Origin of the sequence: Peribacillus sp. NPDC094092 (assembly GCF_050279365.1) — a bacterium.
In the GTDB taxonomy this organism is placed as follows: Bacteria; Bacillota; Bacilli; order Bacillales; family DSM-1321; genus Peribacillus.
This window is the reverse complement of the sequence record NZ_JBNNUC010000012.1, coordinates 1-47668: the sequence shown is the minus strand read 5'-3', so window position 1 is coordinate 47668 and position 47668 is coordinate 1. Positions and strand designations below refer to the sequence as shown.

Genomic DNA, 47668 nt, shown 5'->3' with positions numbered 1-47668 from the left:
TCCGAACACGGCAGTTAAGCTCTTCAGCGCCGATGGTAGTTGGGGGTTTCCCCCTGTGAGAGTAGGACGCCGCCAAGCCATTTAAAAAGATCAGCCATCCGGCTGGTCTTTTTTGTTGTTCGTAATATAAAAAGGGTTTTTATTTCACGGACATCATAGGGCTGGCCTTATTTGAATTGGTTACAGTATCATCTGGAATAGGGAAGAATTTAAGTGGTGAAAACCTTATGAGAGAAGAAAAATTTCAGGTTTTGCATGTATCTTTTTAGGGTATTTATGTAAGATATTTAAACTTTAATGTTCAATGGGGTATGTAACTACATATAATTTGGAGAAAATGGATAATACATAAAGTGAGTGCGTTTAAGTTGCAAAATGCATTTTTCCTTGTATAATAATAGTCAAATATAGTCAAAGTCAGAATGGAGGAGGCTGAGTGAGAAACATATCTGATGTTATCGAAACTTATTTGAAGCAAGTACTTGAGATAAGTCAAAAAGATATCTTAGAGATTAAAAGAAGTGAAATAGCAGATAAATTTCAGTGTGTTCCTTCTCAAATCAATTACGTAATCAATACCAGGTTTACCATCGAGAGAGGTTATGTTGTAGAGAGTAAGCGTGGAGGTGGCGGTTACATTCGCATCATGAAAGTCGAATCTCAGGATTCCGTGCAACTTATCAACCAATTATTATCGCTTATTGGTTCAAGGGTTACCCAATCGATGGCTGAAGGAGTAATATCAAGGCTGATGAATGAAGACGTCATTAATGAAAGAGAAGCAAAGATTATGATGAGCGTCATAGATAGATCGGTGATATATATCGACCTACCTGACCGCGATGAGCTTAGAGCAAGAATTTTAACTGCGATGCTTACGACTTTAAAATATAAATGAAACTGGCAGAGGTGATGAACGTTGATTTGCCAAGAATGTCATCAAAGGCCTGCTACCCTGCACTTCACCAAAATCATCAACGGAAAAAAGACTGAAGTCATGATTTGTGAGAAATGTGCTCAGGAAAAAGGTGAAATATTCATGGATGCAGGTGGACCTGGTTTTTCAATAAATAATTTATTAGCAGGATTGTTGAATATGGAGTCGAATATTCAACAGACGAAGGCAAATGCATTTCCCAAAACGGAAGAGAGGCGTTGCCCGCATTGCCATCGATCTTATAAAGAATTTGTCCATATTGGTAAGTTTGGCTGTGCCGAATGTTATAAAACGTTCAATGAACAGTTAAATCCCATTTTAAAGAGGGTTCATAGCGGCAATACAGCACATATAGGGAAAATTCCAAAAAGGATTGGTGGCACCATACATCTTCGAAAGCAAATTATGGATTTAAAAGAAGTTTTAAAGGTCCACATTGATCAAGAGGAGTTTGAGAAAGCGGCAGAGGTAAGAGATAAGGTCCGTTCCCTTGAAAAAAGATATGAAGCGCAAGAGGGAGGCGGGGAATTATGAGCTTGGAAAAGTTTGTAGAAAACGCCTTGAGTTCCTGGATGAGTGCCGAAGGGCCGGAAATCGATATTGTATTGAGTTCGCGGATTCGACTGGCCAGGAATTTTAAAGACTTTACCTTCCCAACCTCCTTTTCTAACGAAGAGGCTAAAGAAATCATTGAATTGGTCAAAAAAAGAATCGAAGAGGAAGTAACCCCGGAAATTGGAAAACTGGAACTTTTAGAGATTGACCAATTGCAGCCACTGGAAAAGCGCGTTCTCGTTGAAAAACATTTAATCAGTCCCCATTTAGTTGAAGATTCAGCGAAAAGCGCATGTCTCCTTTCGGAAAATGAAGAAATAAGTATCATGATAAACGAAGAGGATCATCTCCGTATTCAATGTTTAATGTCGGGTTTGCAGCTAAAGGAAACCTTAAAGATTGCAAATGTTCTTGACGATTGGATTGAAGAATCCATAGACTATGCATATGATGAGGAAAGAGGATACCTAACTAGTTGTCCGACTAATGTGGGAACAGGATTAAGAGCATCTGTCATGATGCATCTGCCGGGCCTTGTCCTTACACAGCAGATGAATAATATCATACCGGCTATCAATCAATTGGGGTTGGTGGTTCGAGGGATTTATGGAGAGGGCAGTCAAGCCTTGGGGAATATTTTTCAAATCTCCAATCAAATTACTCTTGGAAAGTCGGAAAGGGATATTGTTGAAGATCTAACAAGTGTAGTGCAACAAATCATAGCCCAGGAACGGTCAGCGAGGGATGCATTAGCGAGGACTTCCCACATACAATTAGAAGATAGAATTTTCCGTTCTTATGGGATATTGTCCAATGCGCGCATCATCGAGACCAAGGAAGCAGCTACCTGTATCTCCGATGTTAGATTAGGGATAGATCTTGGGTATATAAAGAATATTTCTAAAAGCATTCTAAATGAGTTGATGATTTTGACGCAGCCGGGATTTTTACAAAAGTACGCGGGTGGCCCTTTAAGGCCCCATGAAAGGGATATCCGTAGAGCAGCACTCATCCGGGAACGCTTGAATTTCACGGAATCTTCCTCCTCATAGAGGTCACTGACCCCTTTAGGGGGAATCAAATTTCATGTAATAGATATGGAGCAAGAAGAAGTTTTTTCCATAACTTGGAGATTTGCCAGCAACTTTATTCAAAACGAAAATTCTTAAGGAGGAATTCCCTATGATGTTTGGTCGTTTTACTGAAAGAGCCCAGAAAGTATTAGCATTAGCCCAAGAAGAGGCAATCCGTTTAGGTCATAATAATATTGGCACGGAACATATTTTACTGGGCCTTGTCCGAGAAGGTGATGGTATTGCAGCCAAAGCGTTATATGCTCTTGGATTGGGTCCGGATAAGATTCAGAAAGAAGTGGAAAATCTAATAGGCCGTGGACAGGATACGGCTCAAACGATACATTATACCCCAAGAGCCAAGAAAGTCATTGAGCTTTCCATGGATGAGGCAAGAAAATTAGGTCACTCATATGTTGGGACAGAGCATGTTCTTTTAGGTCTTATCCGAGAAGGGGAAGGTGTAGCTGCCCGCGTATTGAATAATCTGGGAGTAAGTTTAAATAAGGCTCGACAACAAGTATTACAACTTCTGGGAAGCAATGAATCGGGTGGTCATCAAGGTTCAGCCGCTTCAAATGCAAGCACGCCGACACTGGATGGCCTTGCCCGTGATTTAACGGCAATTGCCAGGGAAGGAAGTTTGGATCCCGTTATCGGAAGAAGCAAGGAAATACAGCGTGTCATCGAGGTATTAAGCCGCCGTACAAAAAATAACCCAGTATTGATCGGTGAACCTGGAGTTGGTAAAACAGCCATTGCTGAAGGGCTTGCCCAACAGATCATCAATAATGAGGTACCTGAAATTTTACGTGATAAACGAGTAATGACACTTGATATGGGTACTGTTGTGGCTGGTACTAAATACCGGGGTGAATTTGAGGACCGGTTGAAGAAAGTTATGGATGAAATACGTCAGGCGGGTAATATCATCCTATTCATCGATGAATTGCATACATTGATTGGTGCAGGTGGTGCAGAAGGTGCCATTGATGCCTCCAATATCCTTAAACCATCATTGGCCCGAGGTGAATTGCAATGTATCGGAGCCACGACTTTGGATGAGTATCGTAAGTATATTGAAAAGGATGCTGCGCTTGAACGCCGTTTCCAGCCAATCCAAGTCGATGAGCCGACCATTGAGGAATCCATCCAAATTCTCAAGGGACTGCGTGACCGTTATGAGGCACATCACCGTGTATCGATTACTGACGAAGCGATTGATGCCGCAGTCAAATTATCCGACCGTTATATTTCCGATCGCTTTTTACCGGATAAAGCGATTGACTTGATTGATGAAGCTGGTTCAAAGGTTAGGCTGCGTTCATACACTACGCCACCTAACTTAAAAGAACTTGAAGTGAAGCTGGATGATGTTCGTAAGGAAAAGGATGCTTCCGTTCAGAGTCAGGAATTTGAAAAAGCAGCTTCGCTTCGCGATACAGAACAACGCTTAAGAGAACAACTGGAAGAAACGAAAAAAACTTGGAAAGAAAAACAAGGGCAGGAGAACAGTGAAGTGACTGTGGATGACATTGCACACGTCGTATCCAGTTGGACGGGGGTTCCAGTCACTAAATTGGCGCAAACAGAGTCAGACAAACTGCTTAATATGGAGTCCATCCTCCATGATCGTGTAATTGGGCAGGAAGAGGCTGTCATTGCTGTTTCCAAAGCAGTACGACGTGCAAGGGCAGGTTTGAAAGATCCTAAACGTCCGATTGGTTCATTCATCTTCTTGGGACCTACAGGGGTTGGTAAAACCGAGCTGGCCCGTGCTTTAGCTGAATCCATTTTTGGTGATGAAGATGCCATGATCCGCATCGATATGTCCGAATATATGGAGAAACATTCGACTTCACGCCTTGTTGGATCCCCTCCAGGATATGTTGGATACGAAGAAGGCGGTCAGTTAACGGAAAAAGTGCGGAGGAAACCTTACTCCGTCGTTCTGCTTGATGAAATAGAAAAGGCGCATCCGGATGTCTTCAATATTCTTCTTCAAGTATTGGAGGACGGAAGACTGACAGATTCCAAGGGGCGTACCGTCGATTTCAGGAACACCATCCTGATTATGACATCGAATGTAGGGGCATCGGCCTTGAAAACTGATAAGTATGTCGGGTTTAACATCCAGGATACTGGCCAGGACTATAAAAATATGAAAGGGAAAGTGATGGAAGAACTCAAACGTGCATTCCGTCCGGAATTCCTGAATCGTATTGATGAAACTATCGTGTTCCACTCATTAGAGAAGGATCATTTGAAACAAATCGTTACATTAATGTCAAATCAGCTTACTACCCGTTTGAAAGAACAGGAGATATACTTGGAGCTGACAGATGCGGCTAGAGAAAAAATTGCTACGGAAGGTTTTGACCCGGAATATGGGGCACGTCCAATCCGCAGGGCACTTCAGAAGCATGTAGAAGATTATCTATCCGAAGAGTTGCTTAAGGGCAACGTGAAAAAAGGGCAAACGGTCGTAATGGATGTCGTGAATAATGAGTTTGCAATCCGACAAGGCGAGCCTGTTAATGTAAGTGAATAACCTGATTCTAAACTTCGAGGTACACGCAGATTCTTTTGCAGTGTACCTCTGTTTTTTATCTATAGGTAGATTTGAGTATAAATGGGATAAGCACAATGAATATTTTTTTAAAAAAACTTAGTCTTAAGAAGGTTTAAATAAAACCGAGGTATAATATCCTTAATATAGATATTTTTTCCAAAGGAAAAGGAGTAATTTATGGCTGTAAAGAAAAAAACAAAATTTATGTGTCAGTCTTGTGGATATGAGTCCCCTAAATGGATGGGGAAATGTCCAGGGTGCGGTGAATGGAACAAAATGGTCGAGGAAACCGAAATCGTTAAACCTGCCAGAAAAGGTGCGTTTACCAATTCAGAAGTTAGAGGTTCCGGGGAACGTGAGAAGGCAGCACCGATAACGACTATTCAATCAGAAAAAGAACCCCGGATTAAGACGGATTTAATGGAATTGAATCGTGCTCTTGGGGGCGGGATCGTACAGGGATCACTTGTATTGATCGGAGGGGACCCTGGTATCGGTAAGTCCACACTGCTTTTACAGGTCTCATCCCAATTGGCGCATAAACAGAAAAAAGTGCTTTATATTTCAGGTGAAGAATCAGTCAAGCAGACCAAATTGAGAGCGGATCGGCTTGGGACCATGTCGGAAAATCTATTCGTTTATGCTGAAACCGATATGGATTATATCCAACAGGCAATTACGGATGTAAAACCGGATTTGGTCATCATTGACTCCATTCAAACGGTATACCATTCGGAAGTTACATCTGCCCCGGGAAGCGTTTCACAAGTGAGGGAGTGCACAGCCTCACTCATGCGCATTGCTAAAACAAACGGGATCGCGATTTTTATAGTCGGACACGTAACAAAGGAAGGGGCCATTGCGGGACCACGGCTGCTTGAGCACATGGTTGATACAGTTTTATATTTTGAAGGTGAAAGACACCATACATATCGAATTATACGTGCGGTTAAAAATCGCTTTGGTTCGACGAATGAGATGGGTATTTTTGAAATGAAAGAACATGGATTGGAAGAGGTCGCGAATCCATCGGAAATTTTCCTTGAAGAACGGTCGCAAGGAGCCTCGGGTTCCACAGTCGTCGCCTCCATGGAGGGCACAAGGCCGGTGCTAGTCGAAATTCAAGCATTGATTTCCCCTACGAGTTTTGGCAATCCGAGGCGAATGGCCACGGGAATCGACCACAATCGAGTTTCGCTTTTAATGGCTGTTCTGGAAAAGAGAGTGGGCTTGCTGCTCCAAAACCAAGATGCGTATTTAAAGGTTGCTGGTGGTGTCAAGCTGGATGAACCTGCAATTGACCTCGCCGTCGCAATAAGCATTGCTTCAAGCTTCCGTGATAAACCAACAAACCCTGCCGATTGCATCATTGGTGAAGTGGGGCTGACTGGTGAGGTAAGAAGGGTGTCAAGAATTGAACAAAGGGTGCAGGAAGCAGCAAAATTAGGGTTTGAGCGGGTTATCATACCGGCTAATAATATAGGAGGATGGACCGCGCCGAAGGGTATTAAGATCGTTGGTGTTTCATCGGTTTCGGAGGCTCTTAAACAATCGTTAGGGGGTTAAGTATGACAGATAAAAAAGGGTATGAGAAAACAAAATTGGAAATTCTGCAAATTGTTGCTCCGGGTACCCCGCTTCGGGAGGGGATTGAAAATGTCCTGCGGGCAAATACAGGTGGTTTGATAGTGGTCGGATATAATGAGAAGGTTCGGGTGATCGTGGATGGCGGCTTCGAAATCAACTGCAGCTGTACCCCCAGCACATTATATGAGTTGGCAAAGATGGACGGGGCCATCATTTTAAATGAAACAGCCGATAAGATCATATTCGCAAATGCCCAACTAGTGCCGGATAACAGTACACCTTCCACTGAAACGGGAATGAGGCATAGAACAGCGGAACGTGTGGCCAGGGAGACCAAGTCGCTGGTCGTCGCAATCTCACAACGTCGGAATGTCATCACTTTATATCAAGGCAATTTCCGATACGCCCTTAAAGATATAGGAGTCATACTTGCCAAGGCCAATTTGGCCATCCAGACCCTGGAAAAATACAAGGTGGTCCTGCAGCAGAGCATATCGGTTTTAGGAGCGCTCGAGTTCGAGGAAATCGTGACTTATGCCGACCTTTTGCAGGTATTTCACCGGTATGTAATGGTGCTCAGAATCAAGGCGGAGCTATTAACGTACCTTAATGAGCTTGGTACGGAAGGAAGATTGATCCGTTTGCAAATGAATGAAATCCTGGCAGATATTGAAACGGAAGGAAAATGGCTTATCAAGGATTATACCTCCAGTAATGATGAAGATCCCGAGGAAATCATTTTTAGGCTTCAAGAGTTGGCCATGCAGGAAAAACTGGATGAAAGCATTCTTCTAAAGGTGCTGGGCTATCATGGATACATACACCTTGATGAGTCAGTACATCCCCGTGGTTACCGTATTCTTCATAAAATCCCACGCTTGCCGGGTTTGATCATCGAAAATTTAGTGAAACAGTTCGGAAGCTTTAGTGAAGTCAATAAAGCTACGGTTGAAAACCTCGACGATGTGGAGGGCATAGGCGAAGTACGGGCCAATAAAATCAAAGAAGGACTCAGGATTTTAAAAAATCAGCTTGTCACAAATAGAAGGATGTAGGTGAAGCCGGCCTTTTAAAATTCCCCTGAACTAGCTTGAAATTGATTGGTGTTTATTTTTGACACTCAAAACTCAGGGTGCTAGGCTAATATTACGAAAAAGAGAAGAAATCATATTTGTAAATCCACTAATTCCTTAAGTGAATTTAACGTATATAATGAAAACGAATTTTCGAAGGTTTCATTTTATTTTATTGGTCAATAATGAGTAGAAGGAGGTGAAAGGGATGTTAAAACGCATTATACAAGCATGCTTCTTAATAGTCGGCGGAACACTTGGTATGTTACTTATTCCAGAATTATTAATTGTTTTACATGCAGATGATATTGCTTTAATAAACAATCCTTATGTAAGTGTACTGTTGGGTGCCATTATCTTTTATCTTATAACTTTTTGGGCAGTAGATCATGTGATCTATTTTATGAAGTGGCTGGAGGAACAGCTTGTAAAGATACCAATTACGGATATAATCTTTGGCAGCGTCGGTCTTTTAGTGGGACTGCTTGCGGCGTTCTTGGTTGGCTCTGCCTTCAGTGCCATCAAGGTTCCTATTTTAAATACAGTGGTTCCCATCATCCTTACGCTTTTATTTGGTTATCTTGGTTTTCAGGTGGGCTTTAAAAAGCGTGATGAGCTATTGAGTTTATTCACGAAAAGCAATAAGAAAAAGAACACTGATGGTGAAGCGGGCGAAGAGGATGAAGAGGGCTATAGCAAGCGGCTGAAGATTCTCGATACAAGCGTGATCATTGATGGCAGAATTGCGGATATTTGCCAGACAGGGTTTCTGGAGGGTACCATAGTGATTCCTCAATTCGTATTAAACGAACTGCAGCATATTGCCGATTCATCTGATGCATTGAAAAGGAATCGTGGAAGACGTGGTTTGGATATCTTGAATCGGATTCAAAAAGACCTTCCGATTAAAGTGGAGATGTACGAGGGGGATTTTGAGGACATTCAGGAAGTGGACAGCAAACTGGTTAAACTTGCCAAAATATCGGGCGGAATGGTCGTTACCAATGATTTTAATTTAAACAAAGTATGCGAGTTTCAAAATGTGGCGGTCCTTAATATCAATGACCTGGCCAATGCCGTAAAACCTGTTGTCCTTCCTGGGGAAGAGATGAATGTTCAGGTCATCAAGGACGGGAAAGAGCAGAATCAGGGCATCGCTTATTTAGACGATGGCACCATGATCGTTGTCGAGGGTGGCCGTGACCATATCGGGAAACGGATCGATGTACTTGTCACAAGTGTATTGCAAACTTCTGCAGGCCGTATGATATTCGCTAAACCGAAACTATTAGAAAAAGCATTATAAAGAAGAGTAGGAGAAACCGTTATGTTTTATGAAGTAGTGATACCTGCAGCTGGACAAGGCAAAAGAATGAAGGCGGGCAAGAATAAACTTTTTATTGAACTATCGGGCATCCCGATTATTGTTTATACACTGCGTGTCTTCGAAGAAGATCCTGACTGCAGGGGAATCATCCTTTCGATAAACCCGGCAGAAAAGGATTATTTCAGTCAATTGATTGCAGCCTATGGGCTTAAAAAGGTCAAGAAACTGGTCATGGGCGGCAAGGAGCGCCAACAAAGCGTTTATAATGGACTGCAACATGCAGGAGAAGAAATCATCCTGGTTCACGACGGTGCCCGCCCTTTTATCAATCATGGGCAAATCAGTGAATTGACTACTGCAGCCTCCCTTCATGGAGGGGCCGTCATTGCAGTGCCCGTCAAGGATACGATTAAAAAAGCATCAAACAATAAGGTAGTGGAAACAGTGGAACGAGCAAGCTTGTGGGCGGTACAAACTCCACAAGCTTTTCGTGTATCCATATTAAAAAGTGCATATGAACAGGCAGAGGCTGAAGCGTTTTTAGGGACGGATGATGCAAGTTTGCTAGAACGGATCGGTGAACAGGTAGTTATTATTGAGGGCAATTATGATAATATTAAAATTACGACTCAGGAAGACCTTTATTTTGCAGAAGCGATTTTACATAAACAACAACGTGGAAAACGATGATTGGGGAGAATGATATGTTTAGAATAGGACAAGGATATGACGTTCATCAGCTTGTGGAGGGGAGACCTTTGATTATTGGCGGGATTACGATTCCGTATGAGAAAGGTTTGCTGGGTCATTCGGATGCGGATGTCCTTCTGCACACTGTTGCTGATGCCTGCTTGGGGGCAATTGGTGCAGGGGATATCGGTAAGCATTTTCCGGATACCGATCCTGAATTTAAAGATGCCGATTCGGCAAAACTGCTGCAGCATATTTGGGCGATCGTAAAAAATGAAGGATATTCGCTAGGCAATGCGGATTGTACAATCATTGCACAAAGCCCGAAAATGGCACCATACATTGAGGAAATGCGAGGCAGGATTGCTGAACTTTTAGATGCCTCGATAGACAGGATTAATGTAAAGGCGACCACTACCGAGAAACTTGGATTTACAGGCAGGAGCGAAGGAATCGCGGCACAGGCTGTGGTTTTATTGGTTAAATCAAACTAATTTCGTTTTTAGAGTGGATGCCTTTATCCCAATGTATTTAAATGATAATATATACAATAGAATAGAACGACTGGGAGGTCTATATATATCATGAGCAGCGATATTCGAGTTCGCTATGCACCGAGTCCGACTGGACATTTACATATTGGTAATGCACGGACTGCTTTATTTAATTATTTATACGCACGAAATAAAGGCGGGAAATTCATCATCCGTATTGAAGATACCGACCAAAAGAGAAATATTGAAGGCGGAGAGGAAAGTCAGCTTAAATATTTGAAATGGCTTGGTATGGATTGGGATGAAGGTGTTGATGTTGGCGGTGAATTCGGTCCATATCGCCAATCAGAAAGGAACGACCTTTATCAGGAATTGTATCAAGAACTTTTAGACAAGGGTTTGGCATATAAATGCTATTGTACGGAAGAAGAGCTTGAAGCAGAGCGTGAAGGACAGGTCGAACGGAATGAAACACCAAAATATTCAGGGAAATGCAAGCATTTAACTGAAGAAGAGCAAGCGGAACTAGTGGCTCAAGGAAGAAAACCGAGCATTCGCTTTGCCGTTCCAGCTGGGAAGGTCCTTACTTTCAAAGATATGGTTAAGGATGAGGTTTCATTTGAAGCGGATGGCTTTGGTGATTTTGTCATCGTTAAAAAAGATGGCATTCCAACCTATAACTTTGCAGTGGCCGTCGATGATCACTTGATGAAGATATCCCATGTCCTTCGCGGTGATGATCATATCTCCAATACTCCGAAACAACTGATGATTTATGAAGCTTTCGGCTGGGAACCGCCGGCATTCGGACATATGACGCTGATTGTAAACGAAAGCAGGAAGAAACTGAGTAAACGTGATGAGTCCATCATTCAATTCATTGAGCAATATGAAGAGCTTGGTTATGTACCTGAAGCTTTATTCAATTTCATTACATTACTAGGATGGTCTCCGGTCGGGGAAGAAGAAATTTTCACGAAGGAAGAATTCATTAATCTTTTCGATGCCGATCGGCTGTCTAAATCACCTGCACTTTTCGATAAACAAAAGCTTACATGGATGAATAACCAATATGTGAAGCAATTGGACGGAAATCGTGCAGTGGAATTGTCATTGCCTCACTTAATTAAAGCCGGGAAGGTTTCAGAGACACTGACCGCCGAAGAAGAAGAGTGGGTACATGGGCTAGTTTCCCTTTTTCAAGAGCAGATGAGCTATGGAGCGGAAATAGTCGAGTTATCTGAACTGTTCTTCAAGGATGAGGTCGTGTTCGAGGAAGAAGCCAAGGAAGTGCTGGCTGAAGAACAGGTGCCGGAAGTCATGAAAGCCTTCCTTCAGGAGATCGACGGCCTTGAAGAATTTAACGCGGATGAAATCAAGAAGTCGATTAAAGCCGTACAAAAAAGCACAGGCCATAAAGGGAAAAAATTATTCATGCCGATAAGGGCGGCCGTCACCGGTCAAACTCATGGTCCTGACTTGCCTAAGGCGATTTCATTACTCGGCAAGGAAAAAATTAAACAGCGTATTCAGAGTATTTTATATTAACAATTTGTCAAAAATGTAATATAGTATTTAATAATCTTACAAAAGAACGCGTAGATGGGGAGAAGTAAGTAAACGAAGCTTTTTAGAGAGAACCATAACCTGCTGAAAGTGGTTCAAGCCTCTCGTTTTCTGAAATGCACCCTTGAGTCCTTTGCTGAACTAACCAATAGTAGGCACAGGCGGAATGTCCTCCGTTACAGGGATTAAAGTTGGGGATGAAAAAACAGGAAAAAGCTTTACCTGCTTCGAACATTCCAAACAGAGTGGAACCGCGCTTAAAGCGTCTCTGTCTATTTGGACAGAGACGCTTTTTTATATGCTTTAAAAGCTTCAAAGGGGATGTTGGAAAACATAGGGGGGAATCATTTTGTTAAAGATGTTTAAAGAGGATATCGAAGTGGTTTTTGATCAAGATCCTGCTGCGCGCAGCTATTTGGAAGTCATATTGACGTACGCGGGTTTACATGCGATTTGGAGTCATAGGATGGCTCACGCACTATTTAAGAGGAAATTCTTTTTCCTGGCAAGAAGTATATCTCAGATCAGTCGGTTTTTTACCGGAATTGAAATTCATCCAGGTGCTACGATTGGCCGTCGTTTCTTCATTGACCATGGAATGGGGATCGTCATTGGCGAAACTTGTGAAATTGGCGACAATGTATCTGTCTTTCAAGGTGTAACCCTTGGGGGGACAGGAAAGGAAAAGGGAAAACGGCATCCTACGATTAAGGATAACGTATTGATTGCTACAGGAGCAAAAGTGCTGGGTTCCATCACTGTTGGGGAAAACTCGAAAATCGGTGCAGGATCGGTCGTTTTAAAGGAAGTGCCACCTAATTCCACAGTGGTGGGCATTCCAGGTAAAGTGGTCATTCAAGATGGCATCAAAATCAACAAAGATCTAAATCATTGTGATCTTCCTGATCCAATCGCTGATCGCTTTAAGGAATTGGACAGTGAAATCAGGGCCTTAAGAGCGAAGATGGCTGAAGAGAAGCAGAAGGAAAGGAGCCTATAATATGGCGATTAAAATATATAACACAGCTACAAGAAAAAAGGAAACCTTCGTCCCGATGGAAGAGGGAAAGGTGAAGATGTACGTATGCGGACCCACTGTCTATAATTACATTCATATTGGTAATGCAAGACCGGCAATCGTATTCGATACCGTTCGTAGGTATTTGGATTACCGCGGATATGATGTGCAATTCGTTTCGAACTTTACGGATGTGGATGATAAGCTGATTCGTGCGGCAAAAGAATTGGGGGAAGATGTCCCAACCATATCAGAGCGTTTCATCAAGGCTTATTTTGAAGACGTGTCGGCATTGGGCTGCAAAAAAGCCGATGCTCACCCAACCGTAATGGAGAACATGGATGCAATCATTGAATTCATCTCGGCATTAATTGAGAAAGGATTCGCTTATGAATCTGAAGGGGATGTGTATTACCGAACTCGTAAGTTTGAGGGGTATGGAAAACTTTCACACCAGTCCATCGATGAGCTGAGGGTGGGTGCACGTATTGAAATAGGGGAGAAAAAACAAGATGCCCTTGATTTTGCCCTTTGGAAAACGGCAAAGGATGATGAAATATCTTGGGAAAGCCCTTGGGGTAAGGGGCGTCCTGGCTGGCATATAGAATGCTCCGCAATGGTCAAAAAGTATTTGGGCGATACAATCGATATTCATGCAGGAGGTCAAGATCTGGCTTTCCCGCATCATGAAAATGAAATTGCACAATCCGAAGCTTTGACGGGTAAGGCCTTTGCGAATTATTGGATGCATAACGGGTATATAAATATTGAGAATGAAAAAATGTCTAAGTCCTTAGGCAATTTCGTCCTTGTGCATGACATCATAAAGAAGCATGATCCACAAGTGTTACGCTTCTTTATGTTATCTGTACATTACCGTCATCCCATCAATTATAGTGAAGAAGTGCTTGAAAATGTAAAAGCGTCCCTCGATCGCTTAAGGACATCTTATCAAAACTTAAAGCATCGCCTTCAAGTTAGTGACGGATTGACTGAGAATAATGATGACTGGTTGAAGAAACTGAATGAATTACATGAACAATTCATTAAGGAAATGGACGATGATTTCAATACAGCTAATGCAATATCCATGCTCTTTGAACTTTCCAAACAGGCAAATTATTACTTGATGGAGAAGAACACGGACAAGGAAGTGATTGACGCTTTCCTTGATAAATTCAACATCTTATTTTCTGTCCTAGGTTTATCCCTTGAAGAAGAGGGGCTTTTGGATGAAGAAATTGAAGGCTTGATACAGCAGAGAATTCAAGCGCGGAAAGACCGCAATTTTGGGTTATCTGATGAAATTCGTGATCGTTTGAAAAACATGAATATCATATTAGAGGATACCCCTCAAGGTACAAGATGGAAAAGAGGGTAATTAATGCTTCATTACGATAGTAAGGTAGATGCCAAAATGCTGAATAGTCTTGCTTTAGCATATATCGGGGATGCTGTATACGAAACGTATATACGGCATCACCTCATTCAAAAAGGAGCGGTCAAGCCCAATCTGCTCCACAAAAAGGCTACATCTTTTGTAGCTGCTAAAGCGCAAAATAAAATCATCCACTTTTTCCTGGAGTCAGATTGGTTATCGGAAGAGGAATCCGCTGTCGTTCGGCGCGGACGAAATGCAAAATCCGGTACGGTACCGAAGAATACAGATGTGCAAACGTATCGCTACAGTACGGCCTTCGAGGCACTTGTGGGATTTTTGTATTTATCGGGCCGAAAAGAAAGAATGGAAGAACTCATCAAAAAATCCATTGAATACATTGAAGAAGAAAAGGGGAGTAACCCATGAGTGAAGAATATATCATTGGCAGAAACCCCGTAATGGAAGCACTTCGTTCCGAACGGGATATTAATAAAATTTGGATAGCCGAGGGCTCGCAAAAAGGCTCGATGCAACCGCTCATCGGTCTGGCGAAGGAAAAGAAGGTATTCCTGCAAATCGTACCGAAGAAAAAAATTGACCAAATGGTAGAAGGCATCCATCAAGGTGTTATCGCACAAGTGGCTGCATATGAATATGTGGAGCTGGATGACCTATTCGCAAAAGCGGCTGAACGGGATGAAGCACCATTTTTCATGATCCTTGATGAAGTTGAAGATCCGCATAATTTAGGTTCGATCATGAGGACGGCAGATGCAGTCGGGGCCCACGGGATCATCATCCCAAAAAGAAGAGCGGTGGGTTTGACGGCGACAGTGGCAAAAGCTTCGACGGGTGCAATCGAATATATTCCGGTAGCTCGCGTTACGAATTTAGCAAGAGCGGTGGAAGAGCTGAAAGAGCGAGGGGTATGGATAGTCGGTACCGATGCGAAAGGCAGCGATGATTACCGTAACATGGACGGAAAGATGCCTATCGGACTTGTTATCGGCAGCGAGGGAAAAGGCATGGCCCGGTTAATGAAGGAAAAATGTGATTTTCTCATCCGCCTCCCTATGGCAGGAAAAGTAACCTCGTTGAATGCATCGGTAGCTGCCGGTTTATTGATGTATGAGGTCTATAGAAAAAGAAACCCTCTAGGACAATGATGAAATGAATATTCTGTTGGTGGACGGTTATAACATTATTGGAGCTTGGCCGGAACTGAGAGAATTAAAAGAACGGGATCTTGCTGCTGCAAGAGATAGGCTGATAGAAATGATGGCGGAATATCAAGCATTTACCGGATACCGTGTAATTGTCGTATTTGACGCTCAATATGTTCAGGGAATTGCCCGCATATTCAAAAATCACAAAGTTGACGTAATTTTTACAAAAGAAAATGAAACTGCGGATGAAAGAATAGAAAAGATGGCGATTGAACTGAATAATGTCAAAACGCAAATTCAAGTGGCAACCTCTGACTTCACGGAACAGTGGGTGATCTTTGGCCAAGGGGCCCTAAGGAAATCCGCTCGTGAACTGCTTATTGAAATGGAAGAAATTCAAGGCGAAATCAAGAAAGATGTAAGAAAAACAACGACGATAAGACCCGTGGCTAAAATTCCTTTAAGTGAAGAAGTGGCAGAAATTTTCGAAAAATGGCGTCGGGGTAAAATTTGAACCATTGACGGGTAAAATTTACCTGCTGTATAATATTTCTATCTGAGTCAGGTCAGGGGGATATAATGTGGGTCTCAAATTCGGAATGAAACTGAACGAAAAGTATCTGCAGTTTGAGGATGATGAATTGATAGGGTTGGTGCACACTGGAGACAGTGAAGCACTTGATTATTTGATCCAAAAGTATCGTAATTTTGTAAGAGCGAAGGCAAGGACTTATTTCTTGATTGGTGCCGATAAGGAAGACATCGTGCAAGAAGGTATGATTGGTTTATATAAAGCCGTCCGTGATTTTAAAGGGGATAAGTTATCTTCTTTTAAAGCATTTGCAGAACTATGCATTACGAGGCAGATCATTACAGCTATCAAAACAGCAACACGTCAAAAACATATTCCGCTCAATTCCTATGTTTCCCTGGACAAGCCCATCTATGATGAAGAATCGGACCGAACTCTAATGGATATCATATCGGGTACAAAAGTTTTGGACCCGGAAGAACTGATCATCAACCAAGAAGAGTTTGACGATATCGAATTAAAGATGGCCGAGCTCCTGAGTGATCTTGAGAGAAAAGTGTTAGCTCTTTACCTGGATGGACAAACCTACCAAGAAATTTCGGAAGAGTTGAACCGGCATGTTAAGTCAATCGACAACGCCCTTCAGCGGGTGAAAAGAAAGCTCGAGCGCTATCTGGAAGTAAGGGAAATCAGTTTATAATCCCTCCGCTTTTTCCGCTTAATTTCATCTGTCCCTTCTCCACATGGAAGTTTATTATTCACTAAAAATTTTAATGGATGTTGAGTAACCGACGTTTTGATTTCCGGTGTCCATAATGGATGGAACCCGCTTTGATATTGACAATAAAAAACAGCCGTGATAAGGTTTTATGGATATAGTAGATAGGATAGGTGTATCTTAATGCGAAAAAAAATAGTTCTTGCATGCTCTGATTGCGGTTCAAGAAATTATAGTTATGAGAGCAAACAATCTACAAGCGGCGAACGACTGGAAATCAAGAAATTTTGCAGTACGTGCAACTCACACTCGATTCATAAAGAAACGAAATAACCGTTTTATAAATAGATTTGACAGAAGCTTCTAATGCTTGGAGGTACATTCATGAAACGATTTACCGAATTTTTCAGCGGAGTCGCTCGCGAAATGCGAAAAGTAAGCTGGCCGAAACGCAAGGAGCTTACCAAATATACAATCGTTGTAGTAACGACTGTATTGTTCATGGCTTTATTCTTTACAGTGGTCGATTTGGGCATTTCCGAATTAATTCGCCTAGTTATTGAATAAGAGATTCAAAAATAAGGTATAATAGTGATAGAATAATATGTGTCAGCAGAAAAGCCCGGAAACGGGTTTTTTAATTTGTCTTTTTTAATAAGTGAAGAAGCTTAAAATCGAGCACTGCTGTAATATGAATCATCACAATATTTTCTAGTTAAGTCGGGATGACGCGTATGGTATTTTGGCTAAAACGTTCAAAGATAAAGATTAATAAAGAAAATGATTGATTGCAGGGAGGGAAGGACGTTAAAGTCCTAACACATGGAAAAGAATTGGTATGTAGTTCACACCTATTCAGGTTATGAGAACAAGGTTAAGGCTAACTTGGAAAAACGTGTTGAAACTATGGGGATGGAAGACAAAATCTTTCGCGTTGTAGTTCCAGAAGAAGAAGAAACAGAAGTGAAAGATGGCAAGAAGAAAGTGACAAAAAAGAAAGTGTTCCCGGGTTATGTATTGGTAGAAATCATCATGACGGATGATTCATGGTATGTTGTCCGGAATACGCCTGGCGTAACAGGTTTCGTAGGTTCATCTGGGGCCGGGTCAAAACCGACTGCATTGCTTCCAGAGGAAATTGAAGTCGTCCTTAAACGAATGGGCGTGGATGAAAGCAAAATCGAAGTTGATTTTGAAATCGGTGATACGGTCCAAGTTAAAGAGGGACCATTCGCAACCTTTGCAGGTCCAATTGAAGAACTTGATAAAGACAAAGGCAAAGTAAGGGTCCTAGTCAATATGTTCGGTCGCGATACACCGGTTGAACTTGATTTTAATCAAGTGGAAAAATTATAAACGGAAAAAAACTTGAAATTGCCTTTTGAAAGTGGTAAAATTTCAAAGGTCAGTATGTTTCAATTTTTAGGCCTCAACGATACAAGCATTCTTTATTAATATATAAAGAATTCAAGATGAGTGGGAGGGTATTACCCTATTACCACATCACGGACTTATAAGGAGGTGTGTCTCGTGGCTAAAAAAGTAATTAAAATGGTTAAATTGCAAATTCCTGCTGGTAAAGCGAATCCGGCACCGCCAGTCGGTCCTGCATTAGGTCAAGCTGGTGTAAACATCATGGGATTCTGTAAGGAGTTCAACGCTCGTACAGCAGATCAAGCTGGTCTAATTATTCCTGTTGAAATCACGGTATTTGAAGACCGTTCATTTACATTCATTACAAAAACTCCGCCGGCTGCAGTATTGCTTAAGAAAGTAGCTGGTATCGAGTCTGGTTCTGGTGAACCTAACCGTAAAAAAGTTGCTACAGTCAAGCGTGATCAAGTGCGCGAGATTGCTGAAACTAAAATGCCTGACCTAAACGCTGCAAGCGTTGAAGCTGCAATGCGTATGGTTGAAGGTACTGCTCGCAGCATGGGTATTGTCATCGAAGACTAATCCATGTAATTGCTATTTGTTTCTACGGGGTTGCGATTGATACTCGCAACCTTTATTCGTGGGAGGTCATTCCGTTAAAACCACAATTTAGGAGGATTTATATCATGGCAAAAAAAGGTAAAAAGTATCTTGAAGCAGCTAAGCTTGTGGAAGTTTCTAAGGCTTATGCTGTAACTGAAGCAATTGAAGTTGCTAAAAAAGCAAACTTCGCAAAATTCGATGCGACTGTTGAAGTTGCTTTCCGTTTAGGCGTAGACCCTAAGAAAGCTGACCAACAAATTCGTGGAGCTGTTGTTCTGCCGAATGGTACTGGTAAAACTCAACGCGTATTAGTATTCGCTAAAGGCGAAAAAGCAAAAGAAGCGGAAGCTGCTGGTGCTGACTACGTTGGCGAATCTGACTACATCAACAAAATCCAACAAGGATGGTTCGAATTCGATGTAATCGTTGCGACTCCAGACATGATGGGTGAAGTTGGTAAACTTGGCCGTGTATTAGGACCTAAAGGTTTAATGCCTAACCCTAAAACTGGCACAGTAACTTTCGATGTAACGAAAGCTGTTAATGAAATTAAAGCTGGTAAAGTTGAATACCGCGTAGATAAAGCTGGTAACATCCATGCTCCAATCGGTAAAGTATCTTTTGAAGATGCTAAACTAGTGGAAAACTTCACTGCTATCTATGATACATTATTAAAAGTTAAACCTGCGGCTGCTAAAGGAACTTACATGAAAAACGTTTCTGTAACAACTACAATGGGCCCTGGTGTGAAAGTTGATCCTTCTACTTTCAAATAATAATTGACATACCAAAACTATTATTGTTATAATAAGTTTTGTTGTGAAATAAATGAATACTATTTGTACCGTAGACAGTAGGTGCTCATTACGAGCTTAATTCCCTGCCGAGGTAATTCGATAATAATAGTCCTAGACTATGACTTTTGAAATTACTGCCTTCATGTCTGCAATAGAGATGAAGGCTTTTTCTTTGAAACGGTATAAATGTTTTCAAGCAAATCTACAGGAGGTGTAAGGATGAACGCAATTATTGAACAAAAGCAAAAAATCGTTGCTGAGATTTCTGATAAGTTAACTTCAAGCCAATCAACAGTAGTTGTTGACTACCGTGGATTGACTGTTGCTGAAGTAACAGAACTTCGTAAGCAACTTCGTGAAGCTGGCGTTGAGTTTAAAGTTTACAAAAACTCTTTAACTCGCCGTGCTGCTGAAAGTGCTGAACTTAGCGCTTTGAACGAATCATTGACAGGTCCAAACGCAATTGCATTCTCAACTGAAGATGTTATTGCGCCAGCAAAAATCCTTAACGATTTTGCGAAAAAACATGAAGCGTTAGAAATCAAAGCTGGAGTTATCGAAGGAAATGTTGCAACTGCTGAAGAAATTAAAGCTCTTGCAGAACTACCTTCACGCGAAGGCCTACTTTCAATGCTACTCAGCGTGCTACAAGCACCTATGCGCGGACTTGCTCTTGCTACAAAAGCTGTTGCAGAGCAAAAAGAAGAACAAGGCGCGTAAGCTAACCGCTTATCTAGCCTATTGATTCAAAAAAAACCAACCATTTCGAGGAGGAAATAAAAATGACTAAAGATCAAATCATTGAAGCAGTTAAAAATATGACTGTTTTAGAATTAAACGACCTTGTAAAAGCAATCGAAGAAGAATTCGGCGTAACTGCTGCTGCACCTGTAGCTGTAGCTGCTGCTGGTGGCGCTGCTGCTGAAGAGAAAACTGAGTTTGATGTAATCCTTACATCTGCTGGAGATCAAAAAATCAAAGTTATCAAAGCTGTACGTGAAGTTACAGGTCTTGGACTTAAAGAAGCAAAAGAACTTGTTGACAACACTCCAAAACCAATCAAAGAAGGCGCTTCTAAAGAAGAAGCTGAAGAAATCAAAGCTAAACTTGAAGAAGTTGGAGCTGGCGTTGAAGTTAAGTAATCTTGCATAAACAAAAAGCTCGCTATCACTGGCGGGCTTTTTTTCTTCATTTTTAAAGAAATGACGGAAACTGGCCGGTAATGGTTTGGTAACGAGAGGATTTTGTTATTCGAACATTGCGGCGTGCAAGCATCCATTCTTCAATTCTCTTCTCTCATTAAATCTTCAATATTCCTTTCTGATAGGGGGAGATGACTCTGACAGAGCATTACTACTCACATAAACCGGATGTCGTAAGCAATCCGAAATTTTGGGATTTCACATTAAAGGGACGTACATTTCGCTTCAAAAGTGATAATGGAGTTTTTTCGAAAAAGGAAGTTGATTTCGGATCGCGTCTTTTGGTTGAGAGTTTTAACCTTGATGAAGCTGTGGAAGGTGATATTCTCGATGTTGGTTGCGGTTATGGACCAATCGGAATATCGATTGCGGCAGCTTATCCCGATAGAACGATAGAAATGATTGATATAAATAGCCGGGCAGTTGAATTGTCAAAAGAGAATGCGGCATCTAATGGAATCGCAAATGTGAAGATTTACGAAAGTGATCGTTTTGACAAAGTTGCCTCCAATCAATTCGCGGCGATTCTTACGAACCCTCCCATTCGCGCAGGTAAAAGTGTAGTCCACGAAATTTTAGAAGAAGGCTATCGCAGGTTGGTAGCTGGCGGAGAATTATGGGTTGTCATTCAAAAAAAACAAGGGGCTCCATCCGCAATGGATAAAATGGAGCAATTATTTGGAAATGTAGAAGTACCCGTTAAGAAAAAAGGTTACTATATACTATTATCCAAAAAGGTTTGACTCTAAATTTTCGCTATGTTAGTATTATAAAATGCATATATATAATTCCGTAACTATGCAATTTTTATACCATTGATGTATAATCAATGGATAATATGGAAAAAATATATAAATAATAGTTCGTTTTATGAGAAATAGTGGTTTTTAAAATAAAAACCATTTTCTTTTTGTCTATGGAAATGATTCCTTTTCCGAGGCAAATGGATCCTTATAACGCTTGATTTAAGGGGTGAATCAGTTGACAGGTCAACTTGTTCAGTATGGACGACACCGCCAACGTAGAAGTTATGCAAGAATCAGTGAGGTTTTGGATCTTCCGAACCTGATTGAAATTCAAACAGCTTCTTATCAATGGTTTCTAGATGTAGGTTTAAAGGAAATGTTCCAGGATATTTCTCCTATTGAGGATTTTACAGGTAATTTATCGTTAGAATTCATCGATTACAGCTTAGCTGAGCCGAAGTATTCTGTGGAAGAAACAAAAGAACGCGATGTTACGTATTCTGCACCACTACGTGTGAAAGTGCGCCTTGTTAACAAAGAAACAGGGGAAGTAAAAGACCAGGATGTATTTATGGGCGATTTCCCGCTGATGACTGAAACAGGTACATTTGTCATCAATGGTGCTGAACGGGTAATTGTATCCCAATTAGTGCGCTCGCCGAGTGTTTACTACAATGGGAAAATGGATAAAAACGGTAAGCTTGGATTCTCTGCGACCGTTATTCCTAACCGTGGCGCATGGCTCGAATATGAAACAGACGCCAAGGATGTTGTGTATGTTCGGATCGACCGCACCAGGAAATTACCGATCACGGTATTGATGCGTGCCCTTGGATTCGGAACAGATCAAGAAATCATCGATTTGATCGGAGACAACGAATATCTTCGCAACACTCTGGAAAAGGATAACACCGAGAGTGTAGAAAAAGCATTACTAGAAATCTATGAGCGTCTACGCCCAGGTGAACCGCCTACTGTCGAAAACGCGAAAAGTCTTTTAGTATCACGCTTTTTTGATCCGAAACGTTATGATTTAGCTAATGTAGGCCGTTATAAAATTAATAAAAAACTGCATATCAAGAACCGTTTATTCGGACAACGTATTGCAGAGACTTTGATTGATCCCGAAACAGGTGAAATCATCGTCGAAAAAGGGACAATGCTTGATCGTCGGACTCTTGATAGGATCCTGCCTCATATCGAAGGCGGAATCGGATTCAAGACATTCCATCCATCTGGCGGTGTGGTAGAGGAAGAAACTCTTCTTCAACCTATTAAAGTGTTTGCGCCAAACGATGCTGAAGGCGAAAAAGTGATCAATATCATCGGCAATGCCTATGTGACTGACCAGGTCAAAAACATTACACCGGCTGATATCATTTCTTCCATCAGTTATTTCTTTAATTTATTGCATGGTGTGGGAATCACGGATGACATTGACCATTTAGGTAACCGTCGTCTGCGTTCCGTTGGTGAATTGCTGCAAAACCAATTCAGAATTGGTCTATCCCGTATGGAGCGTGTTGTACGTGAAAGAATGTCCATTCAGGATACGAATACAATCACTCCACAGCAACTAATCAACATTCGCCCGGTCATTGCATCCATTAAGGAGTTCTTTGGAAGCTCACAGCTTTCCCAATTCATGGATCAAACGAACCCGTTGGCTGAATTGACACATAAACGTCGTCTATCTGCATTGGGACCTGGTGGTCTGACACGTGAGCGTGCTGGCTTTGAAGTACGTGACGTTCATTATTCCCACTATGGCCGCATGTGTCCGATTGAAACGCCTGAGGGACCGAATATCGGTTTGATTAACTCGTTATCCAGTTTTGCAAAGGTTAACCCATATGGCTTCATTGAAACACCATATCGCCGTGTGGACCCTGATACAGGTAGAATTACAAGCCAAATCGATTACTTAACAGCTGATGAGGAAGATAATTATGTAGTTGCCCAAGCGAATGTAAGACTGTCAGATGACGGCTCATTCCTTGATAATGATGTTGTTGCACGTTTCCGCGGTGAAAACACCGTTGTTCCGCGCGACCGCGTAGATTACATGGATGTATCTCCTAAACAGGTTGTATCTGCTGCGACAGCATGTATTCCTTTCTTGGAAAATGATGACTCCAACCGTGCCCTTATGGGAGCGAACATGCAACGTCAAGCAGTTCCTTTGCTGCAACCGGAAGCCCCTCGAGTCGGAACGGGTATGGAGTATGTTTCAGCGAAAGACTCCGGTGCTGCCGTAATCTGTAAACACCCTGGTATCGTAGAGCACGTTGAATCACGTGAAGTATGGGTGCGTAGGGTAAGTGAAGTTGACGGAAAGCAAGTAAAAGGAAACCTTGATAAGTATCGTCTATTAAAATTCATTCGTTCCAACCAAGGAACGTGCTATAATCAACGCCCTATCGTAAGTGTTGGCGACAACGTTGTAAAAGGTGAAATCCTTGCTGATGGTCCTTCAATGGAAAAAGGTGAGTTGGCACTTGGCCGTAACGTATTGGTTGCCTTCATGACATGGGATGGATATAACTATGAAGATGCCATCATCATGAGTGAACGATTGGTTAAAGATGATGTGTACACTTCCATTCATATTGAAGAATATGAATCTGAATCACGCGATACAAAATTAGGGCCTGAAGAAATCACACGTGATATCCCTAACGTAGGGGAAGATGCGCTTCGTAATCTTGATGAGCGCGGAATTATCCGTGTGGGTGCTGAAGTGAAAGACGGAGACCTTCTCGTTGGTAAAGTAACGCCTAAAGGTGTAACGGAATTGACTGCCGAGGAACGTCTATTACATGCAATCTTCGGTGAAAAGGCACGTGAAGTAAGGGATACGTCACTTCGTGTTCCTCACGGCGGCGGCGGAATCGTTCTTGATGTTAAAGTGTTCAACAGAGAAGACGGCGATGAACTGCCTCCTGGTGTAAACCAACTAGCACGTGTATATATCGTTCAAAAACGTAAAATCCATGAAGGCGATAAAATGGCCGGACGACATGGTAACAAAGGGGTAATCTCCAGGATCCTTCCTGAAGAAGATATGCCTTATTTACCAGATGGCACTCCAGTCGACATCATGTTAAACCCATTGGGTGTACCTTCTCGTATGAACATCGGTCAGGTGTTGGAGCTTCACTTAGGTATGGCTGCACGCGCACTTGGCATTCATGTAGCATCTCCTGTATTCGATGGTGCCACCGAGGAAGATGTTTGGGGTACGATAGAAGAAGCCGGGATGTCCCGTGATGCCAAAACAGTCCTATATGACGGCCGTTCAGGCGAAGCATTCGATAACCGTGTATCAGTTGGTGTCATGTATATGATCAAACTGGCACATATGGTCGATGATAAACTTCATGCGCGTTCAACTGGACCTTACTCCCTTGTTACGCAGCAACCACTTGGTGGTAAAGCGCAATTTGGCGGACAGCGTTTCGGTGAGATGGAAGTATGGGCACTTGAAGCTTATGGTGCTGCTTATACATTACAAGAAATCCTAACCGTTAAATCAGATGATGTCGTAGGTCGTGTTAAAACGTACGAAGCGATTGTCAAAGGTGAAAATGTCCCTGAACCAGGCGTTCCTGAGTCCTTCAAAGTATTGATTAAGGAGCTTCAAAGTTTAGGATTGGATGTTAAAATCCTTAATGCCGAAGATCGTGAAATCGAAATGCGTGATTTGGAAGATGAAGATGATGCCAACCAAGCCGACAGATTAAGCCTTGATTCAGAAACCAAGGATATGGTTGCTTCCGAAGTTGGGGCACCTGTCAAAGAATAAAATTAAATATAAACATATCTAGTTATATATTACCTGCTCTGACTGGCAGCGAGATGTTCATTTGAAGATCTGCTGCCTTGTTAGAGCCTTATTGATTCAATCAACCATCATCCGGTGTAAGATTGCCTGAAATTTGACGGCAATCAAGGGTTAAACCTGGAGATTAAAAGGGAGGTAGGCCCCTTGTTAGACGTTAATAATTTTGAGTATATGAAAATTGGTCTTGCTTCACCAGACAAGATTCGTTCTTGGTCCCATGGAGAAGTTAAAAAACCAGAAACAATCAACTATCGTACGTTAAAGCCAGAAAAAGACGGTTTATTCTGTGAGAGAATTTTTGGACCTCAAAAGGACTGGGAATGTCATTGCGGAAAATATAAACGTGTTCGTTATAAAGGCGTAGTCTGTGACCGTTGTGGCGTTGAAGTCACTCGTGCTAAGGTGCGTCGTGAGCGTATGGGTCATATTGAGCTGGCAGCTCCAGTTTCACACATATGGTATTTCAAAGGAATCCCTAGCCGTATGGGACTTGTACTTGACATGTCTCCACGGGCTTTGGAAGAAGTCATTTACTTTGCATCTTACGTCGTAACTGAAACGGGCGATACAACTTTAGAAAAGAAACAGCTTCTTTCCGAAAAGGAATATCGTACATACCGTGAAAAATACGGTAAGAAATTCCAAGCTGCCATGGGTGCGGAGGCTATTAAAAAACTTTTACAAGATATTGATACGGAAAAGGAAGTAGAGTCGTTGAAAGAGGAGCTTAAAACAGCTCAAGGACAACGCAGAACCCGTGCAATCAAACGCTTGGAAGTGCTTGAAGCATTCCGTAACTCCGGAAATGAGCCTTCATGGATGATCCTTGACGTTCTTCCGGTCATTCCACCGGAACTTCGTCCTATGGTTCAACTTGATGGAGGACGTTTTGCCACATCTGATCTAAATGATTTATATCGCCGTGTTATCAACCGTAATAATCGGTTGAAAAGATTACTGGACCTTGGAGCACCAAGCATTATCGTTCAAAATGAGAAGCGCATGCTGCAAGAAGCTGTCGATGCTCTTATCGATAATGGCCGTCGGGGCCGTCCGGTAACTGGACCTGGTAACCGTCCGTTAAAATCTTTATCTCACATGTTAAAAGGTAAACAAGGTCGTTTCCGTCAAAACCTTCTTGGTAAACGTGTTGATTATTCTGGTCGTTCCGTTATCGTAGTCGGACCAAACTTAAAGATGTACCAATGTGGTCTTCCAAAAGAAATGGCGATTGAATTATTCAAACCATTCGTTATGAAGGAGCTTGTTCAAAGAGGCCTGGCACATAACATCAAATCCGCCAAGCGTAAAATTGAACGTTTATCTCCTGAAATTTGGGATGTATTAGAAGAAGTTATTAGAGAACACCCAGTACTATTGAACCGTGCACCGACTCTTCACAGACTTGGGATCCAAGCATTTGAACCAACGTTGGTTGAAGGTCGCGCAATTCGTTTGCATCCGCTCGTATGTACAGCTTACAACGCTGACTTCGATGGTGACCAAATGGCGGTCCACGTTCCTCTATCTTCTGAAGCCCAAGCTGAAGCACGCATGCTTATGCTTGCAGCACAGAACATTTTGAACCCTAAAGATGGTAAACCTGTCGTTACACCTTCTCAAGATATGGTATTAGGTAACTATTACTTAACATTGGAAAGAGAAGGCGCTATCGGTGAGGGTATGATCTTTAAAGATACAAGTGAAGCATTACTTGCATACCAAAACGGATATGTACACCTACATTCCCGCTGTGCCGTACATGCATCATCACTAAATAATGAAACTTTCACTGAAGAACAAAACGGCCAACTTCTCATCACGACTGTTGGTAAATTAATCTTCAATGAAATTTTACCTAAATCATTCCCGTATATTAACGAACCGACACGATATAATTTGGAAACGAAAACTCCAGAGAAATATTTTGTGGAAAAAGGCGCTAATATCCCTGAGTTGATTAAGTCCCAACCTGCTATCGATCCTTTCAAGAAAAAGATTCTTGGAAATATCATTGCGGAAGTATTTAAACGCTTTAAAATCACCGAAACATCCAAAATGCTTGACCGGATGAAAGATCTTGGATTCAAATATTCGACAAAAGCTGGTATTACCGTTGGTGTGGCTGATATCGTCGTATTAAAAGAAAAACAAGAAATCATCACTGAGGCTCAAACCAAAGTGGATAACGTCTTGAAACAATTCAGACGCGGTCTTATCACTGAGGATGAGCGTTATGATCGCGTCATTTCGATCTGGAGTGCTGCCAAGGATACCATTCAGTCCAAACTTATGGACTCACTGGACCGTCGCAACCCGATCTTCATGATGAGTGACTCCGGTGCCCGTGGTAATGCTTCCAACTTTACGCAGCTTGCGGGTATGCGTGGTTTGATGGCCAACCCGGCTGGACGTATCATTGAATTACCGATCAAATCAAGTTTCCGTGAAGGTTTAACAGTGTTGGAGTACTTCATCTCTACACATGGTGCGCGTAAAGGTCTTGCCGATACAGCGCTTAAAACAGCCGATTCCGGTTACCTTACCCGTCGACTTGTTGACGTTGCACAAGATGTCATCATTCGTGATGACGATTGCGGAACGGACCGCGGCTTGAAAATTTCAGCCTTGAGAGAGGGTACTGAAATAATTGAGCATCTTGAAGAGCGCCTAATTGGCCGTTATGCAAGAAAAGCGATCAGGCATCCAGAAACAAATGAAGTAATCGTGGCTGAAAACGACCTTATTACTGAAGATCTTGCTAACTATATTGAATCACTTGGAATTGAAACAGCATGGATCCGTTCCGCCTTTACATGCAACACCAGTCATGGTGTATGTAAAAAATGTTATGGACGTAACTTGGCTACAGGTCAGGAAGTTGAAGTGGGCGAAGCAGTCGGTATTATTGCCGCTCAATCAATCGGAGAACCTGGTACACAGTTAACGATGCGTACATTCCATACAGGTGGGGTTGCTGGAGATGATATCACTCAAGGTCTTCCTCGTATCCAAGAGATATTTGAAGCGAGAAACCCTAAAGGTCAAGCTGTCATTTCCGAAATCGAAGGAACGATTGTTTCGATTAATGAAATTCGGGATAAACAACAGGAAATCGTCGTTCAAGGTGCCGTTGAATCACGCACGTATACTGCTCCATACACAGCGCGTTTAAGAGTAACTGTTGATACGCCTGTCCGTCGTGGTGAAGAGTTGACAGAGGGTTCCATCGATCCGAAAGAATTGCTGAAGGTTACAGATGTACTTACTGTTCAGGAATACCTGCTTCATGAAGTTCAAAAAGTATACCGGATGCAAGGTGTTGAAATCGGCGATAAACATATCGAGGTAATGGTTAGACAAATGATGCGTAAAGTCCGTGTGCTTGATGCAGGTGAAACTGAAGTGCTTCCAGGAACATTACTGGACGTCAACCAATTCACAACTGCAAACACCGATGCATTGCTGACCAACAAATTACCGGCTACAGGACGCCCTGTATTGCTAGGTATCACAAAAGCATCACTAGAAACGGATTCCTTCTTGTCTGCCGCGTCATTCCAAGAAACAACCAGAGTCTTGACTGATGCAGCAATAAAAGGAAAACGTGATGAATTGCTTGGACTTAAAGAAAATGTCATCATCGGTAAACTTGTCCCTGCAGGAACGGGAATGCTTAGATACAGAAAAGCAAACCCTGTCGTTGTTGGTGACGAAAGTGCCGATACCGTAACAGTGGATTAAAGGATAAAGGACCAGCTCAATAATTCAAACTGAAAACTCCACTCCTGTTTCCCATTGGAGCTGAAGGATCAGAGTTTATTGAGCTGGTCTCTCTTATTACTCATGGCTGACTGAAAAGCAGCTTGGGGATTTGATATATTCCGTTTAGGCAAATAGATAATCTTAATAGAATTATGTAAGGAAAACCTTTTGCTTGAATTATTTTTTTGAAAGAAGTTGACAGTATCCGACTAATAATGATACTATAGCAAAGGTGCTCCTATGTTACCCTGTAACTTTGGAGGATATGGACCATGTCTTATGAAAAAGTAATACAGGCAAAGTCAGTGATTATAGGGACGAAGCAAGCAGTTAGAGCTCTTAAAAACAATTTAATTCAAGAAGTTATCATCGCTGATGATGCAGATATATACTTGACTGGGCGTGTCGTCGAGACCGCCAAAGAATTGGATGTTCCTATCACATATGTTGATTCGATGAGAATGCTTGGCAAAGCATGTGGTATTGATGTCGGAGCAGCAACTGTTGCCATCAAAAAGTAAAGATGTTTTTGCAATTATATTTGCAAAGACTTTGTTTTTACCCATTTATGAACCACCTGGATGTGTGGTACTAGAAATGAAAACGTGAAGGGAGGAAAAATGTAATGCCTACTATTAATCAATTAGTGCGTAAAGGACGCGAGTCTAAAGAGGTTAATTCAAAATCTCCAGCACTTAACAAAGGCTACAACAGCTTTAAAAAAGCACAAACTAACGTATCATCTCCGCAAAAACGTGGTGTTTGCACTCGTGTGGGTACTATGACACCGAAAAAACCAAACTCCGCGTTACGTAAATATGCGCGTGTACGTTTAACAAACGGTATCGAGGTAACAGCTTATATCCCAGGTATCGGTCACAACCTACAAGAACACAGCGTGGTTCTTATCCGTGGCGGACGTGTAAAAGATTTACCAGGGGTACGTTACCATATCGTACGTGGTGCTCTTGATACAGCTGGAGTTAACAATCGTATGCAAGGCCGTTCTAAATACGGTACTAAGCGTCCGAAAGCAGCAAAAAAATAATCTTAAACAAAAATTGAACTTTCTTGAAAGGAGGAAATATAATGCCTCGTAAAGGACCTGTAACGAAAAGAGACGTATTACCAGATCCAATATATAATTCAAAACTTGTGACTCGCTTAATCAACAAATTAATGGTTGATGGACAAAGAGGTAAATCACAAAAAATTCTTTACTCTGCATTTGATTTAATCAAAGAACGTACTGGCAATGAGCCGATCGAAGTTTTCGATCAAGCACTTAAAAACATCATGCCTGTACTAGAAGTAAAAGCACGCCGTGTGGGTGGAGCTAACTACCAAGTACCAGTTGAGGTGCGTCCAGACCGTAAATCGACTCTAGGACTTCGTTGGTTAGTAAACTACTCTCGCCTTCGTGGAGAAAAAACGATGGAAGAGCGTTTAGCTTATGAAATCATGGATGCTGCTAACAACACTGGAGCAGCAGTTAAGAAACGTGAGGATACTCACAAAATGGCAGAAGCCAACAAAGCTTTCGCACATTATCGCTGGTAAGATCAAACACTATAAAATCCTTATAGAAGGAAGGAGAAAGACAAATGGCAAGAGAGTTCTCCTTAGCAAACACTCGTAATATCGGTATCATGGCTCACATCGATGCTGGTAAAACGACAACAACAGAACGTGTTCTTTATTACACTGGTAAAATCCACAAAATTGGTGAAACGCACGAAGGTGCTTCACAAATGGACTGGATGGAACAGGAACAAGAACGCGGAATCACGATCACTTCCGCTGCAACAACTGCACAGTGGAAAGGGCACCGTGTAAACATCATCGATACACCGGGACACGTAGACTTCACAGTTGAAGTTGAACGTTCTTTGCGTGTACTTGATGGAGCTGTAGCTGTACTTGATGCCCAATCAGGTGTTGAGCCTCAAACTGAAACAGTTTGGCGCCAAGCTACAACTTACGGTGTACCACGTGTCGTATTCGTAAATAAAATGGACAAAATCGGTGCAGATTTCTTGTATTCAGTTGGAACAATCCATGACCGTTTACAAGCTAACGCTCACCCAGTTCAGTTACCAATCGGAGCAGAAGATCAATTCTCTGCAATCATCGACCTTATTGAAATGAAAACTCATTTCTACGGTAATGACCTAGGAACTGATATCACTATCGGCGAAATTCCGGAAGAACACCGTGAATTAGCTGAAGAATACCGTGAAAAGTTAATTGAAGCAGTAGCAGAAGTTAATGAAGACTTAATGGAAAAATACCTTGGCGGCGAAGAAATCAGCATTGCAGAATTGAAAGCAGCCATTCGTACAGCAACCGTTAATGTTGAATTCTTCCCTGTTATTTGCGGATCAGCTTTCAAAAACAAAGGTGTTCAATTAATGCTTGATAACGTTATCGACTTCCTTCCATCTCCTTTGGATGTACCAGCTATCAAAGGTACATTACCGGATTCAGAAGAAGAAGTGGAACGTCATTCAGATGATGCTGAACCGTTCTCAGCTTTAGCGTTTAAAGTTATGACTGACCCTTACGTTGGTAAACTTACATTCTTCCGTGTGTACTCAGGTACATTAGAATCCGGATCTTATGTAATCAACTCAACTAAAGGAAAACGTGAACGTATTGGACGTATCCTTCAAATGCACGCAAACAGCCGTGAAGAAATTTCTACTGTATATGCAGGAGATATCGCAGCTGCTGTTGGATTGAAAGATACTACAACTGGTGATACTCTATGTGATGACAAGAACCAAGTAATTCTTGAGTCCATGGTATTCCCAGAGCCAGTTATCTCACTTTCAGTTGAACCGAAATCAAAGGCAGACCAAGACAAAATGTCTCAAGCTTTACAAAAGCTTCAAGATGAAGATCCAACATTCCGTGCGCACACTGACCAAGAAACTGGTCAAACAATCATCGCTGGTATGGGTGAACTTCACTTGGACATCCTTGTTGACCGTATGCGTCGCGAATTCAAAGTGGAAGCAAACGTTGGTGCTCCTCAGGTAGCATACCGTGAAACTTTCCGTGGTTCAGCTAAAGTTGAAGGTAAATTCGTTCGCCAATCTGGTGGTCGTGGACAATTCGGACACGTATGGATTGAATTTGGTCCAAACGAAGAAGGTAAAGGATTCGAATTTGAAAATGCTATCGTCGGTGGTGTAGTACCACGTGAATACATCCCTGCTGTACAAGCTGGATTAGTTGATTCACTTGACCGTGGTGTACTTGCTGGTTACCCGCTAGTCGACATCAAAGCAAAATTATTCGACGGATCTTACCATGACGTTGACTCCAATGAAATGGCATTTAAAATCGCTGCATCCATGGCACTTAAAAATGCAGCATCTAAATGTAGTCCTGTCATCCTTGAGCCAATCATGAAAGTGGAAGTAGTTATTCCAGAAGATTACCTAGGCGACATCATGGGGGATATCACATCTCGTCGTGGTCGCGTAGAAGGTATGGAAGCTCGCGGTAACACACAAATGGTTAAAGCGATGGTTCCACTATCTGAAATGTTCGGATATGCTACATCTTTACGTTCTAACACTCAAGGACGCGGAACATTCTCTATGCACTTCGATCATTATGAAGAAGTACCTAAGAGCATTTCTGAAGAAATCATCAAAAAAAATAAAGGTGAATAATTGATTTTCATCTCTTATTAAAGTATAACTATCTTATGTAAGCTGTGATGGAAGAATTAGTCTTCTTTCACAGCCCCTATATACTTAATCTTTTATTTATAATTTTAAGGAGGAATTCCTAATGGGAAAAGCTAAATTTGATCGTTCAAAACCGCACGTTAACGTTGGAACAATTGGTCACGTTGACCATGGTAAAACAACTCTAACTGCTGCAATCACAACTGTACTTGCTAAATCTGGTGGCGCAGAAGCTCGCGCTTATGACCAAATCGATGGTGCTCCAGAAGAAAGAGAACGTGGTATCACAATCTCTACTGCACACGTTGAGTATGAAACAGCTAACCGTCACTATGCACACGTTGACTGCCCAGGACATGCTGACTATGTTAAAAACATGATCACAGGTGCTGCACAAATGGACGGCGGTATCCTAGTAGTATCTGCTGCTGATGGCCCAATGCCACAAACTCGTGAGCACATCCTTCTTTCTCGTCAAGTTGGTGTACCATTCCTAGTAGTATTCATGAACAAATGCGACATGGTTGATGACGAAGAACTTCTTGAATTAGTAGAAATGGAAATTCGTGACCTTCTTTCTGAATACGAATTCCCTGGCGATGACATTCCAGTTATCAAAGGTTCTGCACTAAAAGCTCTTGAAGGTGACGCAGCTTGGGAAGAAAAAATCCATGAATTAATGGCAGCTGTTGACGAGTATATCCCAGAACCAACTCGTGACACTGAAAAACCATTCATGATGCCAGTTGAGGATGTATTCTCTATCACTGGTCGTGGAACAGTTGCAACTGGCCGTGTTGAGCGTGGACAAGTTAAAGTCGGTGACGTTGTTGACATCATCGGATTCAACGAAGAGTCTAAACCAACAACAGTAACTGGTGTTGAAATGTTCCGTAAACTTCTTGACTATGCTGAAGCTGGTGACAACATCGGTGCACTTCTTCGTGGTGTATCCCGTGAAGATATCCAACGTGGACAAGTTATTGCTAAACCAGGCACTATCACTCCACACACAAAGTTCAAAGCAGAAGTTTATGTTCTTTCTAAAGAAGAAGGTGGACGTCACACTCCATTCTTTACAAACTACCGTCCTCAGTTCTACTTCCGTACAACTGACGTAACTGGTATTTGTAACCTTCCTGAAGGCGTAGAAATGGTTATGCCTGGAGACAACATCGAAATGACTGTAGAACTTATCGCTCCAATCGCTATCGAAGAAGGTACTAAATTCTCTATCCGTGAGGGTGGACGTACTGTAGGCGCTGGCGTAGTTGCTACAATCCAAGAATAATTGATTGATAAAACAATATTGGAAGGGACGCCTTCCGGAAGAAGCAGATGGGACGCCATCTGCTTCTTTTTTATTTTTTAATGTAGATTCATTCTTTCTTCTATAATATATCCGTAAAAAATGAAGTTCATTTGATGATATCTTGTACATTTATGATATGAAGAAAATGGATATGAAAGACCACACAGAATGTACTTGTAAATACTTGTGATAGTATGTATAATAATAAAAGTGTGTTGCACAAGAAAAATCTAAGTTTAACTTGCATTTTGCTTGTGTTATATGTATAATAGACAATGTTGGTCTTTGACTGCGATGATATGGAAGGTTGCTGACACACCCGGCCGCTTTGCCATGGCGAGTGTGTGGGAAATTTCCATTGAGAAGGTCTATTTTAAAATAGGCGAAAAGGAGGGAAAATTATGGCAAAACAAAAAATTCGTATCCGTTTAAAAGCATATGATCACAGAATTCTTGATCAATCTGCTGAGAAAATTGTTGAAACTGCAAAACGTTCTGGTGCGGCTGTATCTGGTCCGATTCCATTACCTACTGAAAGATCGGTATATACGATCCTACGTGCGGTTCATAAATACAAAGACTCTCGTGAACAATTCGAAATGCGTACGCATAAACGTCTAATCGACATCGTTAATCCAACTCCACAAACAGTTGATTCATTGATGCGTTTAGATTTACCATCAGGCGTTGACATTGAAATCAAATTATAATTCATATAAATATGAACAATTACTCTAGGAGGTGTGACTTATGACCAAAGGAATCTTAGGAAGAAAAATCGGTATGACTCAAGTTTTTGCTGAAAACGGTGAACTTATTCCGGTAACAGTTATCGAAGCTGCTAATAACGTGGTTCTTCAAAAGAAAACTGTTGAAACTGATGGCTATGAAGCAGTTCAAGTTGGTTTTGAAAACAAACGTGAAAAGCTTTCTAACAAACCTGAAAAGGGCCATGTTGAAAAAGCAAATACTACTCCTAAGCGCTTCATTCGCGAATTCCGCGGAACGGATCTTAATGAATATGAGATCGGTCAAGAAGTCAATGTAAGTATTTTCGCTGAAGGCGATTTAGTAGATGTATCAGGAATTTCAAAAGGTAAAGGTTTCCAAGGCTCTATCAAACGTCATGGACAATCTCGCGGACCAATGTCTCACGGTTCTCGTTACCACCGTCGCCCAGGTTCAATGGGTCCTGTAGCTCCAAACCGCGTATTCAAAGGTAAACTTTTACCAGGACGTATGGGTGGAGAACAAATCACTGTTCAAAACTTAGCTATCGTTAAAGTTGATGTTGAACGTAACCTACTATTGATCAAAGGTAATGTACCTGGTGCTAGAAAAGCATTGATCAAAGTTAAATCTGCTGTTAAAGCAAAGTAATTTCTGAGAAAGGAGGAGCAATAGAATGCCAAAAGTTACATTGTTCAACCAAACAGGTTCTCAAGTTGGCGACATCGAACTAAATGAATCCATCTTTGGTATCGAACCTAATAATCACGTATTATTTGAAGCAATCATCATGCAACGAGCTTCCTTACGTCAAGGAACTCATAAAGTTAAAAACCGTTCTGAAGTAGCAGGCGGTGGACGTAAACCTTGGAAACAAAAAGGAACTGGACGTGCGCGTCAAGGTTCTATCCGTTCTCCACAATGGCGTGGCGGTGGTATTGTTTTTGGACCAACTCCAAGATCTTACTCTTACAAGCTGCCTAAAAAGGTACGTCGTTTAGCTATTAAATCTGCATTGTCTGCAAAGGCATTGGAAGAGAACATTTTGGTACTTGAAAGCTTGTCTTTCGAAGCTCCAAAAACAAAAGAGTTTGTAGCGGTTCTTAAAAACCTTTCTGTTGACACTAAAACATTAGTCGTTACTGACGGTTTAGATGAGAAAGTTGCTCTTTCTGCACGTAACATCCCTGGTGTTACTGTGGTTGAAGCTGATGGTCTTAATGTTCTTGATGTTGTTTCACACAACAAATTGATCTTGACTAAATCAGCTGTCGAAAAAGTAGAGGAGGTGCTTGCATAATGGATGCACGCGATATCATTAAGCGCCCCGTAATCACTGAACGCTCTTCAGACATAATGGCTGAAAAGAAATATACTTTTGAAGTTGATGTTAGAGCTAATAAAACTCAAGTTAAAGATGCTGTTCAAGAAATTTTCGGCGTTAAAGTTGAGAAAGTAAACATCATGAACTACAAAGGTAAATTCAAACGCATGGGCAAACATGCAGGCTATACTAACAAGCGCCGTAAAGCTATTGTTAAATTAACTGCTGACAGCAAAGAAATCGAGCTATTCGAAGCTTAATTCATTAGAGAAGGAGGGAAATACAAATGGCGATTAAGAAGTATAAACCTACCTCTAACGGTCGACGTAATATGACGACTTCCGATTTTGCTGAGATCACTACAGACAAACCGGAAAAATCATTACTTGCTCCTTTACACAGCAAAGGCGGCCGTAATAACCAAGGTAAGTTAACAGTTCGTCATCAAGGTGGCGGCCACAAGCGTCAATACCGTATCATCGATTTCAAACGGAATAAAGATGGTATACCAGGACGCGTTGCTACTATTGAGTACGATCCAAATCGTTCTGCAAACATTGCATTAATTAATTACGTTGATGGAGAAAAACGTTATATCCTAGCTCCGAAAAACCTAGAAGTAGGTTTGGAAGTTATGTCAGGTCCAGAAGCTGACATCAAAGTGGGTAACGCATTACCTCTTATTAACATCCCAGTTGGTACAGTAATTCATAACATCGAACTTAAACCAGGAAAAGGTGGACAATTAGTCCGTTCAGCAGGAACATCTGCACAAGTACTTGGTAAAGAAGGCCGTTATGTACTAGTACGTTTAAACTCAGGTGAGGTTCGTATGATTCTTGCTACTTGCCGTGCTTCAATCGGTCAAGTTGGTAACGAACAACATGAACTTATCAACATTGGTAAAGCTGGACGTAACCGTTGGTTAGGCAAACGCCCAACAGTTCGTGGATCTGTAATGAACCCGAATGATCACCCACACGGTGGTGGTGAAGGTAAAGCGCCAATCGGACGTAAATCACCAATGTCTCCATGGGGTAAACCTACTCTTGGATTCAAAACTCGTAAGAAGAAAAACAAATCCGATAAATTTATCGTACGTCGTCGTAAAAAATAACGGGATTGAACTACGGTTCATATATAGAACCGTAGAACAGTCACGAAGGGAGGTACTCGCATGGGTCGTAGCTTAAAAAAAGGACCTTTTGTTGATGATCATTTATTGGTTAAAGTTGAAAAATTAAATGAAGCTGACAAGAAACAGGTAGTAAAAACTTGGTCTCGTCGCTCAACAATCTTCCCGCAATTCATCGGACACACAATCGCCGTTTATGACGGTCGTAAGCATGTTCCGGTTTATGTAACAGAAGATATGGTAGGTCACAAACTAGGCGAATTCGCGCCTACACGCACTTATAAAGGTCACGCAAGTGATGACAAGAAAACAAGACGTTAATGAGAGGAGGGCATCTCATGCAAGCAAAAGCTGTCGCTAGAACAGTTCGTATTGCTCCTCGTAAAGTGCGTTTAGTCGCAGACTTAATTCGAGGAAAACAAGTAGGTGAAGCAGTAGCGATTCTTCGCTTAACACCAAAATCTGCTTCTCCAGTCGTAGAAAAAGTTTTGAATTCTGCTATCGCAAATGCAGAGCACAACTACGAAATGGATATTAATAACCTAGTCGTTTCAGAGGCATACGTTAACGAAGGACCAACATTAAAACGTTTCCGTCCTCGCGCTCAAGGTCGTGCGAGTGCAATCAACAAACGTACTAGTCATATTACAATCGTTGTATCAGAAAAGAAGGAGGGGTAATCTGTGGGTCAAAAGGTAAATCCAATCGGTATGCGTATCGGGATCATCCGTGACTGGGAATCCAAATGGTACGCTGATAAAGACTACGCAGTTCTTTTGCATGAAGACATCAAAGTTCGTGAATATATCGCGAAACGTCTAAATGATGCTTCTGTTTCAAAAGTTGAAATCGAACGTGCAGCTAACCGTATCAATGTATCTGTCCACACTGCTAAACCAGGAATGGTTATCGGTAAAGGCGGTACTGAAGTCGAAGCACTTCGTAAAGCTTTGAACCAGCTGACAGGCAAAAGAGTTCATATCAATATCATTGAAATTAAAAGAGCAGATCTTGACGCAAAATTGGTTGCAGAAAACATCGCTCGTCAATTAGAAAACCGTGTTTCATTCCGTCGTGCTCAAAAGCAAGCTATCCAACGTACTATGCGTTCTGGAGCAAAAGGAATCAAAACTCAAGTTTCTGGTCGTCTTGGCGGTGCAGATATTGCTCGTGCTGAACATTACAGCGAAGGAACAGTTCCACTTCACACACTTCGTGCAGACATAGATTATGCTCATGCTGAAGCAGATACTACTTACGGTAAGCTAGGCGTGAAAGTTTGGATCTACCGTGGAGAAGTTCTTCCTACTAAGAAGAAATCTGAGGAAGGAGGAAAATAATATGTTATTGCCAAAACGCGTAAAATACCGTCGTGAACACCGCGGTAAGATGAGAGGGATGGCTAAGGGCGGCACTGAAGTTCATTTCGGAGAATTTGGACTTCAAGCTCAAGAAGCTTCCTGGATCACAAACCGCCAAATCGAAGCAGCTCGTATTGCGATGACTCGTTATATGAAACGTGGAGGGAAAGTTTGGATCAAAATCTTCCCAAGCAAACCTTACACAGCTAAGCCGCTTGAAGTACGGATGGGTTCCGGTAAAGGTGCTCCTGAAGGTTGGGTAGCAGTCGTTAAACCGGGCAAAGTTATGTTTGAAATCTCTGGTGTATCTGAAGAGGTGGCAAGAGAAGCATTGCGCCTTGCAGCACACAAACTTCCAATCAAATGCAAGTTTGTAAAAAGAGAGGAAATTGGTGGTGAAACAAATGAAAGCTAATGAAATCAAAGATCTAACCACTGCTGAAATTGAACAAAAACTAAAATCTCTTAAAGAAGAACTATTTAATCTTCGTTTCCAGTTAGCTACTGGACAACTTGAAAATACAGCTCGCATCCGTGAAGTTCGCAAATCGATTGCTCGTATGAAAACAGTTGTTCGTCAAAGAGAGATCGGTGTCACTAATCGATAATGAATGGAGGTTTGCAGAATGAGCGAACGCAACCAACGCAAAGTCTACACTGGACGCGTAGTATCCGACAAAATGGATAAAACAGTAACAGTTGTAGTAGAAACCTATAAAAAGCATTCTTTATACGGTAAACGCGTGAAATATTCTAAAAAGTTTAAAGCTCATGACGAGCTAAACGAAGCTAAAGCAGGCGACGTAGTACGTATCATGGAAACTCGTCCACTTTCAGCTACAAAACGCTTCCGTCTTGTAGAAGTAGTAGAAAAAGCAGTAATCATTTAATATAGTTCGGATTAAGCTAATTCCGAAGGGAGGTACCGTACATGATTCAACAAGAATCTCGTTTAAAAGTCGCTGACAATTCAGGTGCTCGTGAAGTGCTAACAATTAAAGTCCTAGGTGGTTCTGGCCGTAAAACTGCAAACATCGGTGATATCATCGTTTGTACAGTCAAACAGGCAACACCAGGAGGCGTTGTTAAAAAAGGTGAAGTCGTTAAGGCTGTTGTTGTCCGTACAAAACGTGGTATGCGTCGTCCTGACGGTTCTTACATTCGTTTCGATGAAAACGCATGTGTAATTATCCGTGACGATAAGAGCCCACGTGGAACACGTATTTTTGGACCTGTTGCTCGCGAATTACGTGACAATAGTTTCATGAAGATCGTTTCTCTTGCTCCAGAAGTTCTATAATATGTAAAATTTGTATAAAGCCTTTCAAGGAGGTGCCAAGCTAATGCATGTTAAAAAAGGTGACAAAGTCGTAGTCATCTCTGGTAAGGACAAAGGCAAACAAGGAATAATTCTTTCTGCATACCCGAAACAAAATCGTGTGCTTGTTGAAGGAGTTAACATCGTGAAAAAGCATTCCAAGCCATCTCAACTTAATCCACAAGGTGGAATTATCAGCAAAGAAGCTGCTATTCACGTATCCAATGTAATGCCACTTGATCCTAAATCAGGTAAACCGACTCGTGTTGGATATAAGATCGAAAATGGTAAAAAAGTACGCGTAGCTAAAATTTCAGGTGAATCTTTAGATAAATAAGTCATAAAAGAAGGGAGGTACACTAAGCAATGAGCCGCCTTAAAGAAAAATTCAAAAGTGAAATTACACCATCATTGATGGGTAAATTCAACTATCAATCAGTAATGCAAGTACCAAACATTGAGAAAATCGTTATTAACATGGGTGTGGGTGACGCAGTTTCTAACTCTAAAGCTTTAGATACAGCTGTTGAAGAACTTACATTGATCACTGGTCAAAAACCTGTTATAACAAAAGCAAAAAAATCAATCGCAGGCTTCCGTTTGCGTGAAGGTATGCCTATCGGAGCGAAAGTTACATTACGTGGAGAGCGTATGTATCAATTCCTTGATAAGCTAGTATCTGTATCTTTACCGCGTGTACGTGATTTCCGCGGCGTTTCAAAGAAATCCTTTGACGGACGTGGGAACTATACATTAGGCGTTAAAGAACAACTTATCTTCCCTGAGATTGATTACGATAAAGTGAGCAAAGTTCGTGGTATGGACATCGTTATCGTAACGACTGCCAACACTGACGAAGAAGCTCGTGAACTACTTACTCAAGTTGGAATGCCGTTCCAAAAGTAATCTCTAAATAAAGGGAGGCGAAATCGTGGCTAAAAAGTCTATGATCGTAAAGCAAAAACGCGAACAGAAGTTTAAAGTACAAGAATATACACGTTGCGAACGTTGCGGACGTCCACATTCTGTATTACGTAAATTTAAACTTTGTCGTATTTGTTTCCGCGAACTTGCATATAAAGGACAAATTCCTGGCGTTAAAAAAGCTAGCTGGTAAAACCCGAGTTTGGGAAGGAGGTAAAATATAATGGTCATGACAGATCCTATTGCAGATATGCTTACTCGCATCCGTAATGCGAATATGGTTCGTCACGAAAAACTGGAAGTTCCTGCTTCAAAGATCAAAAAGGAAATCGCTGAGATCTTAAAAAGTGAAGGCTTCGTACGTGACTTTGAATTAATCGAAGACAACAAACAAGGTATCATCCGTATCTTCTTAAAATACGGTGCAAACAACGAACGTGTTATCACTGGTCTAAAACGTATCAGCAAACCTGGTTTGCGTGTATATGCAAAAACTGGAGAGGTTCCACGCGTTCTTAACGGTTTAGGTATCGCAATTGTTTCTACTTCTCACGGAGTTTTAACAGACAAGGAAGCTCGCTCTAAACAAGTTGGCGGAGAAGTTTTAGCATACGTTTGGTAATACATTTTCACAAGAATGGAGGTGCACATTATGTCTCGTATAGGTAAAAAACCTATTGAAATCCCTGCAGGCGTAACAGTTACTGTTACTGGAAGTGAAGTAACTGTAAAAGGACCTAAAGGTGAATTAACTAGATCATTCAATCCTGACCTTTCAATCGTTGTTGAAGAGAACGTGTTAACTGTTACACGTCCGTCTGACGAGAAGACTCACCGTTCTCTACACGGTACTACTCGCGCGCTCATCTCTAACATGGTTGAAGGTGTATCAACAGGTTTCGTAAAAACACTTGAACTTATTGGGGTTGGGTACCGTGCACAAAAGCAAGGTAACAAGCTTGTCCTTAACGTAGGATATTCCCACCCTGTAGAAATAGAGCCAGAAGCTGGCGTTGAAGTCGAAGTTCCTTCTAATACAAAAGTAATCATCAAAGGTGCAAGCAAAGAACGTGTAGGAGCTCTAGCAGCTAATATCCGTGATGTTCGCCCGCCTGAACCGTATAAAGGTAAAGGTATCCGTTACGAAGGCGAATTCGTTCGTCGTAAAGAAGGTAAAACTGGTAAGTAATGCCGCATAAGTAAACGAAAGGAGTGACGTAAATGATTACGAAGCTTGATAAAAATGCTACTCGTCAGAAAAGACATGCGCGTGTACGTGCTAAGCTTTCTGGAACAGAAGCTCGTCCTCGTTTAAATGTGTTTCGTTCAAACAAACACATTTACGCACAATTAATTGACGATGCAAAAGGCGTAACATTGGCAAGTGCTTCAACTCTTGATAAAGAGATCAGTATCGAAGCAGGTAGCAATGCTGAAGCAGCTCAAAAAGTTGGCGAACTTATTGCGAAACGTGCTGTTGAAAAAGGTTTCAAAGCTGTGGTGTTTGACCGCGGTGGTTACCTCTTCCATGGTCGTGTAAAAGCATTGGCTGACGCTGCTCGTGAAAACGGCTTAGAATTTTAATGGATAAGGAGGGACATAACAGATGCGTAGCATTGATCCTAATAAATTAGAACTTGAAGAACGCGTAGTTACAGTAAATCGTGTAGCTAAAGTTGTTAAAGGCGGACGTCGTTTCCGTTTCACTGCACTAGTTGTTGTTGGTGATAAAAATGGTCATGTTGGATTTGGTACTGGTAAAGCTCAAGAAGTTCCGGATGCTATCCGTAAAGCTATTGAGGATGCTAAGAAAAATCTAATCACTGTACCAATGGTTGGTACTACTATTCCTCACCTTGTGAACGGTCGCTATGGCGCAGGTCACATTCTATTGAAACCAGCTTCTGAAGGTACAGGAGTAATTGCTGGTGGTCCTGTTCGTGCGGTACTTGAATTAGGCGGAGTTAGCGATATCTTGTCTAAATCACTAGGTACTAATACACCTATTAATATGGTTCGCGCAACAATTGAAGGATTGAAGCAATTGAAACGTGCTGAAGACGTAGCTAAGTTACGTGGAAAATCAGTACAAGAACTGTTAGGATAAGGAGGGAAATCGAATTATGGCTAATAAATTAGAAATCACCCTCACTCGCAGCTTAATTGGTCGTCCTGAAGATCAACGTGTTACAGTTAACACTTTGGGTTTACGCAAAATGCATCAAACGGTTATCAAAGAAGATAACCCTGCGATCCGCGGTATGATTACCAAAGTTGCTCATCTTGTTACTGTAAAAGAACAATAAAATAATTTTTAACTTAACAAGGAGGTGCCAACATGAAACTTCATGAGTTAAAAGCTGCAGAAGGTTCTCGTAAAGAACGTAAACGTAAAGGTCGCGGTATTGGATCTGGTAACGGTAAAACAGCAGGTAAAGGACATAAAGGACAAAACGCTCGCTCCGGCGGCGGTGTGCGTCTTGGATTTGAAGGGGGACAAACTCCTCTATTCAGACGTTTACCTAAACGTGGATTTACCAACATCAACCGTAAAGACTACGCTATCGTTAACCTTGATACGTTAAATCTTTTCGAAGACGGTACTGAAGTAACACCAGCTCTTTTACTTGAGACTGGGGTTGTAAGTAAAGAAAAAGCAGGAATCAAAATTCTTGCAAAAGGAAGCATTGAGAAAAAGCTTACTGTTAAAGCTCACAAATTCTCGTCTACTGCTAAAGAAGCTATCGAAGCTGCTGGCGGTAACACAGAGGTGATCTAATGTTTCGCACGATCTCCAATTTTATGCGCGTGGGTGAAATAAGGAATAAGATTATTTTTACCCTTCTAATGTTAATCGTCTATCGCATCGGTACATTTATACCTGTACCGCATGTGAATGCCGATTTTCTCGCTGAACAGGACCAGCTGAGCGTCATCGGTCTTTTAAATACCTTTGGCGGCGGGGCATTGCAAAACTTCTCCATATTGGCGATGGGAATCATGCCGTACATCACGGCATCCATCATCGTTCAGCTGTTACAGATGGATGTTGTTCCTAAGTTCACTGAATGGTCTAAGCAAGGAGAAGCAGGGCGCCGTAAATTAGCTCAATTCACTCGTTACTTCACTATTATCCTAGGATTTATCCAAGCTGTTGGTATGTCTTATGGGTTCAATAATATGTCAGGTGGACAGTTAATTGAAAATCCTGGAATTGCAACATACTTGCTTATTGCGACTGTCTTAACGGCAGGAACAGCTTTTCTTTTGTGGTTAGGGGAGCTGATCACTGCTAAGGGTGTGGGTAATGGGATTTCCATCATTATCTTTGCTGGTATCGTAGCTAGTTTGCCTACTACGGCAAATCAGATTTACGCCCAACAATTTGAAAATGCCGGAGATCAATTATTCTTACGAATCATAACGATTATCCTCATTGTTTTAGCAGTATTAGCAATCGTGGTTGCTGTCATTTTCATTCAGCAGGCATTACGTAAAATTCCTATTCAGTATGCGAAACGTGCTGCGGTAGGTCGTACACAAATGGGTGGCCAGTCTACTCATTTACCATTGAAAGTAAATGCTGCGGGTGTTATTCCGGTAATCTTTGCAATGGCATTTATCATTACTCCGACTACAATCGCTTCTTTCTTCGGAAAGAACAGCGTGACTAGCTGGATATCAACAAATCTTGATTACACCAAGCCAATTGGTATGATCATCTATGTTGCTCTTATCATTGCTTTTGCGTATTTTTATGCATTCATTCAGGTTAACCCTGAACAAATGGCTGAGAATTTGAAAAAGCAAGGTGGCTATGTGCCGGGGATTCGTCCAGGTAAGAGTACACAAGAATATTTAACACGTGTTTTATACCGTTTGACGTTTGTAGGCTCTATATTCTTAGCCATCATTGCCGTTTTACCGGTATTTTTCATTAAGCTTGCTGATCTACCTCAATCTGCACAGATTGGTGGTACCAGTTTGCTGATCGTAGTCGGGGTTGCCCTTGATACGATGAAGCAGCTGGAATCACAACTTGTGAAGAGACACTATAAAGGCTTTATAAAGTAATGAGTTTTGGGAACGGCTTGTTCCCTTTACCCATTATAGAGTTTGAGGGGGAAGAAAATTGAATCTGGTTTTAATGGGTCTGCCGGGTGCTGGTAAGGGCACTCAAGCTGAACAAATCGTAGAAAAATATAATATCCCTCATATCTCTACTGGAGATATGTTCCGAACAGCTATCAAAGATGGAACAGAATTAGGTCTAAAAGCGAAATCATTCATGGACAAAGGCGAATTGGTACCTGATGAAGTTACCATTGGCATCGTACGTGAACGTTTAAGCAAAGAAGACTGCCTTAAAGGGTTTTTGCTTGATGGATTTCCACGTACTGTGGCACAGGCAGAAGCGCTTGAAAGCATTCTTGCTGATTTAGATCGCAAAATAAATTTTGTCATTAATATCGATGTTGATAAAGGCATCTTAATGGAAAGATTGACAGGACGTCGTATTTGCAAATCATGTGGTGCGACATACCATCTTGTATTCAATCCTCCTGCAAAGGATGATGTATGCGACCGCTGCGGCGGAGAATTATATCAACGTGCCGACGATAATGCAGAAACGGTTCAGAATCGCTTAGATGTGAATTTGAAACAAACCAAGCCACTTCTAGATTTCTACGGAGACAAAGGGTACTTGGTCAACATTAACGGACAGCAAGATATTAATAAGGTATTTGAAAATATCGATGTGTTGCTTGGTGCTTTACAAAATTAATCATTCGTATTGATTTATGAAATTCATACCATTTTTATAACTTACTAGTTAAACTTGGTGCATTCCTATAATACAAAGGGTATAATGGATTTCGCGAGAGCATTCGCACATTTATTAATCAGGTTCTTGTACTTGGTATTCCCTGAATTGGGCGATTACTTTTTAAGTGATCTTCATGGACATATCCGGTCGGCAAAATTGATGAAGAAATGCAGTGACTCTATTGGGATTCCTAAAGAGTCGTGATATAGAGGGTTGAAAGAAGCTATGTCAGGCGTGCGCCTTTCAAACATCTCCCATGCTATTCAAACCTATGTCGAGACTAATTGCTTCTCTATTTCGAGAGTATGTCGGTCACGGAATCGGTCAAGACTTACATGAGGGCCCATAAAATCCTCATTTCGGTCCAACTGATAAAGGTCCTCAGTTAAAGCCTGGTTCTACAAAATGGTGAATACTTGATGCAGAATTGTAAGACTTATGAGGATAATTGGACTGTAGTAATGTTGACGGAAAGATGTGTACCTTTAATAGGTTCACGCATAGAGAAGGGAGAATCACTTTAATGGCGAAAGATGATGTAATTGAAGTAGAAGGCACAGTACAAGAGACTTTGCCAAATGCAATGTTTAAGGTAGAATTAGAAAATGGTCATACTGTTTTAGCTCATGTATCCGGTAAAATTCGTATGCACTTTATTCGCATTTTGCCTGGAGATAAAGTTACGGTTGAGCTTTCCCCGTATGATCTAACTCGCGGCAGAATCACATACCGGTTCAAATAATCCGGTTTCGCTCCGATCTGTATAAGGAGGTTAGATAGCAATGAAAGTCAGACCATCAGTCAAACCAATCTGCGAAAAGTGTAAAGTTATCCGCAGAAAAGGTAAAGTTATGGTTATTTGCGAAAACCCTAAACATAAACAAAAACAAGGCTAAATAGAAGGAGGTGCACTCAAGCATGGCACGTATTGCTGGAGTAGATATTCCCCGTGACAAACGTATTGTTATCTCATTAACATATATATATGGTATTGGAAAACAAACAGCGATCAAGATTCTTGCAGAAGCAGGCGTTTCTGAAGAAACTCGCGTTCGTGACTTAACGGAAGACGAATTGAACAAAATTCGTGATATCATTGACAAGCTTAAAGTAGAAGGCGACCTTCGTCGTGAAATTTCCCTAAACATTAAACGTTTAATGGAAATCGGTTCTTACCGTGGTTTACGTCACCGTCGTGGTCTTCCTGTTCGCGGTCAAAATACAAAAAACAATGCTCGTACGCGTAAAGGACCTCGTCGTACTGTAGCTAACAAGAAAAAATAATTAGTAAAGGAGGTTACTTTTCATGGCACGTAAAACTAATACACGTAAACGTCGTGTGAAAAAGAATATAGAAACTGGTATTGCTCATATTCGTTCAACATTCAATAACACTATCGTTACGATCACTGACTCTCATGGTAATGCTATTTCTTGGTCAAGTGCTGGAGCTCTAGGATTCCGTGGATCTCGTAAATCCACTCCATTCGCTGCACAAATGGCTGCTGAAACAGCTGCTAAAACATCAATTGAACATGGTATGAAAACTCTTGAAGTTACAGTTAAAGGACCTGGTGCTGGACGTGAGGCTGCTATTCGTGCACTTCAAGCTGCTGGCCTAGAAGTAACTGCAATTAAAGATGTAACTCCAGTTCCACATAACGGATGCCGTCCACCAAAACGTCGCCGTGTTTAATTTTTCTGTATAGATTTTGTATTCCTGTCAATAATGGGATATAATACTGAGTTTGCGTTCTTACAGAGGATTAATTTTCAGTTGTTGCGCACAGCGGGAACGTATACATGGGGAATTTCGGTTTAAGTGAATTCGTTTACTTGCCGGGGTTTTGACGTTTTGAAGGAGGGTTTATTGATGATCGAAATAGAAAAACCAAAAATCGAAACGGTTGAAATCAACGACGATACCAAATACGGTAAATTCGTCGTAGAGCCACTAGATCGTGGGTATGTTACTACATTGGGTAAGTCCTTACTTCGTATCCTTGTATCCTCACT

At 41.5% G+C, this 47668-nt stretch carries 58 protein-coding genes, 1 rRNA gene, 1 pseudogene and 2 other annotated features; all 60 genes and pseudogenes read left to right on the top strand.

Annotated elements, in window-relative coordinates:
• Positions 1-78, top strand: a 5S ribosomal RNA gene (rrf, locus tag ACQKNS_RS26600); the annotation flags it as partial.
• A 358-nt stretch (positions 79-436) separates the two neighbouring features.
• Positions 437-898 carry a CtsR family transcriptional regulator gene (locus tag ACQKNS_RS26595; RefSeq protein WP_048677843.1) on the top strand — a complete coding sequence of 154 codons (462 nt, stop codon included), beginning with the start codon at positions 437-439 and terminating at the stop codon, positions 896-898.
• A gap of 21 nt (positions 899-919) precedes the next feature.
• Positions 920-1471 carry a UvrB/UvrC motif-containing protein gene (locus tag ACQKNS_RS26590; protein ID WP_427646168.1) on the top strand — a complete coding sequence of 184 codons (552 nt, stop codon included), beginning with the start codon at positions 920-922 and terminating at the stop codon, positions 1469-1471.
• A complete protein-coding gene (locus ACQKNS_RS26585; RefSeq protein WP_427646166.1) occupies positions 1468-2544 on the top strand; it encodes a protein arginine kinase in 1077 nt (358 codons plus the stop codon). Before ACQKNS_RS26590 ends, ACQKNS_RS26585 begins: the two co-directional genes overlap by 4 nt.
• A gap of 130 nt (positions 2545-2674) precedes the next feature.
• Positions 2675-5116 carry an ATP-dependent protease ATP-binding subunit ClpC gene (clpC, locus tag ACQKNS_RS26580; RefSeq protein WP_377401579.1) on the top strand — a complete coding sequence of 814 codons (2442 nt, stop codon included), beginning with the start codon at positions 2675-2677 and terminating at the stop codon, positions 5114-5116.
• 198 nt (positions 5117-5314) lie between these two features.
• A complete protein-coding gene (radA, locus tag ACQKNS_RS26575; protein WP_076372905.1) occupies positions 5315-6703 on the top strand; it encodes a DNA repair protein RadA in 1389 nt (462 codons plus the stop codon).
• Positions 6704-6705: 2 nt separating this feature from the next.
• Entirely contained in the window at positions 6706-7779 is a 1074-nt protein-coding gene (gene disA, locus ACQKNS_RS26570) for a DNA integrity scanning diadenylate cyclase DisA (RefSeq protein WP_427646164.1), read from the top strand.
• 226 nt (positions 7780-8005) lie between these two features.
• On the top strand, positions 8006-9103 hold the full coding sequence (locus ACQKNS_RS26565) for a PIN/TRAM domain-containing protein (protein WP_377401576.1): 1098 nt from the start codon (positions 8006-8008) through the stop codon (positions 9101-9103).
• 21 nt (positions 9104-9124) lie between these two features.
• Positions 9125-9814, top strand: coding sequence for a 2-C-methyl-D-erythritol 4-phosphate cytidylyltransferase (ispD, locus tag ACQKNS_RS26560; RefSeq protein ID WP_427646162.1), 690 nt, complete (start codon positions 9125-9127; stop codon positions 9812-9814).
• 14 nt (positions 9815-9828) lie between these two features.
• Positions 9829-10308 carry a 2-C-methyl-D-erythritol 2,4-cyclodiphosphate synthase gene (gene ispF / locus ACQKNS_RS26555; RefSeq protein ID WP_427646161.1) on the top strand — a complete coding sequence of 160 codons (480 nt, stop codon included), beginning with the start codon at positions 9829-9831 and terminating at the stop codon, positions 10306-10308.
• Between the two features lie 90 nt (positions 10309-10398).
• Positions 10399-11856, top strand: coding sequence for a glutamate--tRNA ligase (gene gltX / locus ACQKNS_RS26550; protein ID WP_427646159.1), 1458 nt, complete (start codon positions 10399-10401; stop codon positions 11854-11856).
• A 42-nt stretch (positions 11857-11898) separates the two neighbouring features.
• Positions 11899-12147, top strand: a binding site (T-box leader).
• A gap of 76 nt (positions 12148-12223) precedes the next feature.
• Complete coding sequence (cysE, locus tag ACQKNS_RS26545; protein ID WP_427646157.1) at positions 12224-12874, top strand: serine O-acetyltransferase; 651 nt, start codon at positions 12224-12226, stop codon at positions 12872-12874.
• A 1-nt stretch (position 12875) separates the two neighbouring features.
• Positions 12876-14273 (top strand): cysteine--tRNA ligase, encoded by a 1398-nt coding sequence (gene cysS / locus ACQKNS_RS26540; protein WP_427646155.1) that lies wholly within the window; start codon positions 12876-12878, stop codon positions 14271-14273.
• 3 nt (positions 14274-14276) lie between these two features.
• Positions 14277-14699 (top strand): Mini-ribonuclease 3, encoded by a 423-nt coding sequence (locus ACQKNS_RS26535; RefSeq protein WP_427646154.1) that lies wholly within the window; start codon positions 14277-14279, stop codon positions 14697-14699.
• Positions 14696-15439, top strand: coding sequence for a 23S rRNA (guanosine(2251)-2'-O)-methyltransferase RlmB (gene rlmB, locus ACQKNS_RS26530; protein WP_427646152.1), 744 nt, complete (start codon positions 14696-14698; stop codon positions 15437-15439). Before ACQKNS_RS26535 ends, rlmB begins: the two co-directional genes overlap by 4 nt.
• A gap of 4 nt (positions 15440-15443) precedes the next feature.
• The gene (locus tag ACQKNS_RS26525) at positions 15444-15953 is read left to right on the top strand and encodes an NYN domain-containing protein (RefSeq protein WP_034305067.1); all 510 of its coding nucleotides are present in this window, start codon (positions 15444-15446) and stop codon (positions 15951-15953) included.
• Positions 15954-16038: 85 nt separating this feature from the next.
• Positions 16039-16671, top strand: a complete 633-nt coding sequence (sigH, locus tag ACQKNS_RS26520; protein ID WP_094246690.1) for an RNA polymerase sporulation sigma factor SigH — start codon at positions 16039-16041, stop codon at positions 16669-16671.
• Positions 16672-16872: 201 nt separating this feature from the next.
• Positions 16873-17022, top strand: a complete 150-nt coding sequence (gene rpmG / locus ACQKNS_RS26515; protein ID WP_076372885.1) for a 50S ribosomal protein L33 — start codon at positions 16873-16875, stop codon at positions 17020-17022.
• Between the two features lie 51 nt (positions 17023-17073).
• The gene (gene secE, locus ACQKNS_RS26510) at positions 17074-17256 is read left to right on the top strand and encodes a preprotein translocase subunit SecE (RefSeq protein ID WP_076372883.1); all 183 of its coding nucleotides are present in this window, start codon (positions 17074-17076) and stop codon (positions 17254-17256) included.
• Between the two features lie 255 nt (positions 17257-17511).
• Complete coding sequence (gene nusG / locus ACQKNS_RS26505; protein WP_048677866.1) at positions 17512-18045, top strand: transcription termination/antitermination protein NusG; 534 nt, start codon at positions 17512-17514, stop codon at positions 18043-18045.
• A gap of 174 nt (positions 18046-18219) precedes the next feature.
• Positions 18220-18645, top strand: a complete 426-nt coding sequence (gene rplK, locus ACQKNS_RS26500) for a 50S ribosomal protein L11 (RefSeq protein ID WP_063235791.1) — start codon at positions 18220-18222, stop codon at positions 18643-18645.
• Positions 18646-18749: 104 nt separating this feature from the next.
• Positions 18750-19442: a 50S ribosomal protein L1 gene (rplA, locus tag ACQKNS_RS26495; RefSeq protein WP_427646150.1), complete on the top strand. Its 693-nt coding sequence runs from the start codon at positions 18750-18752 to the stop codon at positions 19440-19442.
• 50 nt (positions 19443-19492) lie between these two features.
• Positions 19493-19643: a sequence feature (ribosomal protein L10 leader region), on the top strand.
• A gap of 39 nt (positions 19644-19682) precedes the next feature.
• Positions 19683-20183, top strand: coding sequence for a 50S ribosomal protein L10 (gene rplJ, locus ACQKNS_RS26490; protein ID WP_241593940.1), 501 nt, complete (start codon positions 19683-19685; stop codon positions 20181-20183).
• A 62-nt stretch (positions 20184-20245) separates the two neighbouring features.
• A complete protein-coding gene (gene rplL, locus ACQKNS_RS26485; protein WP_427646148.1) occupies positions 20246-20605 on the top strand; it encodes a 50S ribosomal protein L7/L12 in 360 nt (119 codons plus the stop codon).
• Between the two features lie 197 nt (positions 20606-20802).
• Positions 20803-21408 carry a class I SAM-dependent methyltransferase gene (locus ACQKNS_RS26480; RefSeq protein ID WP_427646170.1) on the top strand — a complete coding sequence of 202 codons (606 nt, stop codon included), beginning with the start codon at positions 20803-20805 and terminating at the stop codon, positions 21406-21408.
• Positions 21409-21646: 238 nt separating this feature from the next.
• The gene (gene rpoB, locus ACQKNS_RS26475; protein ID WP_427646147.1) at positions 21647-25216 is read left to right on the top strand and encodes a DNA-directed RNA polymerase subunit beta; all 3570 of its coding nucleotides are present in this window, start codon (positions 21647-21649) and stop codon (positions 25214-25216) included.
• Positions 25217-25399: 183 nt separating this feature from the next.
• On the top strand, positions 25400-28999 hold the full coding sequence (rpoC, locus tag ACQKNS_RS26470) for a DNA-directed RNA polymerase subunit beta' (RefSeq protein ID WP_427646145.1): 3600 nt from the start codon (positions 25400-25402) through the stop codon (positions 28997-28999).
• A 293-nt stretch (positions 29000-29292) separates the two neighbouring features.
• On the top strand, positions 29293-29541 hold the full coding sequence (locus ACQKNS_RS26465; RefSeq protein ID WP_034305040.1) for a 50S ribosomal protein L7ae-like protein: 249 nt from the start codon (positions 29293-29295) through the stop codon (positions 29539-29541).
• Positions 29542-29645: 104 nt separating this feature from the next.
• The gene (gene rpsL / locus ACQKNS_RS26460) at positions 29646-30068 is read left to right on the top strand and encodes a 30S ribosomal protein S12 (protein WP_034305038.1); all 423 of its coding nucleotides are present in this window, start codon (positions 29646-29648) and stop codon (positions 30066-30068) included.
• Positions 30069-30109: 41 nt separating this feature from the next.
• Entirely contained in the window at positions 30110-30580 is a 471-nt protein-coding gene (gene rpsG, locus ACQKNS_RS26455; protein WP_048677878.1) for a 30S ribosomal protein S7, read from the top strand.
• Positions 30581-30624: 44 nt separating this feature from the next.
• Positions 30625-32703 (top strand): elongation factor G, encoded by a 2079-nt coding sequence (gene fusA / locus ACQKNS_RS26450; protein WP_427646143.1) that lies wholly within the window; start codon positions 30625-30627, stop codon positions 32701-32703.
• A gap of 121 nt (positions 32704-32824) precedes the next feature.
• Entirely contained in the window at positions 32825-34012 is a 1188-nt protein-coding gene (gene tuf, locus ACQKNS_RS26445; RefSeq protein WP_402843035.1) for an elongation factor Tu, read from the top strand.
• 422 nt (positions 34013-34434) lie between these two features.
• On the top strand, positions 34435-34743 hold the full coding sequence (gene rpsJ / locus ACQKNS_RS26440; protein WP_019244375.1) for a 30S ribosomal protein S10: 309 nt from the start codon (positions 34435-34437) through the stop codon (positions 34741-34743).
• A 40-nt stretch (positions 34744-34783) separates the two neighbouring features.
• On the top strand, positions 34784-35413 hold the full coding sequence (rplC, locus tag ACQKNS_RS26435) for a 50S ribosomal protein L3 (protein ID WP_192207443.1): 630 nt from the start codon (positions 34784-34786) through the stop codon (positions 35411-35413).
• A gap of 25 nt (positions 35414-35438) precedes the next feature.
• Positions 35439-36062 carry a 50S ribosomal protein L4 gene (gene rplD / locus ACQKNS_RS26430; RefSeq protein WP_192207444.1) on the top strand — a complete coding sequence of 208 codons (624 nt, stop codon included), beginning with the start codon at positions 35439-35441 and terminating at the stop codon, positions 36060-36062.
• Positions 36062-36346 carry a 50S ribosomal protein L23 gene (gene rplW / locus ACQKNS_RS26425; RefSeq protein ID WP_034305023.1) on the top strand — a complete coding sequence of 95 codons (285 nt, stop codon included), beginning with the start codon at positions 36062-36064 and terminating at the stop codon, positions 36344-36346. The genes rplD and rplW overlap by 1 nt, the downstream gene beginning before the upstream one ends.
• 26 nt (positions 36347-36372) lie before the next feature.
• Positions 36373-37203, top strand: a complete 831-nt coding sequence (gene rplB, locus ACQKNS_RS26420; protein WP_034305021.1) for a 50S ribosomal protein L2 — start codon at positions 36373-36375, stop codon at positions 37201-37203.
• 60 nt (positions 37204-37263) lie between these two features.
• On the top strand, positions 37264-37542 hold the full coding sequence (gene rpsS / locus ACQKNS_RS26415) for a 30S ribosomal protein S19 (protein WP_034305018.1): 279 nt from the start codon (positions 37264-37266) through the stop codon (positions 37540-37542).
• A gap of 17 nt (positions 37543-37559) precedes the next feature.
• On the top strand, positions 37560-37901 hold the full coding sequence (gene rplV / locus ACQKNS_RS26410; RefSeq protein ID WP_283916490.1) for a 50S ribosomal protein L22: 342 nt from the start codon (positions 37560-37562) through the stop codon (positions 37899-37901).
• A gap of 3 nt (positions 37902-37904) precedes the next feature.
• Positions 37905-38561: a 30S ribosomal protein S3 gene (rpsC, locus tag ACQKNS_RS26405; RefSeq protein WP_034305014.1), complete on the top strand. Its 657-nt coding sequence runs from the start codon at positions 37905-37907 to the stop codon at positions 38559-38561.
• 1 nt (position 38562) lies between these two features.
• Complete coding sequence (gene rplP, locus ACQKNS_RS26400; RefSeq protein ID WP_034305012.1) at positions 38563-38997, top strand: 50S ribosomal protein L16; 435 nt, start codon at positions 38563-38565, stop codon at positions 38995-38997.
• Positions 38987-39190: a 50S ribosomal protein L29 gene (gene rpmC / locus ACQKNS_RS26395; RefSeq protein ID WP_034305010.1), complete on the top strand. Its 204-nt coding sequence runs from the start codon at positions 38987-38989 to the stop codon at positions 39188-39190. The genes rplP and rpmC overlap by 11 nt, the downstream gene beginning before the upstream one ends.
• An 18-nt stretch (positions 39191-39208) precedes the next feature.
• Complete coding sequence (gene rpsQ, locus ACQKNS_RS26390; protein ID WP_285769163.1) at positions 39209-39472, top strand: 30S ribosomal protein S17; 264 nt, start codon at positions 39209-39211, stop codon at positions 39470-39472.
• 41 nt (positions 39473-39513) lie between these two features.
• A complete protein-coding gene (gene rplN / locus ACQKNS_RS26385; protein WP_034305005.1) occupies positions 39514-39882 on the top strand; it encodes a 50S ribosomal protein L14 in 369 nt (122 codons plus the stop codon).
• 43 nt (positions 39883-39925) lie between these two features.
• Positions 39926-40237, top strand: coding sequence for a 50S ribosomal protein L24 (rplX, locus tag ACQKNS_RS26380; RefSeq protein ID WP_427646140.1), 312 nt, complete (start codon positions 39926-39928; stop codon positions 40235-40237).
• Positions 40238-40266: 29 nt separating this feature from the next.
• Entirely contained in the window at positions 40267-40806 is a 540-nt protein-coding gene (rplE, locus tag ACQKNS_RS26375; RefSeq protein WP_048677889.1) for a 50S ribosomal protein L5, read from the top strand.
• Positions 40807-40831: 25 nt separating this feature from the next.
• Complete coding sequence (locus tag ACQKNS_RS26370) at positions 40832-41017, top strand: type Z 30S ribosomal protein S14 (protein ID WP_034304998.1); 186 nt, start codon at positions 40832-40834, stop codon at positions 41015-41017.
• A 30-nt stretch (positions 41018-41047) separates the two neighbouring features.
• Complete coding sequence (gene rpsH, locus ACQKNS_RS26365) at positions 41048-41446, top strand: 30S ribosomal protein S8 (RefSeq protein ID WP_034304995.1); 399 nt, start codon at positions 41048-41050, stop codon at positions 41444-41446.
• 30 nt (positions 41447-41476) lie between these two features.
• The gene (gene rplF, locus ACQKNS_RS26360; protein ID WP_427646139.1) at positions 41477-42013 is read left to right on the top strand and encodes a 50S ribosomal protein L6; all 537 of its coding nucleotides are present in this window, start codon (positions 41477-41479) and stop codon (positions 42011-42013) included.
• Between the two features lie 32 nt (positions 42014-42045).
• Positions 42046-42408 carry a 50S ribosomal protein L18 gene (gene rplR / locus ACQKNS_RS26355; RefSeq protein ID WP_076372859.1) on the top strand — a complete coding sequence of 121 codons (363 nt, stop codon included), beginning with the start codon at positions 42046-42048 and terminating at the stop codon, positions 42406-42408.
• A 22-nt stretch (positions 42409-42430) separates the two neighbouring features.
• Complete coding sequence (gene rpsE, locus ACQKNS_RS26350; protein ID WP_034304987.1) at positions 42431-42931, top strand: 30S ribosomal protein S5; 501 nt, start codon at positions 42431-42433, stop codon at positions 42929-42931.
• A 16-nt stretch (positions 42932-42947) separates the two neighbouring features.
• Positions 42948-43130, top strand: coding sequence for a 50S ribosomal protein L30 (rpmD, locus tag ACQKNS_RS26345; RefSeq protein ID WP_427646138.1), 183 nt, complete (start codon positions 42948-42950; stop codon positions 43128-43130).
• 32 nt (positions 43131-43162) lie between these two features.
• Positions 43163-43603: a 50S ribosomal protein L15 gene (gene rplO, locus ACQKNS_RS26340; RefSeq protein ID WP_034304982.1), complete on the top strand. Its 441-nt coding sequence runs from the start codon at positions 43163-43165 to the stop codon at positions 43601-43603.
• Positions 43603-44898: a preprotein translocase subunit SecY gene (gene secY / locus ACQKNS_RS26335; RefSeq protein WP_034304981.1), complete on the top strand. Its 1296-nt coding sequence runs from the start codon at positions 43603-43605 to the stop codon at positions 44896-44898. Before rplO ends, secY begins: the two co-directional genes overlap by 1 nt.
• 58 nt (positions 44899-44956) lie before the next feature.
• Positions 44957-45610, top strand: a complete 654-nt coding sequence (locus ACQKNS_RS26330) for an adenylate kinase (protein ID WP_427646136.1) — start codon at positions 44957-44959, stop codon at positions 45608-45610.
• Between the two features lie 565 nt (positions 45611-46175).
• A complete protein-coding gene (infA, locus tag ACQKNS_RS26325; protein WP_028390440.1) occupies positions 46176-46394 on the top strand; it encodes a translation initiation factor IF-1 in 219 nt (72 codons plus the stop codon).
• A gap of 40 nt (positions 46395-46434) precedes the next feature.
• Positions 46435-46548: a 50S ribosomal protein L36 gene (gene rpmJ, locus ACQKNS_RS26320; protein WP_003156543.1), complete on the top strand. Its 114-nt coding sequence runs from the start codon at positions 46435-46437 to the stop codon at positions 46546-46548.
• A 22-nt stretch (positions 46549-46570) separates the two neighbouring features.
• Complete coding sequence (gene rpsM, locus ACQKNS_RS26315) at positions 46571-46936, top strand: 30S ribosomal protein S13 (protein WP_034304978.1); 366 nt, start codon at positions 46571-46573, stop codon at positions 46934-46936.
• 22 nt (positions 46937-46958) lie between these two features.
• Positions 46959-47348 (top strand): 30S ribosomal protein S11, encoded by a 390-nt coding sequence (rpsK, locus tag ACQKNS_RS26310; RefSeq protein ID WP_028390438.1) that lies wholly within the window; start codon positions 46959-46961, stop codon positions 47346-47348.
• Positions 47349-47525: 177 nt separating this feature from the next.
• A pseudogene (locus ACQKNS_RS26305) lies at positions 47526-47668 on the top strand (DNA-directed RNA polymerase subunit alpha); the annotation flags it as partial.

Bases quoted from the DNA above. Each gene is read 5' to 3' on its own strand.
- ACQKNS_RS26585 (WP_427646166.1), top strand. From the start codon at position 1,468: ATGAGCTTGGAAAAGTTTGTAGAAAACGCCTTGAGTTCCTGGATGAGT.
- clpC (WP_377401579.1), top strand. From the start codon at position 2,675: ATGATGTTTGGTCGTTTTACTGAAAGAGCCCAGAAAGTATTAGCATTA.
- radA (WP_076372905.1), top strand. From the start codon at position 5,315: ATGGCTGTAAAGAAAAAAACAAAATTTATGTGTCAGTCTTGTGGATAT.
- disA (WP_427646164.1), top strand. From the start codon at position 6,706: ATGACAGATAAAAAAGGGTATGAGAAAACAAAATTGGAAATTCTGCAA.
- ACQKNS_RS26565 (WP_377401576.1), top strand. From the start codon at position 8,006: ATGTTAAAACGCATTATACAAGCATGCTTCTTAATAGTCGGCGGAACA.
- ispD (WP_427646162.1), top strand. From the start codon at position 9,125: ATGTTTTATGAAGTAGTGATACCTGCAGCTGGACAAGGCAAAAGAATG.
- ispF (WP_427646161.1), top strand. From the start codon at position 9,829: ATGTTTAGAATAGGACAAGGATATGACGTTCATCAGCTTGTGGAGGGG.
- gltX (WP_427646159.1), top strand. From the start codon at position 10,399: ATGAGCAGCGATATTCGAGTTCGCTATGCACCGAGTCCGACTGGACAT.
- cysS (WP_427646155.1), top strand. From the start codon at position 12,876: ATGGCGATTAAAATATATAACACAGCTACAAGAAAAAAGGAAACCTTC.
- ACQKNS_RS26535 (WP_427646154.1), top strand. From the start codon at position 14,277: ATGCTTCATTACGATAGTAAGGTAGATGCCAAAATGCTGAATAGTCTT.
- rlmB (WP_427646152.1), top strand. From the start codon at position 14,696: ATGAGTGAAGAATATATCATTGGCAGAAACCCCGTAATGGAAGCACTT.
- ACQKNS_RS26525 (WP_034305067.1), top strand. From the start codon at position 15,444: ATGAATATTCTGTTGGTGGACGGTTATAACATTATTGGAGCTTGGCCG.
- sigH (WP_094246690.1), top strand. From the start codon at position 16,039: ATGAAACTGAACGAAAAGTATCTGCAGTTTGAGGATGATGAATTGATA.
- rpmG (WP_076372885.1), top strand. From the start codon at position 16,873: ATGCGAAAAAAAATAGTTCTTGCATGCTCTGATTGCGGTTCAAGAAAT.
- secE (WP_076372883.1), top strand. From the start codon at position 17,074: ATGAAACGATTTACCGAATTTTTCAGCGGAGTCGCTCGCGAAATGCGA.
- nusG (WP_048677866.1), top strand. From the start codon at position 17,512: ATGGAAAAGAATTGGTATGTAGTTCACACCTATTCAGGTTATGAGAAC.
- rplA (WP_427646150.1), top strand. From the start codon at position 18,750: ATGGCAAAAAAAGGTAAAAAGTATCTTGAAGCAGCTAAGCTTGTGGAA.
- rplJ (WP_241593940.1), top strand. From the start codon at position 19,683: ATGAACGCAATTATTGAACAAAAGCAAAAAATCGTTGCTGAGATTTCT.
- rplL (WP_427646148.1), top strand. From the start codon at position 20,246: ATGACTAAAGATCAAATCATTGAAGCAGTTAAAAATATGACTGTTTTA.
- ACQKNS_RS26465 (WP_034305040.1), top strand. From the start codon at position 29,293: ATGTCTTATGAAAAAGTAATACAGGCAAAGTCAGTGATTATAGGGACG.
- rpsL (WP_034305038.1), top strand. From the start codon at position 29,646: ATGCCTACTATTAATCAATTAGTGCGTAAAGGACGCGAGTCTAAAGAG.
- rpsG (WP_048677878.1), top strand. From the start codon at position 30,110: ATGCCTCGTAAAGGACCTGTAACGAAAAGAGACGTATTACCAGATCCA.
- fusA (WP_427646143.1), top strand. From the start codon at position 30,625: ATGGCAAGAGAGTTCTCCTTAGCAAACACTCGTAATATCGGTATCATG.
- tuf (WP_402843035.1), top strand. From the start codon at position 32,825: ATGGGAAAAGCTAAATTTGATCGTTCAAAACCGCACGTTAACGTTGGA.
- rpsJ (WP_019244375.1), top strand. From the start codon at position 34,435: ATGGCAAAACAAAAAATTCGTATCCGTTTAAAAGCATATGATCACAGA.
- rplC (WP_192207443.1), top strand. From the start codon at position 34,784: ATGACCAAAGGAATCTTAGGAAGAAAAATCGGTATGACTCAAGTTTTT.
- rplD (WP_192207444.1), top strand. From the start codon at position 35,439: ATGCCAAAAGTTACATTGTTCAACCAAACAGGTTCTCAAGTTGGCGAC.
- rplW (WP_034305023.1), top strand. From the start codon at position 36,062: ATGGATGCACGCGATATCATTAAGCGCCCCGTAATCACTGAACGCTCT.
- rplB (WP_034305021.1), top strand. From the start codon at position 36,373: ATGGCGATTAAGAAGTATAAACCTACCTCTAACGGTCGACGTAATATG.
- rpsS (WP_034305018.1), top strand. From the start codon at position 37,264: ATGGGTCGTAGCTTAAAAAAAGGACCTTTTGTTGATGATCATTTATTG.
- rplV (WP_283916490.1), top strand. From the start codon at position 37,560: ATGCAAGCAAAAGCTGTCGCTAGAACAGTTCGTATTGCTCCTCGTAAA.
- rplP (WP_034305012.1), top strand. From the start codon at position 38,563: ATGTTATTGCCAAAACGCGTAAAATACCGTCGTGAACACCGCGGTAAG.
- rpmC (WP_034305010.1), top strand. From the start codon at position 38,987: ATGAAAGCTAATGAAATCAAAGATCTAACCACTGCTGAAATTGAACAA.
- rpsQ (WP_285769163.1), top strand. From the start codon at position 39,209: ATGAGCGAACGCAACCAACGCAAAGTCTACACTGGACGCGTAGTATCC.
- rplN (WP_034305005.1), top strand. From the start codon at position 39,514: ATGATTCAACAAGAATCTCGTTTAAAAGTCGCTGACAATTCAGGTGCT.
- rplX (WP_427646140.1), top strand. From the start codon at position 39,926: ATGCATGTTAAAAAAGGTGACAAAGTCGTAGTCATCTCTGGTAAGGAC.
- rplE (WP_048677889.1), top strand. From the start codon at position 40,267: ATGAGCCGCCTTAAAGAAAAATTCAAAAGTGAAATTACACCATCATTG.
- rpsH (WP_034304995.1), top strand. From the start codon at position 41,048: ATGGTCATGACAGATCCTATTGCAGATATGCTTACTCGCATCCGTAAT.
- rplF (WP_427646139.1), top strand. From the start codon at position 41,477: ATGTCTCGTATAGGTAAAAAACCTATTGAAATCCCTGCAGGCGTAACA.
- rplR (WP_076372859.1), top strand. From the start codon at position 42,046: ATGATTACGAAGCTTGATAAAAATGCTACTCGTCAGAAAAGACATGCG.
- rpsE (WP_034304987.1), top strand. From the start codon at position 42,431: ATGCGTAGCATTGATCCTAATAAATTAGAACTTGAAGAACGCGTAGTT.
- rpmD (WP_427646138.1), top strand. From the start codon at position 42,948: ATGGCTAATAAATTAGAAATCACCCTCACTCGCAGCTTAATTGGTCGT.
- rplO (WP_034304982.1), top strand. From the start codon at position 43,163: ATGAAACTTCATGAGTTAAAAGCTGCAGAAGGTTCTCGTAAAGAACGT.
- secY (WP_034304981.1), top strand. From the start codon at position 43,603: ATGTTTCGCACGATCTCCAATTTTATGCGCGTGGGTGAAATAAGGAAT.
- infA (WP_028390440.1), top strand. From the start codon at position 46,176: ATGGCGAAAGATGATGTAATTGAAGTAGAAGGCACAGTACAAGAGACT.
- rpmJ (WP_003156543.1), top strand. From the start codon at position 46,435: ATGAAAGTCAGACCATCAGTCAAACCAATCTGCGAAAAGTGTAAAGTT.
- rpsM (WP_034304978.1), top strand. From the start codon at position 46,571: ATGGCACGTATTGCTGGAGTAGATATTCCCCGTGACAAACGTATTGTT.
- rpsK (WP_028390438.1), top strand. From the start codon at position 46,959: ATGGCACGTAAAACTAATACACGTAAACGTCGTGTGAAAAAGAATATA.